This is a genomic window from Acinetobacter sp. TTH0-4, from assembly GCF_015602665.1.
Taxonomy (GTDB): domain Bacteria; phylum Pseudomonadota; class Gammaproteobacteria; order Pseudomonadales; family Moraxellaceae; genus Acinetobacter; species Acinetobacter albensis.
The window spans coordinates 2,535,973-2,593,643 of the sequence record NZ_CP059079.1; the positions used below are offsets into that span (position 1 = coordinate 2,535,973).

49 protein-coding genes and 3 tRNA genes (2 of these 52 only partly in view) are annotated in these 57,671 nt (G+C 39.9%); 26 read left to right on the forward strand and 26 right to left on the reverse strand.

Annotated features, from left to right (window positions below):
• From H0S58_RS11840 to H0S58_RS11860, 5 genes are all read left to right on the forward strand, one after another.
• Positions 1–1,729, forward strand: partial view of an Rne/Rng family ribonuclease gene (locus H0S58_RS11840; protein ID WP_195726613.1) — the 3' portion only. The gene continues 1,700 nt to the left of window position 1, outside the view; the window shows 1,729 of its 3,429 coding nt (coding positions 1,701–3,429); its start codon lies off the left edge, out of view; the stop codon is at positions 1,727–1,729.
• 173 nt (positions 1,730–1,902) lie between these two features.
• Positions 1,903–3,744, forward strand: a complete 1,842-nt coding sequence (locus H0S58_RS11845; RefSeq protein ID WP_195726614.1) for a long-chain-acyl-CoA synthetase — start codon at positions 1,903–1,905, stop codon at positions 3,742–3,744.
• Between the two features lie 189 nt (positions 3,745–3,933).
• Positions 3,934–4,009: transfer RNA gene (locus H0S58_RS11850), tRNA-Lys, on the forward strand.
• A 22-nt stretch (positions 4,010–4,031) separates the two neighbouring features.
• A tRNA-Lys gene (locus H0S58_RS11855) sits at positions 4,032–4,107 on the forward strand.
• 53 nt (positions 4,108–4,160) lie between these two features.
• Positions 4,161–4,236 (forward strand) — tRNA-Lys (locus H0S58_RS11860).
• Between the two features lie 246 nt (positions 4,237–4,482).
• Here H0S58_RS11860 and H0S58_RS11865 read toward each other — a convergent pair.
• Positions 4,483–4,824, reverse strand: coding sequence for a hypothetical protein (locus H0S58_RS11865; RefSeq protein ID WP_195726615.1), 342 nt, complete (start codon positions 4,822–4,824; stop codon positions 4,483–4,485).
• Complete coding sequence (locus H0S58_RS11870; protein WP_195726616.1) at positions 4,775–5,101, reverse strand: hypothetical protein; 327 nt, start codon at positions 5,099–5,101, stop codon at positions 4,775–4,777. Before H0S58_RS11870 ends, H0S58_RS11865 begins: the two co-directional genes overlap by 50 nt.
• A gap of 297 nt (positions 5,102–5,398) precedes the next feature.
• Here H0S58_RS11870 and H0S58_RS11875 point away from each other — a divergent pair, with 297 nt between their 5' ends.
• Positions 5,399–5,650, forward strand: a complete 252-nt coding sequence (locus H0S58_RS11875) for a PspC domain-containing protein (RefSeq protein ID WP_195726617.1) — start codon at positions 5,399–5,401, stop codon at positions 5,648–5,650.
• Between the two features lie 86 nt (positions 5,651–5,736).
• On the opposite strand, the gene H0S58_RS11880 is transcribed toward H0S58_RS11875, so the two are convergent.
• On the reverse strand, positions 5,737–6,846 hold the full coding sequence (locus tag H0S58_RS11880; RefSeq protein WP_195726618.1) for an HPP family protein: 1,110 nt from the start codon (positions 6,844–6,846) through the stop codon (positions 5,737–5,739).
• A 342-nt stretch (positions 6,847–7,188) separates the two neighbouring features.
• On the opposite strand from H0S58_RS11880, the gene glyQ reads away from it, so the two are divergent.
• Together glyQ and glyS are read left to right on the forward strand one after the other, a co-directional pair.
• On the forward strand, positions 7,189–8,172 hold the full coding sequence (gene glyQ / locus H0S58_RS11885) for a glycine--tRNA ligase subunit alpha (protein ID WP_053578874.1): 984 nt from the start codon (positions 7,189–7,191) through the stop codon (positions 8,170–8,172).
• On the forward strand, positions 8,172–10,241 hold the full coding sequence (glyS, locus tag H0S58_RS11890; RefSeq protein ID WP_193893261.1) for a glycine--tRNA ligase subunit beta: 2,070 nt from the start codon (positions 8,172–8,174) through the stop codon (positions 10,239–10,241). Before glyQ ends, glyS begins: the two co-directional genes overlap by 1 nt.
• An 83-nt stretch (positions 10,242–10,324) precedes the next feature.
• Here glyS and H0S58_RS11895 read toward each other — a convergent pair whose 3' ends face one another.
• Positions 10,325–11,047, reverse strand: coding sequence for a hypothetical protein (locus tag H0S58_RS11895; protein ID WP_193893258.1), 723 nt, complete (start codon positions 11,045–11,047; stop codon positions 10,325–10,327).
• A gap of 200 nt (positions 11,048–11,247) precedes the next feature.
• Between H0S58_RS11895 and H0S58_RS11900 the strand changes: the two genes are divergently transcribed.
• From H0S58_RS11900 to H0S58_RS11910, 3 genes are all read left to right on the forward strand, one after another.
• Positions 11,248–11,637, forward strand: a complete 390-nt coding sequence (locus H0S58_RS11900; protein ID WP_053578877.1) for a hypothetical protein — start codon at positions 11,248–11,250, stop codon at positions 11,635–11,637.
• 341 nt (positions 11,638–11,978) lie between these two features.
• Complete coding sequence (locus tag H0S58_RS11905; protein ID WP_195726619.1) at positions 11,979–12,518, forward strand: hypothetical protein; 540 nt, start codon at positions 11,979–11,981, stop codon at positions 12,516–12,518.
• 219 nt (positions 12,519–12,737) lie between these two features.
• A complete protein-coding gene (locus tag H0S58_RS11910) occupies positions 12,738–13,244 on the forward strand; it encodes a hypothetical protein (protein ID WP_193893251.1) in 507 nt (168 codons plus the stop codon).
• Positions 13,245–13,297: 53 nt separating this feature from the next.
• Here the strand turns inward: H0S58_RS11910 and H0S58_RS11915 are convergent, their stop codons facing one another.
• The 3 genes from H0S58_RS11915 to H0S58_RS11925 all read right to left on the reverse strand — a co-directional run bounded on the left by H0S58_RS11915 (position 13,298) and on the right by H0S58_RS11925 (position 15,968).
• Positions 13,298–14,251 (reverse strand): 2-hydroxyacid dehydrogenase, encoded by a 954-nt coding sequence (locus tag H0S58_RS11915; RefSeq protein WP_195726620.1) that lies wholly within the window; start codon positions 14,249–14,251, stop codon positions 13,298–13,300.
• Positions 14,252–14,349: 98 nt separating this feature from the next.
• Positions 14,350–14,547, reverse strand: coding sequence for a hypothetical protein (locus tag H0S58_RS11920; RefSeq protein WP_195726621.1), 198 nt, complete (start codon positions 14,545–14,547; stop codon positions 14,350–14,352).
• A gap of 131 nt (positions 14,548–14,678) precedes the next feature.
• Positions 14,679–15,968, reverse strand: coding sequence for a hypothetical protein (locus H0S58_RS11925; protein WP_195726622.1), 1,290 nt, complete (start codon positions 15,966–15,968; stop codon positions 14,679–14,681).
• Between the two features lie 122 nt (positions 15,969–16,090).
• Here H0S58_RS11925 and H0S58_RS11930 point away from each other — a divergent pair, with 122 nt between their 5' ends.
• Together H0S58_RS11930 and H0S58_RS11935 are read left to right on the forward strand one after the other, a co-directional pair.
• Positions 16,091–16,873 carry a class I SAM-dependent methyltransferase gene (locus H0S58_RS11930; RefSeq protein WP_195726623.1) on the forward strand — a complete coding sequence of 261 codons (783 nt, stop codon included), beginning with the start codon at positions 16,091–16,093 and terminating at the stop codon, positions 16,871–16,873.
• A gap of 10 nt (positions 16,874–16,883) precedes the next feature.
• On the forward strand, positions 16,884–17,468 hold the full coding sequence (locus H0S58_RS11935) for a hypothetical protein (protein ID WP_195726624.1): 585 nt from the start codon (positions 16,884–16,886) through the stop codon (positions 17,466–17,468).
• 44 nt (positions 17,469–17,512) lie between these two features.
• Here the strand turns inward: H0S58_RS11935 and H0S58_RS11940 are convergent, their stop codons facing one another.
• From H0S58_RS11940 to H0S58_RS11950, 3 genes are all read right to left on the reverse strand, one after another.
• On the reverse strand, positions 17,513–17,923 hold the full coding sequence (locus H0S58_RS11940; protein ID WP_195726625.1) for a GFA family protein: 411 nt from the start codon (positions 17,921–17,923) through the stop codon (positions 17,513–17,515).
• Positions 17,924–18,002: 79 nt separating this feature from the next.
• A complete protein-coding gene (locus H0S58_RS11945) occupies positions 18,003–19,220 on the reverse strand; it encodes a TIGR03862 family flavoprotein (RefSeq protein ID WP_195726626.1) in 1,218 nt (405 codons plus the stop codon).
• Positions 19,221–19,227: 7 nt separating this feature from the next.
• On the reverse strand, positions 19,228–19,902 hold the full coding sequence (locus H0S58_RS11950; RefSeq protein WP_195727617.1) for an SAM-dependent methyltransferase: 675 nt from the start codon (positions 19,900–19,902) through the stop codon (positions 19,228–19,230).
• Positions 19,903–19,986: 84 nt separating this feature from the next.
• Here H0S58_RS11950 and H0S58_RS11955 point away from each other — a divergent pair, with 84 nt between their 5' ends.
• Complete coding sequence (locus tag H0S58_RS11955) at positions 19,987–20,172, forward strand: DNA gyrase inhibitor YacG (protein ID WP_092718489.1); 186 nt, start codon at positions 19,987–19,989, stop codon at positions 20,170–20,172.
• A gap of 67 nt (positions 20,173–20,239) precedes the next feature.
• Here H0S58_RS11955 and H0S58_RS11960 read toward each other — a convergent pair whose 3' ends face one another.
• The 5 genes from H0S58_RS11960 to H0S58_RS11980 all read right to left on the reverse strand — a co-directional run bounded on the left by H0S58_RS11960 (position 20,240) and on the right by H0S58_RS11980 (position 24,689).
• Positions 20,240–20,884 carry an MBL fold metallo-hydrolase gene (locus H0S58_RS11960; protein ID WP_053578888.1) on the reverse strand — a complete coding sequence of 215 codons (645 nt, stop codon included), beginning with the start codon at positions 20,882–20,884 and terminating at the stop codon, positions 20,240–20,242.
• A gap of 21 nt (positions 20,885–20,905) precedes the next feature.
• A complete protein-coding gene (gene hemH / locus H0S58_RS11965) occupies positions 20,906–21,919 on the reverse strand; it encodes a ferrochelatase (protein WP_195726627.1) in 1,014 nt (337 codons plus the stop codon).
• Positions 21,920–21,983: 64 nt separating this feature from the next.
• Positions 21,984–23,012, reverse strand: coding sequence for a DUF4062 domain-containing protein (locus tag H0S58_RS11970; protein ID WP_195726628.1), 1,029 nt, complete (start codon positions 23,010–23,012; stop codon positions 21,984–21,986).
• Positions 23,013–23,141: 129 nt separating this feature from the next.
• Positions 23,142–24,014, reverse strand: a complete 873-nt coding sequence (gene murI, locus H0S58_RS11975) for a glutamate racemase (protein WP_195726629.1) — start codon at positions 24,012–24,014, stop codon at positions 23,142–23,144.
• 48 nt (positions 24,015–24,062) lie between these two features.
• On the reverse strand, positions 24,063–24,689 hold the full coding sequence (locus H0S58_RS11980; protein WP_195726630.1) for a DUF1285 domain-containing protein: 627 nt from the start codon (positions 24,687–24,689) through the stop codon (positions 24,063–24,065).
• A gap of 187 nt (positions 24,690–24,876) precedes the next feature.
• On the opposite strand from H0S58_RS11980, the gene H0S58_RS11985 reads away from it, so the two are divergent.
• Complete coding sequence (locus tag H0S58_RS11985; protein WP_195726631.1) at positions 24,877–26,589, forward strand: electron transfer flavoprotein-ubiquinone oxidoreductase; 1,713 nt, start codon at positions 24,877–24,879, stop codon at positions 26,587–26,589.
• A gap of 158 nt (positions 26,590–26,747) precedes the next feature.
• On the opposite strand, the gene tusA is transcribed toward H0S58_RS11985, so the two are convergent.
• Positions 26,748–27,005: a sulfurtransferase TusA gene (gene tusA / locus H0S58_RS11990; RefSeq protein ID WP_193889741.1), complete on the reverse strand. Its 258-nt coding sequence runs from the start codon at positions 27,003–27,005 to the stop codon at positions 26,748–26,750.
• A 198-nt stretch (positions 27,006–27,203) separates the two neighbouring features.
• Here tusA and H0S58_RS11995 point away from each other — a divergent pair, with 198 nt between their 5' ends.
• The gene (locus tag H0S58_RS11995; RefSeq protein ID WP_053578895.1) at positions 27,204–28,043 is read left to right on the forward strand and encodes an HlyC/CorC family transporter; all 840 of its coding nucleotides are present in this window, start codon (positions 27,204–27,206) and stop codon (positions 28,041–28,043) included.
• The gene (lnt, locus tag H0S58_RS12000) at positions 28,040–29,599 is read left to right on the forward strand and encodes an apolipoprotein N-acyltransferase (protein WP_195726632.1); all 1,560 of its coding nucleotides are present in this window, start codon (positions 28,040–28,042) and stop codon (positions 29,597–29,599) included. Before H0S58_RS11995 ends, lnt begins: the two co-directional genes overlap by 4 nt.
• A gap of 89 nt (positions 29,600–29,688) precedes the next feature.
• On the opposite strand, the gene H0S58_RS12005 is transcribed toward lnt, so the two are convergent.
• The 3 genes from H0S58_RS12005 to gspF form a co-directional block, all read right to left on the reverse strand.
• Positions 29,689–30,024: a hypothetical protein gene (locus H0S58_RS12005; RefSeq protein WP_195726633.1), complete on the reverse strand. Its 336-nt coding sequence runs from the start codon at positions 30,022–30,024 to the stop codon at positions 29,689–29,691.
• Between the two features lie 278 nt (positions 30,025–30,302).
• Positions 30,303–30,740: a type II secretion system major pseudopilin GspG gene (gspG, locus tag H0S58_RS12010; protein ID WP_195726634.1), complete on the reverse strand. Its 438-nt coding sequence runs from the start codon at positions 30,738–30,740 to the stop codon at positions 30,303–30,305.
• A gap of 39 nt (positions 30,741–30,779) precedes the next feature.
• Positions 30,780–31,985, reverse strand: a complete 1,206-nt coding sequence (gene gspF / locus H0S58_RS12015) for a type II secretion system inner membrane protein GspF (protein ID WP_195726635.1) — start codon at positions 31,983–31,985, stop codon at positions 30,780–30,782.
• A gap of 151 nt (positions 31,986–32,136) precedes the next feature.
• Here gspF and H0S58_RS12020 point away from each other — a divergent pair, with 151 nt between their 5' ends.
• From H0S58_RS12020 to H0S58_RS12050, 7 genes are all read left to right on the forward strand, one after another.
• Positions 32,137–34,359, forward strand: coding sequence for a primosomal protein N' (locus tag H0S58_RS12020; protein WP_195726636.1), 2,223 nt, complete (start codon positions 32,137–32,139; stop codon positions 34,357–34,359).
• A 59-nt stretch (positions 34,360–34,418) separates the two neighbouring features.
• Positions 34,419–36,257: a monovalent cation:proton antiporter-2 (CPA2) family protein gene (locus H0S58_RS12025; protein ID WP_195726637.1), complete on the forward strand. Its 1,839-nt coding sequence runs from the start codon at positions 34,419–34,421 to the stop codon at positions 36,255–36,257.
• 50 nt (positions 36,258–36,307) lie between these two features.
• Entirely contained in the window at positions 36,308–37,183 is an 876-nt protein-coding gene (locus H0S58_RS12030) for an Hsp33 family molecular chaperone HslO (protein WP_195726638.1), read from the forward strand.
• A gap of 445 nt (positions 37,184–37,628) precedes the next feature.
• Positions 37,629–38,573 carry a sensor domain-containing diguanylate cyclase gene (locus H0S58_RS12035; protein ID WP_092720490.1) on the forward strand — a complete coding sequence of 315 codons (945 nt, stop codon included), beginning with the start codon at positions 37,629–37,631 and terminating at the stop codon, positions 38,571–38,573.
• A 214-nt stretch (positions 38,574–38,787) separates the two neighbouring features.
• Positions 38,788–39,756 (forward strand): DnaJ C-terminal domain-containing protein, encoded by a 969-nt coding sequence (locus tag H0S58_RS12040; RefSeq protein WP_092720492.1) that lies wholly within the window; start codon positions 38,788–38,790, stop codon positions 39,754–39,756.
• A gap of 11 nt (positions 39,757–39,767) precedes the next feature.
• Positions 39,768–40,106, forward strand: coding sequence for a chaperone modulator CbpM (locus tag H0S58_RS12045; protein WP_053578905.1), 339 nt, complete (start codon positions 39,768–39,770; stop codon positions 40,104–40,106).
• Positions 40,107–40,191: 85 nt separating this feature from the next.
• The gene (locus H0S58_RS12050; protein WP_053578906.1) at positions 40,192–40,458 is read left to right on the forward strand and encodes a YdcH family protein; all 267 of its coding nucleotides are present in this window, start codon (positions 40,192–40,194) and stop codon (positions 40,456–40,458) included.
• A gap of 86 nt (positions 40,459–40,544) precedes the next feature.
• Here the strand turns inward: H0S58_RS12050 and H0S58_RS12055 are convergent, their stop codons facing one another.
• The 3 genes from H0S58_RS12055 to rpsO form a co-directional block, all read right to left on the reverse strand.
• Positions 40,545–41,780 carry a magnesium transporter CorA family protein gene (locus tag H0S58_RS12055; protein ID WP_092720494.1) on the reverse strand — a complete coding sequence of 412 codons (1,236 nt, stop codon included), beginning with the start codon at positions 41,778–41,780 and terminating at the stop codon, positions 40,545–40,547.
• 185 nt (positions 41,781–41,965) lie between these two features.
• The gene (gene pnp, locus H0S58_RS12060) at positions 41,966–44,053 is read right to left on the reverse strand and encodes a polyribonucleotide nucleotidyltransferase (RefSeq protein ID WP_195727618.1); all 2,088 of its coding nucleotides are present in this window, start codon (positions 44,051–44,053) and stop codon (positions 41,966–41,968) included.
• Between the two features lie 257 nt (positions 44,054–44,310).
• Entirely contained in the window at positions 44,311–44,580 is a 270-nt protein-coding gene (gene rpsO / locus H0S58_RS12065; RefSeq protein ID WP_053578909.1) for a 30S ribosomal protein S15, read from the reverse strand.
• Between the two features lie 248 nt (positions 44,581–44,828).
• Here rpsO and H0S58_RS12070 point away from each other — a divergent pair, with 248 nt between their 5' ends.
• Positions 44,829–46,127: a serine hydrolase domain-containing protein gene (locus H0S58_RS12070; RefSeq protein ID WP_053580264.1), complete on the forward strand. Its 1,299-nt coding sequence runs from the start codon at positions 44,829–44,831 to the stop codon at positions 46,125–46,127.
• Between the two features lie 687 nt (positions 46,128–46,814).
• Here the strand turns inward: H0S58_RS12070 and recD are convergent.
• From recD to H0S58_RS12085, 3 genes are all read right to left on the reverse strand, one after another.
• Positions 46,815–48,578: an exodeoxyribonuclease V subunit alpha gene (gene recD, locus H0S58_RS12075; RefSeq protein WP_195726639.1), complete on the reverse strand. Its 1,764-nt coding sequence runs from the start codon at positions 48,576–48,578 to the stop codon at positions 46,815–46,817.
• Positions 48,579–48,651: 73 nt separating this feature from the next.
• A complete protein-coding gene (locus H0S58_RS12080; protein ID WP_195726640.1) occupies positions 48,652–52,350 on the reverse strand; it encodes a UvrD-helicase domain-containing protein in 3,699 nt (1,232 codons plus the stop codon).
• Between the two features lie 6 nt (positions 52,351–52,356).
• Positions 52,357–56,049, reverse strand: coding sequence for an exodeoxyribonuclease V subunit gamma (locus H0S58_RS12085; RefSeq protein WP_195726641.1), 3,693 nt, complete (start codon positions 56,047–56,049; stop codon positions 52,357–52,359).
• Positions 56,050–56,231: 182 nt separating this feature from the next.
• On the opposite strand from H0S58_RS12085, the gene H0S58_RS12090 reads away from it, so the two are divergent.
• The gene (locus tag H0S58_RS12090; protein WP_053578913.1) at positions 56,232–56,738 is read left to right on the forward strand and encodes a hypothetical protein; all 507 of its coding nucleotides are present in this window, start codon (positions 56,232–56,234) and stop codon (positions 56,736–56,738) included.
• 143 nt (positions 56,739–56,881) lie between these two features.
• Here H0S58_RS12090 and H0S58_RS12095 read toward each other — a convergent pair whose 3' ends face one another.
• Positions 56,882–57,671: the 3' portion of a phosphate--AMP phosphotransferase gene (locus H0S58_RS12095; RefSeq protein ID WP_195726642.1), read on the reverse strand. The gene runs 629 nt beyond the window's last position; only the last 790 of its 1,419 coding nucleotides appear in the window; the start codon falls outside the window, past its right edge; it ends in the stop codon at positions 56,882–56,884.

Consider the following 57,671-nt stretch of genomic DNA (forward strand, 5'->3'; position numbering starts at 1 on the left):
AAACCTGTTTGTACAAAAACAAGCAGCGACTATAGATCAGTCACGTTCAGCCAATAATGCAGCCGCAGCAATTGAACAAATGGTTAATGGTGGTGCTGTTAGTCGCGGACAATTTGGCCAAGTTGCAGCGTCTGTGCCTGTTGCTCACACCCCTGTTTCAACGGCAAATAACAATGCTTATTTGGCTCCAAGTGCGCCTACTCCTCCGAAACCAGAACAACGTGAAGTGAACGATCGTTATTCTGATAAAGAAGAAAAATCGCAACGCCATAATAAAAAACGCGTAAACAAGCCAAAAGAGCAACGCGAACAAGTTCAACATGACAATCAACATAACCAAGTGCATGAAGAAATTGTTCAAGCTCCTCGTCAAGAGCAACGTCATGAACAGCGCCAAGACCAACGTCATGAACAGCGCCAAGACCAACGCCATGAAGCACGTCAGGACTCACGTGAAAATAAACGTCCAGTTCGACGTCAACAGGTAGAACAGCAAAATTCGGATACTCCAACCGAACAAAATGCAGTTCCGCGCCGTGACCGTAATAACCAGCAACGTCCGAATCGCCCAAATCGTCATCGCGATCAGAGCGTTCTGAATGAGCAAATCGCACCTGAAACTGTGGTAAGCGCATTACCAACAGCAACGGAGCAATCACCTAAAGTTGAAGTGATTGACGCACCTCGTCAGCAGGTTATGCCAACTGCATTGATGGTCAATATTGATGAAGCGAAAAGTGAAATTGTGGCACTTCACTCAGCAAAACCCATTGCTGAAGCACCTGTTGTGCAATCTGCACCAGTTGAATCTAAAGAAGTAGTGACTCAAACCCCAGTTGCAGCAGTAGCGGAAAAAGCAGCAATTGCTCCATCAAAACCAGAGTCAAAACAAGTAGGTTCTGCTGATCAGCGCGCGAGTAATGATCCACGTATGCGTCGTCGCCAGAAACGTGGCGCTCAAGTAAAACAAGCCCAAGCACCAAAACTAAACCCATCTCAAGTTCCAACTTTGGGGCAGTACACTGTGGGTAGTTTAATTCGCCATGTCTATGGTGAAGATTGTTCCGTTTTAATTGAACAATTTGGTTTAATTCCAACGTTCAATCGTGCCTTGGTTAAATTTACTGAGCAATATGCAGCCACTCTTTCGCATCAGGAAACTGAAACGGATGTTGCAGCACAACCCGTGACACGTGATGTTGCTATCACCAAAGCGACACCAGAAGCTGAACCTGCCCCAGTGTTAGATTTAACACCACCAAGCACTGTTTCAGACAACCGTGTTGCCAATGATCCACGTGAGCGTCGTCGTTTGGCAAAATTGGCTGCAGAACAAGCTTTAGAGCAAGCTAAGCAATCGCATAGCGAACCTTCAGCTGGAAAAGCAGTGCCAGATGAAACCCCATCTAGTGAAAGCAAGGTTGAAGTTGAGCAAAAATCAGCAATAGACGAAACACCCGTTGTTGAGGTGACTGAAACACCTGAAACCGTAGCAGAGCCAACGCCTACTGTTCAGCCTGTAAAAGCAGCACCCAATGCAAAAGTAGTCGCTGAAAAACCTATACAAACGGAGTTGGCAGTCGATGCCGCTCAAGATGTACAAGCTTTGGCTGAACCAAAATCGGATGCAGACAAACCCGAAACAGAGGATGAGGCAGACAAACCTGTACGCCCTCGTCGTCCACGCGGCCGTCCACCGAAGAAAGCAACGCCTGCAAGCGAGTCTTAATTCGCTCTAATGCAGTAAAATAAAAAAACCTAGTCATTTCGGTGACTGGGTTTTTTTTGTTATTTTTGTCAAATTAGGTTGATTGCACTACGATTAAACGATTAGAAAGACAGCTGTACCTAGAAACGCAAACAATTAAATATATTGGATTATGACAAATAGATAGGATTCTTATGAACCACAACCCGCAAAGTGATCTAATTAAGCTTACTGATGTTGCCACAAAATTACCTAAACTGATCAATAAAGTTCCTCATTTATTGAGTGGCCTAAAACAAGCTTACTTACGTACACCAACGACAGCGACAGGTCTAGGTATCGCTTTTGAGAAAGCCGTTAAGCACAATCCACATGGAATGGCGTTATTATTTGAAGAACAAAAATTCAGTTATCAAGCACTGAATGAATGGGCCAATCAGATTGGACATTTTTATTTATCAATTGGTGCACGTAAAGGCGACGTGATTGCAGTCATGGTGGAAAACCGTCCTGAGCTTTTGGCTACAGTCATTGCTTTAGCCAAAATTGGGGTGACCACCGCTTTGGTCAATACCTCACAAACAGCTAAGGCATTGACCCACAGTATTAATCTGGTTAAACCTATTGCTGTGATTGCTGGCGAAGAATGCCGTGCTGCAATAGAAGAAGTACGCTCTGATTTAAACGTTGGAACAGACCGTTTTCACTGGTTTGCAGACCAGCCAACTCGTATTGAGCCAGGTACAGCACCTAAAGGCTGGCGTAATTTAGCAGAGAAAATTGATCATTTTCCAAAATTTAATACGCCAACAACGCATACTGTTCAAGGCAAAGATGGTTTATTTTATATTTATACTTCAGGTACGACAGGCTTACCAAAGGCGGTCATTTTTACTCACAGTCGTTGGACTTTGGCCTACGGCACGTATGGTCATGTCTTAAATCTGAATAAAAATGATGTCATGTATGTGACTTTGCCGCTGTATCACGCCACTGGAATTGTGGTCTGTTGGTGTGGCGTGATTGCAGGTCATGCAACATTGGCTCTACGTCGAAAATTCTCGACCTCTTCATTTTGGAAAGATGTCCAAAAATTTGATGCTTCAGCCATCGGTTATGTCGGTGAGTTGTGTCGTTACTTGATGGATGCACCCACTTCTGAAAATGAACAACGACATCGTGTCAAAAAAATGATTGGTAATGGGATGCGTCCGAATATTTGGGATAAATATAAAGCACGCTTTGGAGTGGAAGAAATTCTCGAACTCTATGCCTCAAGTGAAGGCAATGTGGGTTTTAGCAATGTCTTTAATTTTGATAATACCGTCGGTTTCTCCCCGACACCATATGCCATTGTAGAATTTGACAAAGAAAGCAATAGCCCAGTAAAAGATGCTAAAGGCTGGTGTAAAAAAGTTAAAAAAGGTGAAGTCGGCTTATTGATTGGAAAAATCACCCGTCGCTCTCCTTTTGATGGTTATACCGACCCTGAAAAAAACAAATCTGTCATCATGAAGGATGTATTTAAACACGGCGATTCATTTTTCAATACGGGTGATTTAGTACGTGATATTGGTTTCCGTCACGCTCAATTTGTTGATCGCTTAGGTGATACTTTCCGCTGGAAAGGTGAAAATGTTTCCACCACTGAAGTTGAAAATGCAGTCAGTGAATATGAAAAAATTGCTGAAGCAGTCGTATATGGGGTTGAAATTCCGAATACTAATGGTCGCGCCGGAATGGCTGCCATCACTTTGTCTGAAGGTACAACATTAACCGAGCAAGATCTGCAACAGATGGCGACTCAGTTTAAAAAATGCGTACCTGCCTATGCCGTTCCTGTTTTTTTACGTATTCAAAAGCAAGTTGAAACCACGGGAACATTCAAATATCAAAAAAATAAGTTAAAAGAACAATCTTTTGACCCAAATAAAAATGATGAGCGCTTGCTGGTTTTGCTTCCAAATGCCACAGGATATTGTGATCTGACGCCAGAAATATTTAGCAATATTGAAGCTTATCAATACCGCTTTTAATTCAAATATTGGTTTTTTGCAGTCGATTCGGCAAATTTGTTGTATTTATAATCAAACATCAACAAGTTTGCTATTTTTTACTTGCGCTCGATTGATATCTTGCTACAATACGCGACATCAAAACAAAGTGGTGTTGAGAAAATTTAATTTTCTTACACTGTACATTCAAGTACTTCTTGAATGTTGTTAGGGTCGTTAGCTCAGCTGGTAGAGCAGCGGACTTTTAATCCGTTGGTCCCGCGTTCGAATCGCGGACGACCCACCACTTATTTTGATCACCTAGAGATGGGTCGTTAGCTCAGCTGGTAGAGCAGCGGACTTTTAATCCGTTGGTCCCGCGTTCGAATCGCGGACGACCCACCATCTTCTAAAACTTCTGACCTGAAGTTTTCTAGCTTTTAAAGCAATCTTTAAATGGGTCGTTAGCTCAGCTGGTAGAGCAGCGGACTTTTAATCCGTTGGTCCCGCGTTCGAATCGCGGACGACCCACCATTTATCTCAAAGTTTTTCTCAACTCAATTCTCGTTATATCTTCTCTCGTTTGAGATTTTTTTGCGTAAACACTCTATTTCAAATCATGTTTAATTTTTTTGATTCATCCAAGCAAGTGACACTAAAGAATAATGTAACTGTATAAATTCATATTTTATCGACTCAGCGTTGATTGAGTGAAAGTCTATTTTTAATATTTACTCAACTAAAATTGTATTTTATTGATCCACATTTTTTAAATTCCAGTTAATCCTTGAGCAATACATAGGCTTTTAAAGGTTTACGATAACCCTGTTTAAAGTAATATTTATCCCCACCTGAGTTTTCTCGATTAATTTTGTCCAAATTCATAATCAAATGCTGTGGGTCTTGAATATCATAATAGAAATTTACCCCATCCTTGCGATGTACCACCAATTCCGTTTTCTCCAAATTGATAGACCATGTATCACGGCGATAATTTGCATTGCGCGAATCTGTTTGAGTATTCTCAGCAAATACTTTACCAAACTGCACAATACTTCGATGCACCGAACCGTCAGCACTGAGGTTTAAAATATATTCTGCCGTTCCCGCAGCACAAGGCACAAGGCACAAAATTATCATCACATGGAATATGGGCATGATAGCGGCCAATAAAAGGTTTTTCATAAGATTTAATGGGTGATTTCCGCGCATGTGTCATTGCAGGAAGAGTGGCTTGACCCGCAATCTCTATGAGCGTTTTGGCTTGTTCAGCTTCGAGCGACTGGGGAGATTTATTCGGATTTTGAGAAAAACTTTCTACCACTCCGCTAGAATCACAGGCCATCATCCCAACCAAAGCAATAAAGACTAAACCCCAGCGAAAATAGCAGATTGACAAGTACAAATCCTTCTTCCTTAAAGTGAGTTAAATCTTCCCTTAATCCGCTCAGAATATCACTACAGAGCTGATTACATTCGCAGTTTAATAGCTGCTCATACTCTTATAATGTGTAATTTTTTAAAAAAATAAAACCCAATAATGCGTAGGCTGGCAGTTTATGTGCAGCGTGCAGAGAATTCACTATTGGTTACATAACTTAACCATTTTCTCTATTTAATGGCTTTAAAAGGTCATTTAAAGCACCATCTATTTATTATAAAGATATTTTATTCTTCACCTTTTAAGGAGATTTAGATGGCCAATGTTGGTTTATATCGCTCTCACCGACAAAATATGATTGCTGGGGTAATGGGTGGTATTGCTGAACGATTTGGTTGGAATGCAAATTTGTTACGCACTATTTTCGTGATTATTTCAATCATGAGTGCTGCATTTCCTGGCATTTTGGTTTATTTGGTTTTATGGCTAATTATGCCTAAAAAACCTTTTCAAATAGATGCGGCTGAAGGCTATCAAAATCCTATTCGTACTGTAAACCGAGATTGAAAAACTTAACCTTAATTCTTTTAGTCTATTCCTGTTTTATGCTACGACTTTTGCCCCAAATAGTCGTAGCTTTTTTTAGTTTCTATTTATGATTGCTGTTTTACTTGAATGAGTTGTTGATTTAAGACAGCGATCATATCTGCACGGCTAATGATGCCCACCAAATGTTGTTTATCAACGACTGGAATATAATTAAACGAGCGCTCAACAAAGTAAGGCACCAAATCTTGAATAGGCTGTAAAGGCTGCACAGTAACCACTTTCGGGTTCATAATATGGCGCACCCGGTGTTCCCATGTGGCTTTAGGATCTGCTGCCCGTTTGAACCATTCCACTACTTCATACAATGCCAAAGTGCCGACCAAAATTTCTTGTGCATTGACCACGGGTAAACTCATTAAATTTACATTTTTAAATTTATCTAATGCTTCATGAATATCGTCTTCTGCATGCAGCACAATCACATCTTTGGTCATAATATCTTGACAGACATAATGATTAATTGATCGTGAATTGGCAATTTCCTGTGCCTCTAAAATAATTTTTTGCAGGTCATATTCACTAATATCGAGTAACTCGGTTTGATGCTCTAACACATCCTGAATATCTTGCGGTTGAATGGTAACTTTTTGAGTGGGCGTTGGATCCTTTGAACGCTGATTGATTTGCGCAACGTTTGGATACTGTTTACCCAAGAGCCGATTAAATCCAATCGCGATAACCAGTAATAAAAGAGAGTTGAGTAAAACTGGATAAAAAATAAAATGATAACCCAACTGATGTACCACATCGCCGCCCAATACAGCGGTAATAGCGACTGCCCCACTGGGTGGATGCAGCGAATCGGTCGTCATCATTAAAATAATAGACAGACCTACGGCAACACTAAAAGCTTCGGTTAAATTTGGAATATACAGTGCACAGGTCACGCCAATAATACCTGCAATGCTATTTCCGACCACCATATTCCATGGCTGTGCCAAGGGACTAGCAGGCACAGCAAATAACAATACTGAAGAAGCCCCCATGGGTGCGATATACCACGCATTAATATCACCTAGCACCCACCAGCTGATCAAGGATGAAAGTGCAAGTCCGAGCAGAGCACCTATTCCACACAGTAATCGGTCTTTTAAGGGGAGGACTTTAAAATTAGGTTTTAGGGTATTCAGCCAGTCTGCTTTAGAGTGAAACACTGTTTGCCTTAAGGATTGTTTTAACGAATGAAACCATTATAAAGTGATCATCTTATAAGATGTATTTATTTTATATTTTTATATACATCTCGAAGCGCTTAGTCTTGAACCATGTTGGTGAATCCCCACTCGTAATCCATTGTTATTTTTTGATTTAATCATTCTATTATGTTGAGAGAGTCTGATAATTTACTGAGCCGAAAATATCAATCTTTAAAACTTTCTATGATTAAATCTATACACTCAGATGAAAATCGAGCAACTTAATCTATATCCTTTGCCACCCACCATCAAAGCCCTTATAATTGAGCACAATTTTTCTCTAATTTTAAGTGGATGACCATGAGTCGCGCCATATCGCATATTGATACATTTCAAGGCTTAATTCTTGCCTTACAAAACTACTGGGCTGAACAAGGTTGCGTTATTTTACAACCTTACGATATGGAAATGGGCGCAGGAACATTCCACACAGCGACCTTCCTTCGTGCTTTAGGGCCTGAAACCTGGAATGCAGCCTACGTTCAACCGTCACGTCGTCCCAAAGATGGCCGTTATGGCGAAAACCCAAACCGCTTGCAGCACTACTACCAATTCCAAGTGGTGTTGAAGCCAAATCCAGACAACATCCAACAGCTTTATTTAGATTCTTTAAAAGCCATTGGTATTGATCCCCTCGTTCATGACATTCGTTTTGTCGAAGACAATTGGGAATCTCCAACACTCGGTGCTTGGGGCTTAGGTTGGGAAGTTTGGTTAAACGGTATGGAAGTGACTCAGTTCACGTACTTCCAACAAGTCGGCGGTGTGGAGTGCTACCCAGTCACAGGCGAAATCACCTATGGTCTTGAGCGTCTTGCGATGTACTTACAAGGTGTAGACTCTGTTTATGATTTGGTTTGGACTAAAGGTCAGTTTGGTACTGTGACTTATGGCGATGTGTTCCATCAAAACGAAGTAGAACAATCGACTTATAACTTCGAATACGCAAACGTTGAAAAAATGTTTGAATTGTTCGATTTCTACGAAGCGGAAGCAACACGCTTAATTGAAGCAGAACTTCCACTTCCCGCTTATGAACAAGTCATCAAAGCATCGCATAGCTTTAACTTGCTCGATGCACGTGGTGCAATTTCAGTCACTGAGCGTCAACGTTATATCTTACGTGTACGTACTTTGGCGCGTTCAATTGCACAAAGTTATGTGGCTGCTCGTGCGAAACTCGGTTTCCCAATGGCAGAGCCTGAACTTCGTGATGAAGTTTTGGCACAGTTAAAAGCACAAGTTGAAGCAGAAGCGAAAGAAGCAAACAAGGAGAGCAAATAATGTCTAAACATACCGTTTTGTTCGAATTGGGCTGTGAAGAACTTCCACCAAAAAGCTTAAAAAAATTACGTGATGCTTTGCATACTGAAACAGTGAAAGGCTTGAAAGATGCAGGTCTTGCATTTGATTCTATCGAAGCTTATGCAGCACCTCGTCGTTTGGCACTTAAAATTGTAGACGTTGATGGTGCACAAGCAGATACACAAAAACGCTTTGACGGCCCTGCTAAACAAGCCGCTTTTGATGCTGAAGGCAATGCAACCAAGGCGCTTGAAGGCTTTATGCGTGGTCAGGGCATCACTGTAGAGCAAGTCACGACTTTTCAAGCGGGTAAAGTTGAAAAAGTGTGCTACTTAAAAGATGTGAAAGGTCAAAGCCTTGATATTCTTTTACCTCAAATTTTACAAAATGCGCTGGACAATCTTCCAATTGCAAAACGTATGCGTTCTGCGGCTAGCCGTACTGAATTCGTGCGCCCTGTGAAATGGGTCGTATTACTGAAAGACAATGATGTGATTGAAGCAACCATTCAGGATCATAAAGCAGGCAATGTGACTTTTGGTCATCGTTTCCATGCACCTGAAGCCATTACTTTAACGCATGCAGATGAATACCTAGCGAAGTTAAAAGCAGCGTATGTGGTTGCAAACTTTGAAGAACGTCAATCTATTATTGATGATCAAGTAAAAGCACTTGCAGATGAAGTAAATGCGATTGCCATTGTACCAAGCGATCTTCGTGATGAAGTGACGGCATTGGTTGAATGGCCTGTTGCGCTTCGTGCAAGTTTTGAAGAGCGTTTCCTTGCCGTACCGCAAGAAGCTTTGATTACGACGATGCAAGACAACCAAAAGTACTTCTGTTTGGTCAATAGCGATAACAAGCTTCAACCGTATTTCATTACTGTTTCAAACATTGAGTCTAAAGACCCAGCTCAAATCATTGAAGGCAATGAGAAAGTGGTTCGTCCACGTTTGTCTGATGCTGAATTCTTCTTCTTACAAGATCAAAAGCAACCGCTTGCGTCTCGTAAAGAAAAATTAGCCAACATGGTGTTCCAAGCACAATTGGGTACGCTTTGGGATAAATCGACACGTATTGCAAAACTCGCGGTAGCACTTGCACCCATTACAGGTGCAAATGCAACTGATGCTGAAAAAGCAGCTCTGCTTGCAAAATGTGACTTAACCTCTGAGCTTGTGGGTGAGTTCCCAGAGCTTCAAGGCATTGCGGGGACGTATTACGCACGTCTTGAAGGTGAAAATACTGAAGTCAGCGATGCTTTGGGTGAGCAATACTTACCGAAGTTCGCAGGTGATGTTTTACCAAAAACTAAAACAGGCACAACGATTGCCCTTGCCGATCGTTTAGATACATTGACTGGTATTTTTGGGATCGGTCAAGCACCAACAGGTTCGAAAGACCCGTTTGCATTACGCCGTTCTGCGATTGGTATTTTACGTTTAGTGACTGAAAAAGAGCTAGATGTGTCAATTGAAGAACTCATCAAACTTGCGCTGAATGCTTATGGCGATGTTGTTGCAGATCATGCCAAGACTTTGGCGGACGCTGTTGCATTCCTTGAAGGTCGTTACCGTGCCAAATACGAAGACCAAGGTGTGGCGGTTGACGTGATTCAAGCAGTTCAAGCCTTGTCTCCAAAATCTCCACTTGATTTTGACAAGCGTGTAAATGCAGTCAATCACTTCCGTAATTTACCTGAAGCGGCTGCGCTTGCTGCTGCCAACAAACGTGTGGCTAACATTTTGGCAAAAGAAGCTGCGCCTACAGGTAATGTGGTTGAAGCGAACTTGGTAGAAGATGCTGAAAAAGCATTGTTTGCCGTACTTGCTAAAATCACACCTGAAGTTGAGCCGCTATTTGCTTCCAAAGAATATACAGAAGCATTGTCTAAGCTTGCTGCTTTACGTGCGCCTGTTGATGCATTCTTTGACAGCGTTATGGTGATGGCTGATGATGCAGAATTGAAAGCTAACCGTTTACGTCTGCTTGTACAGCTCCGTGATTTATTTACGAAAGTGGCGGATATTTCGGTATTGCAGCACTAAGCTTGAATTCTTGAAGTTTAAACAAAACCCCGCTATAAGTTAGTGGGGTTTTTATTTTGACTCACACTGAATCCAAAGAAAAATTAAGCCTTATTATGACCATGTAAATAATTAATTATTTTATCATGATAGGCTCTCAAATCCTCTGAATGTAAAGCAGTTGTATAAATATAATGTTCAAATTCTTCATTACTGGTTTCTAAATAATGAGATTGATATTGATGTAATATGATTTGTCCAAGATCCTTTATTTTATAATTTATCTCCATATAACTTTGTATCATCCCATTTTCGTATTGATATGTTCCTCTAGTTTTATCGTATTGCTTATATTCTTTCTCAAAACTATTTAAAGCCACATCTAGTGTAGATGTAGACATATAAAAACTCTTAATATAGTCATGAAAACTTGCATCAGTTTTCAAAAATAATTGAGGAGTTATGCTCTCAGGGAGCTTGTCACATTCTTTAGGATTAACTTCAGCATTACTGAATAGAGCCAATACGAAGCAATCCAATTGAACCCGACAAAAATTCAGATCATTAAGAGCTGTTTGAATAATTTCATTTTGTATTTTCTTATTGTGCTGCTCCTTCCAAGAAATAAAACCTACAATTGCAACTATAGGTGTCAGCACATAACTAAGAACTGTGAGAAAAGCTAAAATTTTTACTTCACTAAAAGCACAGTCAAATCCATACATATCTGTACATATCAGAAATCTTTGGATACCCCCGTAAATTAAAGTTAAAATCAAATAGATAAGAAGATAAACTATAATATAATTTATAATTTCTTTTTTCATAAAATAGTCTCTTAAATTTCAATATCATACTAGAAATAATTAATAAAGTTTCTCTAAATTATTAAAGCAATAAATAGAAAAAATATTCCTTAAATCAAGTTAAAATTAATCTTCAAAAGCAGACTATTTGATGTTTTCTATTTGAAACCTATATCTAATTCCCTATACTCAACTTACAACACTCAACAAGAAAGAATCTTATGAAACTTAAAATGCTTACTTTGACTGCTCTTGCGGGTATTGCCCTTACAGCGTGTACATCTGCGCCTAAAATTCCACAGCTTGCAACAGGGGTCTTGCAAGAAGTCCAAAATTTGGAAGTCTATCCTGAAACCACCAACAACAAAGCTAAACTCACCAAATTTACAGATAAATGTGTGATCGAATTTACAGGCAATTTGGCAACAGGAAAGTCAGTTGAACAATGGTCATTTAAAGGCTTAACCCTTATTTCGGGTGGTTCTGCAACATTTGCTCAGGATGGTTCAAGTACAGCAGCCAATTTTGACTTACATGCAGCAGAAGTACAAAAAAACTTTTTGATCCTCCGTAATCACTTCCATAAAGATGCTTTAGCACAATGTAACTGATGTATTTACGAATCACTGATTCATTTTTGATTGAGTGATTCAATCTTCCCCTGCCTTAATCTTCAGCTGAATCTGTTTTTATACTCATTAGGATTCTTCTCTAAAATATGAATTGTATATTTTTAAAAATAAGAAATTAATAAAAACCTTAATATTCAATATATTAAATAATTTGAAATGATTAGTTCTCTTCACATTTCTTGCCGAAGTGTTAATGCGCTGTTGCATAAACGTGTGAGTTTAATCTCAGGCTCATGATTTTTTCCTAAAACACATTATGATGATTTCCTCTGATCACTCGGTGCATAGTCGAGCTGAGTTCTATAGGATAAATTCAAAAAATGAAAATGCTTAAAATCACTCTAATTACCACGGCACTTTTAGCCACTAGCCCTCTATTTGCGAACACCTCGGTCAACGCAACAGCAGATATTAAAACTGAGCAACCTAGTATTTTGCATAATGTGACGCAAGGGGTAAAAAATACCGCGCATAAAGCTGGACATGGCATTCAAAATACCGCGCATAAAGCTGGACATGGCATTCAAAATACAGCTGTAAAAGTGGATCACGGTGTAGAAAAAGGGGTGGACAAAACCCGAACTGTCACTAAAAATGCATGGGAAAACACCAAAGACTTTAGTGCTGAAAAGTCTCAAGCAGTCGAAAATAAAGCAAAAAAAGTGAAAGATGCAACCGTGAAGAAAGCAGATCAAACCAAAACATATGCCAGTGAAAAATGGCAAAAAGGTAAAGATGCTGTGAGCTCTCATTCAGGCGATGCGCATGTCAATGGTAAAACCAATGTTGAGTTAAATACGCCAGCAGCAAAAGCCAATGTGGGTATTTCTACAGAAGCTGGGATTGGACACTCTAAATAATTTTTAATTACGATGGGGTATAGGAAAAGTTCATTTTGATGTACTTGTTCTGTACCTCATTTTTTATATTTTTATATTATTTTTGAGTCTTTAAGCCAAACTCATCATGATTTACTGTATTCATCAGCTCAATTGCTGTCAGGCTAAATAGAAATTAAGTCGATATTATTTTAAAGTGATTATTTGAAAAAATCATTGTTTAACGGAAGAATCATCGCCATGAAAATGATAAAAACGCTCATGATAAGCAGCACCATTTTAGCTTCAATGTCCCTCTTGGCTCAAACTCCACTTCATCAAACAGCATCATCTACGCCTGTATCTACACATACAACAGATGTTCCTTATGGCGACAATCCCAATATTTTTAAAGTGTTAGGCCATAAAGCTCAACAAACTGCGCAAAGTACAGCCACAAAAGTTGATCAGGCTGCGCAAAAAGGAATTGAAAAAATAAGACCAAAAGTTGCCAATGTGTGGGAAGAAACCAAAGTATTGGGTACTGAAACAACTGCGGTTGCCAAAGAAAAATCGCAACACGCTGCGGCGACAATTAACCAAAAAGTAAATGATGCCAAAGTAGGAATTATGGGGAGTCCTGATCAGCAGCCTGCGCCAATTGTTTCACATCCTTTGAGCCAGTCTTCGACCGAGGTGACCTTTGCGCCAGAGTCAGCACCTGCGGTACAACTACCTTCTTCGCAAAATCGTAGTATGACCAATTAATTATTCATCTATAAATTGTGGTTTGATTATTCGCTTAAAAGCTCTAAAAGTAGTTAATTGACCTGACGAATCGGTTGTCCTGCTTTAAAGGCAATCACATTTTCAAGCATTTGCTGAACCATACGTTGCCGTGCGTCTACACTACCCCATGCACTATGCGGAGTAATGATCAGGTTAGGAATATCATCGGCCAAGAGTACATTGCCTGTTTTAGGAGGTTCAATCGTCAGCACATCTGTTGCAGCTCCCGCAATTTCACCTTGGCGCAAAGCGTTGGCAAGTGCAGTTTCATTCACAATTCCGCCACGCGCGCAGTTAATTAGAAATGCACTTGGCTTCATAAGATTCAAAGCTGCGGTATTGATTAAATCGCAAGTATGTTCTGTTAAAGGACAATGCAAGGTTAAAAAATCAACTTGGGGCAAAAGCTCCATAAATGGCACACGTTGATCATCAGCAGGACGATTTGGCAGGGAACCTATCAGAATATTCATACCGAATGCTTGTGCTAGCTGAGCCACGGCTTTGCCTAATTCTCCATAGCCAATAATTCCCAGTGTTTTACCGCTGAGTTCAATAATGGGGAAATCCAGTAAACAAAATTGTGAAGCCTGATTCCATTGGCCTTGTTTTACTGCATGATCATATTTTAATACAGAAGTCGCCAAAGCTAACATGAGCATCAACGTATGTTGCGCAACCGCAGATGTTCCATAACCTTGACAGTTACATACCACAACACCCTGTTCTTTGGCTTGGACCAAATCAATATTGTTCGTGCCCGTCGCGCAAATCAAGATCAGTTTTAAATTGTGACATTGCTGAAGAGTTTGAGCATCGACCATGACTTTATTACTGATGATCACATTCGCATCTTGTACACGGTTTAAAACTTCAGATGATTGCGTGCTCGGAAATAAAATAAGTTCAGTAAAAACTGCTTTTAGTGCACTGATATCCAAATCATGTTGATCTAAAGAGTCATAATCTAAAAATACCGCTTTCATTCAGCTTTTCCTGCGCTACCGTTAAAATGAGCGATTCATGATTTTTTATACAAACGAATTTTTTGCTTTGCTCTTTTAAACTTCAATATAAAAACCCACTACTTGGTGGGCTGAGTGATACATAATTGAATAGATTTTCGAACTTCAAAAAAGACATACAGACCAAGTGCCAGAACCACCCCTAATCCGCTTCCCATAATCAAATAAGTCAGATCAGGTTGATAGCGCATCATCGCAAATAATAGGGTTAAGAAACATAATGCTAAACATAAAAACAATACAAAATCACGACTCATCCTTCAGCGCCTTTTTCTTGTTTAATTTATAAGAGCTACACTACTCACCTTATATTTTCTATCTTAGCCCGATTAAAACATAAAGCAAGTGGTTAAAAATTAGACCAAAGTCGAGGTATCTGAAAACTTTTTTAAATATTTAAAGTTGATTGAAGTTGTTCCGATTGAGTCACAAACTGCGTGGTTTCAGGGCTATCTTCAATAAAATCGTGATTGCCATATTCATTGGTGCTCAAGTTTAAATGCTTATAACTGAGCAAATAAAAATCACTGTATTTCTTTATGACAATCGGATGCATGCCCACAGTTAAAGCATCCTGTTCTTTAAATAATTTCATGACTTGACGATCGTTCATCGCGACTACATAGCGCTCATCATTCAAATTAATCTGAACCAAACCACTCCCTTTGGCAAAAATCGGAATGAGAAACTTATGATTTAAAGCGATGGCGCTGGCAGCATAGCTTTCAATTTTTTGGCTAATCACATTAAAAACTAAGCCGTGACCAAAATAATCCAAAAGTTGGCTGCGATTTTCTTGTGGCAAATTGACCTGTATGCCTAACTTTAACAGATCTTGCTGACTGACTTGCTTATTACTCAGTAAGGCTCTGAGTAAATGTTGTTTCAGTTTTGGATCAAAAAATTGATGATCTAACTGTAAATCATTGTTAATTAAAATCGAACCTAAGGCATTTTTATGTCTCGGTAATAAATTTTCGATGACTTTACGATAATAAAACTTACTGTTCTTTTTAACTTGACGGATTTTTTGATAAAAATAAGGCGCATCAAATTCATGTAGCAAGAAATCGTTTAAAAGTTCCGAACTGGCTAAAACAGCAATCGCATCATGCCCAGTAAAGGGTAAATTTAATGTCTGTATCTGCGGCAAAACCTGTTCTAGTTTCAAGTAATGTGCACGATCTTCCTCGCAATACGGATCGTAAACCACAATGTATTCGCACTCAGCAGAAACATCATGCGCTTGAATCTGCATAGTGGCATTTAGTTCAGCATGGAAAAACATGTTATAGCGTAAGTCTTCAACCTGATCTGGATTAATCGAGTACTGGGGGACCAGTGCCACTACCCGATCAAGCTGCAATAAAGCCGAATATTTGATCGCTGCGTACCCACCCATAGAACCGCCATAGCCAATACGGGTTTTAAAGGGTGCAATGAAATCTTCAATGGCTGCAAACATTGCAAGGATTGAACTTTCAGGAAACCAAGATTTCTGCTTAGGCATAATCCCAATGACATTAAACTCATGTTTAGCAAGTGATTTTTCGGCATTGATTGATAACCCTTTAGCACGGGTAATTAAATCGCCAAAAGAAAAAATCAACGCATCAGATGAGCCTTTTAAAAATATGGCACGAATTTGTTCGTCTTCAAAAATAATGTGTTTTTCCATTTCCACACCGAAGCAAATCGGCCCTTGTTTTGTGTATCAATAAAACAAATAGACAGCTTGCCTATTTACGAAAAACGATTATGTTATTTTATAGATGCTCAGCAGATTAAAAAGCGTAAAATATGACACAATCACTCCATCCTACTGCTCAAAAAGGCTTCAGTTCTGCTGCAGAACTTTATCAACAGAGCCGTCCGAGTTATCCACAAGAGCTGGTCGACTGGCTAAAAAATCAGCTTCATCTCAATCCAACATCGCAAGTGATTGATCTTGGTGCGGGTACTGGCAAATTTTTAGCCTATCTCCAACAAGTAACGCCGCATATTACTGCGATTGAGCCTATTGCAGAAATGTTAGCTCAATTAAAAATAAGCTATCCACACATCGAAACGCTACAAGCCTGTAGCAATGCTTTACCCGTAACAGCAAACAGTATCGATGCAGTTGTTTGTGCTCAATCATTTCATTGGTTTGCCAATTTTGAAACATTACAACAAATTCATCAAGTCTTAAAACCTGAGGGACATTTGGCACTGATCTGGAATCAACGCGATATACAGGTCGATTGGGTCAAAGCCCTTGCAGATCTGTTACAGCCTTTGGAGAGTAACACACCACGTTATCATAGTGGTCAATGGCAAGCGGTGTTTGAGCATCAATCGTTATTTGAATGGGTAAATGTGCACACATTTACCCAGCATCATGTCGGTACGGTAGAAAATGTGGTGTCTAAGCGTTTGCTTTCCACCAGTTTTATTGCTGCCATGCCAGAACAACAACAGCAACATTTAAAACAGCAATTTGAACACATTGTTTTGCAGTACACAGGACGGCATCCACAAGATGAAATTATTTTCCCTTATGTGACGTATGCCTATAATTTTAAAAAAATTGACCCGAAATGAAGGATTTATCATGATAAAACAGCAATTGAAATACTTACGTTTGCCATTTTTATTATGTTCAAGCTTACTATTGATTGCCTGCGATAACAGTAAAAATAGCTCAACGGAAAATAGCAGTATTGAAGCTCAGGATAAAGTCATGCAGGAGTTAATTACTGAACCTGTAAAAGCATTTGAAAAGATGCCAGATGACCTGCACGATATTGCCCTTCTGACCGACTTCGATACTCGCTTTACACAAATGAGTGATGATATGGAAGATGAGCTGAGCAAAATGCAAGAGTCTGGCGAATTAACGGATGATTTTGCCCATAATCGTAAACGCGATAATGTTCAATCTGCTTTAACTATGCTGAAAGATTTGGATTTAAAAACTGAACAAGGCCGCTATATCCAAGGATTAATCGCTGAATATTGGCAAACTCAGGCCAAACTATATCATGAGCAGACCACGAGCAAAGCCGATAAAATAAAACTTTCACAAGATCAAGTCAAAGGTCTGGGTGGTTTTTTACATGCACAAGAACAACTTGAATATTGGCAGTCACAATACCCAGCTCCAAGTAAACATGAAACGCTTGATTCTAATTCATAAAAAAGAGGATTTAACTTCTTTCTAGCTTCATCGTTTTATATAGTTTAAGGACGCTCATCATATTGAGGCAAAGCATCACCAATGGTCTCCCATTCAGCTTTGGAAATACAAAAAATATGATGAGTCGGTGTGTGATTAAGCGGTGTATCCAATGTCCCAATTCTCAAACGATACACCTCTGGTGTTTCTGTTTTAATGCTGATAATCGGTGAGCCACAATTAGCACAAAAACAACGTTGCGTGGTTTCTGTCGATTGGAACTTTTTTAATAAATGTTCACCGTCTACAATTTTAAAATCTGCTTTGCGAATCGGTGCATTGGTTGCATACGCAGTACCATTGGCCTTACGACATCGCTGACAGTGGCATTGCACAATTTCGCCAATTTTACCTTGTATTTCATAGCGAATACCGCCACACAAACAGCTTCCTGCATATTGGTTTTGTTTAGACATAACGGCTATCTTTTAATAATAATCAGACGTCCAAACTAGCATAATTTTAAAAGCGCTTCAAAATGTGCTTTTTGACTGATTATATCGGCCGTTCAAAAATTTCATCATTCAAATAAGCATGTACACCTTCGCCGGCAGCTCGTCCAGTCGCGAAACAAGCGGTGAGTAAATAACCACCTGTAGGGGCATCCCAATCCAGCATTTCCCCACAACAGAATACAGTAGGGTTTGATTTAAGTTGTAACTGGGCAGATAAGACTTCTTGTTTAATACCGCCTGCACAGCTAATGGCTTCTTCAATCGGACGAAATCCATCTAAGCAAATCGCTAAATTTTTAATCTGCTTGGCTAAAGCCAAAGGTTCATGCCATAGATTTTTATCCACCAATTCACGCACCAAATGAGCCTTAGCACTATCTAAACCTGCTTTACGCCACACATTACTCAACGATTGTTTTTTACTGGGATTTAATTTTTTGCTTAATTGCTCAATACTTTGATCAGGTAATAAATCTAGATATAACTGCATAGTTTGACCATTTTTAACCAGTCCACGCAGTGCACGACCTTGTTTATAAATCAAACCACTTTCTAAACCATAATGACTAATCACAATATCACCGGTGGTTTTAGCTTGATTATCCACCCACGCATCAACACGCTTTAATGGTTGTCCAAACATAGGCTGCATAAATTCAGACCAAGCTCTTTCTACCCCTGCATTACTGGCTTGAAAAGTTTCAATTTCATTTTGTGCCAACCATTGCTGCCATGCTCCGTCACTGCCCAGTTGTGACCAAGAAATAGCACCGCAGGCCATCACAACGGCATCAAAATATTGCTCAGTCATCTGATGATTGGATAGGTCTTTTACTTGTAATATTGAAGCCTTTAAGCTCAAACACTGATGTCGATAATGAAATTGAATTCCCTGTTCAAGCAATCTTTTCAGCCACGCACGTAATAATGGAGCAGCTTTCATTTCAAGCGGAAAGATTCGACCAGATGAGCCAACATAAGACTCAATCCCTAACCCTTTCATCCAGTGCTGAATCCATTGCGCATCCCAACGTTTGACCCAAGGTTCAAGCCATGCTGCTTGATCATAACGCTCAATAAATTGTTCTATTGGCTCGGCATGTGAAATATTTAGCCCTGTTTTCCCTGCCATTAAGAACTTACGTGCTGCTGACGGTTTTTGCTCATATACATGCACGTCATAATCATATTGACTTAACACTTCCGCGGCCATCAACCCCGCTGGTCCTGCACCAATAATAGCAACACGTTTTTTCATAACAGCCTTATTGACCTCTATTTAAATCAGTTTGTAAGGGTATTGATTCAACTACGACTTGACCTTGTAGCGGCATAAAATCATCAAATCGCGTTGAATAAGCTGTTGGTTTAGTGATGATCAATTGTTGACACAGTTCACCACGTTCTAAATATTTAATTTCAAAATGCGTTCGAGCTGATGTACTGTTGATGACTTCTTTTACAAAAGGCAGTTTCCAAACATTAATTAACTGCTGTTCGGCTTCTGCAATATATTCAGCAATATTACTGGCCAATGTAATCGTGCCACCCACTTGTAAACGTGACAATAAAAACTCAAAAAATGGCATATTTAACCAACGTTGCGCTGAATTATGCGGTTCTGGATTCGGATATAGAATAAAAAACTGTTCAACTTGTGCAGGCATTAATGCATGCACGACCCAAGGCATCGCATCGGCATGAATGGGCTGTAAATTTTTTTGTCCTTCTAAGAAATGCTGTTTTTGCATCGCCAAATATTTTTCGCGTGTACGTTCAATGGCAATTAATTGCTTTTCAGGCTCTTGCATTGAAAACAATAAGGCATGTTTCCCCTTACCGGCCCCAATTTCCACACATACTGGCTCTGGGCGAATCATTTGAAAGTCACGAGGCGCATGCATACGCTGTGCTTGAAATTGACGAATTGGCATAATCAGATCAAACTAACAAAAATCGGCTCAAGTCTAGCAAGCCCCATTGTGTTTGCCTAATCGAATCATCATTTTTATCTGGAGCATAAGATGCCACGTACTTTTCCTTGCCCACGTTGTGGCAAACCTTCGACTTGGCAAGATAACGAATTTCGTCCATTTTGTTCAGAACGCTGCAAAATGATTGATTTAGGCGCTTGGGCAAATGATGAATATACCCTGCCGACCCAAGATGCACCGCAAGCTGATGGTGGCCGTGAAGAAGATCAATTCTAATTCATTGATTTTAAACAGCGATAAAAAAGGTCTGCATGAGCAGACCATTAATTTTTATATTTAAAAATTAGCCCGCTTTTCCAGCCACAAATGGATTATGCTGTTTTTCAAAACCGATGGTACTGATTGGACCATGTCCTGAAATAAATTGCGTTTCATCGGGCAAGCTAAAACATTCACGCTGAATCGAATCTAGCAGCTGTTGATGATTACCACGCGGAAAATCAGTCCGCCCTATAGAACCTTTAAACAATACATCTCCTGTCCAGAGCAGCCCATAGTTCTGATTATAAAACATGACATGACCTGGTGTATGACCAGGCGCAAAACGGACTTCAAACTTTTCTTTGCCTAAGGTTAAAGTTTCTCCACCTTCAAGCCACTGGTTCACTTCAACTTTTTCTGGAATGGGAAAACCATAACGAGCAGACACCTCTTGAATCATGTCTAACCAAAAAGCATCTTCTTTGTGCGGTCCAATCACAGGAATATTCCAGTCTTTACTCAAGCGCCCCACAGCACCAGCATGGTCTAAATGTCCATGCGTTAACCATAAAGCTTTTACCTTTAGTCCTAAAGCCTCGACTTCGGCCTTTAAATTTTCAGCGTCACCTCCCGCATCGATTAAAATTGCTTCTTTCGTCTCTGCATCCCAAACAATTGAACAGTTTTGTTGAAATGCGGTGACAGGGACAATTTTGACTTGCAACATAAAGGCTAAACCTCAATAAAATTAATGGGCAAAAATCTGCGTTAAGGCGTCAAGATTAGCTTGAAGCAGTTGATTGAGCAAGATCAGATGATCTGCACGACTATTGAGTGCAGCAATATACTGATAATCCATTCCACCGGCAGCCTTAAATGTTTCGGCATTTTGAATGGCTAACTCTTCCAAGGTTTCTAGACAATCTGCAGAAAATGCTGGACTCATAATCTGGACCGATTTCACGCCTTGTTGTCCCCATTCTTCAAGGAGAACATCAGTGTAGGGTTTAACCCATTCTTGTTTTCCAAAACGCGATTGGAAACTGATTGCCCAGCGATCCTCACCCAAGCCTAAAGCATCTGCCACCCGTTGTGCTGTAATACGACAACGATCTGCATACGGATCACCCTTATCTGCATAAGGTTGTGGAATCCCATGAAATGACATCAATAACTTTTCAGCTTGTCCATATTGAGCCCAATGATCACGCACACTTTGAGCCAAAGCCTGTATATACAATGGATGCTGATAATAATCACGAATAATGGTCAAGCCGGGTAAATTACGTTGCTTCGGAATCCATTTTGCCAAAGCATCATACAACGGTGCAGTAGAAGTCGCAGAATATTGCGGAAATAAAGGCAGTAAAATAATCTGATCTTGAGTATGAGTACTCAATTCGTCAAGCAAAGCTTGAATACCGGGATGACCATAACTCATCGCAGGCACCACATTTAATTCAAATTGAGGATAGGCGTGAACCAAATGTTCTCGAACTGCTTGAACCTGCGCCAACATAATTTCACGCATCGGTGAATCATCTCGCCATACCATTTGATACGCATGTGCGACACGTTTTGGACGAAAAGGTAAAATAAATAAACGTAAGATCAATTGCCAAATGGGTTTCGGAATCTCAATAACCCGCTGATCAGATAAAAACTGCTTCAAGAAACGACGCACTGCAGCAACCGTAGGTTCGTCTGGCGTTCCTAAATTGGCCAAAATAATCGTGACTTTTGCCTGAGGTGCAGAAAACATCAAAACTTTTCCAACATAAATGAACTGCTTTACTTTAACAGTTTTCTATCGGTGCTCTAAAAAATTAATGCCATGATTTCTGTTCAGACGCTTGAGACTTGTTTAACAAATTGCTCTCAAGTAACTTTTGTCCTTTTGACGTCAATTGCCACAACATCCGTTGGCGATCATCTCGTCCAGATTGAATAATCCAGTCATTTTGACGCATCTGCATTTTAATACTGTGCAAGGCGCGTATATTAATTTGTGACCGTGCAATCGCATGCGCACGTGGCATTTCTAGCCGTGCATCTTCTAGCCCTGTGTCATTTAAATAATCATTTATACACTTCGAAAAATACTCTTCCGGTGTCGGATGAACAAACATGCTGCCTAAAATGCCCAACAATTGTGCCCAAGTTAATTTCTTTTGAATTTTTAATTCTTTAAAATTACCATCTTGGTAAGCATGCATACGATATTCAAAAGCAAAAAACTCATGCATCGAGACTTTGGGTAAAGATAAAAAGGGATCAACTTCTCGTTTACCAACTTCCGTTTCTAATTGCTCAATTTTAGTTTTGAGCTGATCAATTTCATCGTGCAACAACTGAGTATTCTGGGGGCGAACCCAACCTGAAACAGGATAACGCTCTAAAATTTGGGGCATATTTAAACGCACTGCCATTTCTAAATCACGCAGACTGCGATAGGTAAAAACCTGATCTACATCGTGCTGTAATGATTTGCGAAATTCTGAGAATTTTTCACGCAACTCAGGTTTTTGATCATGTAACGAGCTGTCTCTTGCTGCTGGTTCATCATGCATAAAAACGATGATTGGCTTTTGTTTGGTCACTGCGTAAATATATTCTAAATGCATATAACCCACACCCGACACCGACTGCTCACCATATTGGCTACCCAAAAGCATGATCACATAATCGCAATCATCAATTTGACGACGTGCAAGCGCAGTAGAAAGCGGTGTTCGTTGTTCCAATCCCCAAGAAAAAAAACCCATGCCCACTAAGGTCTGAGCCAAAATCATACGTTCTGGCTGCATCTCACGACCAGAAGTCGAAATAAAAATTTGATAACGCTTATCGAGCATTGGTCATCCTCTTCCAATTCCACGCTACAAAATTTGGGTCTTTAATGTTCCCAAAGATTGCAAGGTGATGATCCCAATATAAAAGTAATTTTTTTAGTATCTTTCAAAAGATGAGTTACGTTTTAAGGCTTATTCAACCGTAATGTTATGAATATTCCAGCTTAAATCTGATGGAATCAGGTGTTGCAGCACCACTTTTAGGCCTTCTGCATTATTACCACTGACATAACATTCAATACGAGCGATTTCGTTTTGATCATTTTCAAATAATAACTCATTTTTAATCAAAATTTGTGCTGTTTGTCGCGCAACAGGTACTCCAGAGTCAATTAATGTCAATTTCTGACCAAAAATACTCTCAATTGCAGCTTTTAAAAAAGGATAATGTGTACAACCCAAAACCAAATAATCAGCCCCCTGATCCACCACAGGCTGTAAAATCTCTTTTAATGTGGCTAAACATGCTGCACTCATTTGAGCGCCGCTTTCGACAAAAGGCACCAAATCGAGAGAGGTCACAGCAATCACTTTGACCTGAGCAGGACCTGCAAATCCTTGTATTACCTCTTGAATCAATTTTCCTCGAAACGTGGCAGGCGTTGCCAGTACCGCCACAGTTTTAGACTGGGTATGCAAAACCGCAGGTTTGAGCGCTGGCACCAAACCAATAATGGGAAAATCTGCCCCATAATGCTCGCGCAAATAATCTAAACTAAAAGCAGATGCTGTATTACAAGCCACTACAGCAATTTTACAACCACGTCGATAAAGCCACTCAATCGCTTGAGCAGTCAATTCACGAATATTCTGATCATCTCGTGGTCCATAGGGAACATGCGCGGTATCGGCATAATAAAGAATACGTTCTTTGGGGAGATGTCGTGCAATCTCCTGTGCAACAGACAATCCTCCTATACCAGAATCAAAAATTCCAATCGGTGCATCAGCTTTTGCTTTAGGCATTGGATCGATTAAAGGATGAAGAGGATTAATAGCAGTCATAACTTCACTTTTTAGCAATTCAAAAAGGGAGAAAGCAAAGCTTAAACCTCAGGTGCCTAATTGCAAGTTAAAATCGCCACTTTGTAGACTTAAAATGGTTTCACCCTGAATATTTTCAAGCAATTTTCCCATTTCAATTAAATGAAAAAAAGCAGAACGTTGAATTAATGCATTTATTCCAAAACGAACATGTACATAAGGACGTAATTCATCTTTCCCATCTTGATTAGAATAGTTACGCATAAAGATCGGATGCTCTTGATCGATAATCACAATATCTTGAGTCGTCGTGGTCAGTTGCAGGTAGGTTTTGGCTTCAATTTGGATTTGATCGACCTGATTGACAAATAACGGTTCATCTTCCACCTCAATTTCAATTTGTTCAACCGGCGTTTTTAAATAGAATTTATTTTGTTCTTTCCACAAGACAGTAGAGAATAGATCAATCAGTGCTTGACGTTTGATCAATTGACCTTCGTGCCACCATTCTCCATTGGCTTTTACCTTTAAATCCATTGTGCCACAATGCTTTGGATGCCATTGCTCTAAAGGTGGTATTGACCTTTTGTGACCGCTCTGTCCATCTTTTAAGTATTGTGCAATCGTCATTAAATTTTTATCATCAACCACAGAGACATTTTCCGTCGAATGTGGTGAATTATTTGGATTAACCATAGTTGAAGACCCTACTGACGGGAAAATAATATGATTCAGCCAATTGGCTAGATCAAGGTTTAAAACTATACTAGCCCACAATATAAAAGACACGATAATAAAATTGTGTCTGGGCATTAAGAACACTCATGGCAGCACCGAGTGAAATACTACGGTTGCCACCTTCTAATTATATGAGGAGTCCTACATGGAACACATCGAACGCGAATCCATGGAGTTTGACGTTGTAATCGTAGGTGCTGGCCCTGCGGGTCTATCTGCTGCAATCAAAATCCGTCAGCTTGCCATTGAAAACAACCTTGCAGATTTGTCCGTGTGTGTCGTGGAAAAAGGCTCCGAAGTCGGTGCACACATTTTATCAGGCGCGGTCCTTGAACCACGTGCCATGAATGAGTTGTTCCCCAACTGGAAGGAAGAAGGCGCTCCTCTCAATATACCGGTGACTGAAGATAAAACATTCTTCTTATTGTCTGATCAAAAATCTCAAGAAGCACCGCACTGGATGGTGCCTAAAACCATGCACAATGATGGCAACTATGTCATTTCACTCGGCAATGTGGTGCGTTGGTTAGGCACCAAAGCTGAAGAACTTGAAGTTTCAATTTTCCCCGGCTTTGCAGCCTCTGAAATTTTGTATCATACCGATGGTACGGTCAAAGGCATTCAAACGGGTGATATGGGCATTGGTAAAGATGGTCAACCGACCCATAACTTTACCCCAGGTTATGAATTGCATGCCAAATACACCCTTTTTGCTGAAGGCTGTCGTGGTCATTTAGGCAAGCGTTTAATTTCTCAATTCAATCTTGATCAAGAGGCTGATCCACAGCATTACGGTATTGGGATTAAAGAGTTGTGGGAAATTGACCCAGCGAAACATAAAGCGGGTTTGGTGATGCATGGTGCAGGCTGGCCGTTAAATGAAACTGGGTCTTCTGGCGGTTGGTGGTTATATCACGCAGAAAACAACCAAGTGACCTTGGGCATGATTGTCGATTTATCGTATACCAATCCACATATGTATCCTTTTGCAGAAATGCAGCGTTGGAAAACCCACCCGTTGATTAAACAATATTTGGAAGGCGGTAAGCGTATTTCTTATGGTGCACGTGCCGTCACCAAAGGTGGTTTTAATTCACTACCGAAGTTCACTTTCCCGGGTGGTTCGCTGATTGGAGATGATGCAGGTTTCTTAAACTTCGCCAAAATCAAAGGCTCTCATACTGCCATGAAGTCTGGCATGTTGGCGGGTGAAGCGATATTTGAAGCGATTGCTGCCGGCGTAGAAAAAGGCGGTGACTTGGCGATTGCACGTGTGGTCGAGGGTGAAGATTTCTTTGCTAAAGAACTCACTGCATATACAGACAAGTTTAACAAGAGCTGGTTGAAAGAAGAGCTCTATCAGTCGCGTAACTTTGGTCCTGCCATGCATAAGTTTGGTCAATGGATGGGCGGTGCATTTAATTTCATCGATCAGAATATTTTCAGGGTTCCATTTACCTTGCATGACTTGGTGACTGACTTTGGTGCGTTAAAAAGCGTTGATGCGGTGAATTTCAAGCCGACTTATCCAAAACCAGATAACAAATTGACTTTTGATCGTTTGTCTTCGGTGTTTGTTTCAAATACGGTGCATGAAGAAAATCAGCCTGCGCATTTAAAACTGACCGATGCTTCTATTCCAGTCAACATCAACTTACCGAAATGGGATGAGCCTGCTCAGCGCTATTGCCCGGCGGGGGTGTATGAAATCATGGAAAATGATGATGGTTCAAAGCGTTTTCAAATCAATGCTGCGAACTGTGTGCACTGTAAGACCTGTGACATCAAAGATCCGTCTCAAAACATCACTTGGGTGACCCCTGAAGGTGGTGGTGGTCCGAACTATCCAAATATGTAATATTTGCGACAGCGGAAAACTCTGTTTTTCCTGTCTTATCTTTCGAATGAGGAATATATTCCGCAAGTTCTCATATCCGAAGATGTAATCAATCATAAAAAATCCCCTTAAGAGGGGGTTTTTTTATGGGTATCTCAAAAAGAATGAAATAGTCTAAACTAGCCTTTTTGCACCAAATAATGAAACTCTTTATTACCGGCTTCATCCAGCACTTCTTCTTGTAATAATAATTCATGACCTAAATGCATACAAAATTTTGGAATATCCCATGAAGTTGAATTGTCTGTTGCAAAGACTTCAACCACATCGCCCGATTTTGACTTACGAATCGCTTGATGCAACATCATTACAGGTTCAGGGCAACGCAATCCCCGTGTATTGATTTGTAGTGTAGGTATAACAAGCGGTTCAGACATGTTTAAACTCGGTATTAAAAATCGCGACTATTTTAACATAAACTCATTCAGCATCTTTTACAAAAAAATGACTGTAATATGAAATTAAACCATGACTACGGCATTCATCCGTTTGCATTATTTTATAGATAGACATCTATATTTTCTCGGGTATGATAAAATTTATTTTTTTGCTCTTCAGCCTCTTTAGGAAAAATCATGCACGAGGAATCAGGCCCGTCGTGGGGCATGCGCGGCTTACGTAAATGGTTAAGCACTGCACCCGAAACTCGCGACGAACTGCTAAAATTAGTACAAGATTCACGTCGTTTTTTAGAACCCGATACTGTTGCAATGTTAGAAGGTGTACTTGACCTTCCCGCAACTAAAATTCGTGAGGTCATGACCCCAAGAACGTCCATGATTAGCTTACAAGAAGATGATCAGTTATTGGATATTTTGCATGTATTGGTCGAATCTGCACATTCACGTTTCCCTGTTTTTTCATCTGATCAACCCGATAATGTAGTCGGTATTTTACTGGCGAAAGATTTGCTGCCTTTCTTGACAGAACAAAGTAATAAAGTAGATGTTCGTGCTTTAATGCGACAACCATTATTTGTTCCTGAAAGTGCACGTTCTGACCAAGTGCTGCGTATGCTCAAAAACACTCAAACCCATATTGCGGTGGTGATTGATGAGTATGGCACAACCTCTGGCGTAGTCACTTTAGAAGATATTTTAGAAGAAATTGTCGGTGAAATTGAAGATGAACATGACACTGTGGATGAAGAAGCTCAATTCATTATCCCTGATCATGATCCTGAAACAGCCAATACTTGGCTTGTTCAGGCACTTACACCAATTGAACACTTTAATAATATTTTAGATGCTGAATTTTCTGATGATGAAGTAGAAACTGTTGGCGGCTTATTGCTTCAAGAAATGGGCTTGGTGAGCGATTTACAGGGTCAAATTATTGAACTTGAAAATTGGCAATTTACCATTTTAGAAGCAGATGCACGTACTATTCATCTGATTCGAGCTGTCCGTAAATGAGAACTTACTTTCATAAGCTGTTAAATTCATCTCAAACACAAAAGCAGCTTCCTTTTATTTATCCTTTTTTAATTTCACTATTTTCAGGTGCTATTTTTAGTTTTGCTTTGGCGCCTTATTATTACTGGTGGCTAGCACTACTGTCTCCAGCTCTACTGTATGCCTCATTACGTCAACGTTCTGCACGACAAGCCTTTGGAATAGGCTGGGCCTATGGCTTTGGTTTATGGTTTGTGGGTGCATTTTGGTTATATACCTCTATACACGTCTATGGAGATACCAGTGCATTTTTAAGCGTTCTGATGATTGCATTCATGGCTTTAGTCATGGGTCTGTTCACTGCTTTAAAAACGTGGATATATCGTCGCTTTTTCCCAGAAACACCACTCACTTTTGCACCACTTTGGGTGTTTTTTGAATGGATTAAAACTTGGGTATTTACTGGATTTCCTTGGTTATTTGCAGGTTACGCTTTTACGGAACGCTTCTTAGACAATTACGCCCCGCTATTTGGAATTTTTGGCGTTTCGTTTGCGGTCATTTTGCTGGCCTGCGCATTAGTTGAAATTCTAAATAAACGTCTATTTTGGATTGTGCCTTCAGTCCTTATATTGTTAGGTGCTTGGGGTGCTTCATTTCTTAACTTTGTACAAGAAAAAGATGAAAAGCCACTTTCTGTTTCTCTTATTCAAGGCAATATTCCTCAAGATTTAAAATGGCTAACCGAATACCAAGTTAAAACTTTACTGATTTATGCCAATTTAAGTCGAACAGAATGGGGACGTGACCTCATTGTCTGGCCAGAATCCTCTATTCCAATGTTCCAAACTGATATTCAACCTTTTTTAGATGCCATGAATGTACAGGCCGAAAAATCTGGAACAGCATGGGTTACAGGTATTCCATATTGGGATTTGAAAGAATCAGATATCGAGCAACATCCGATGTACTACAACAGCATCATGGCTTCGGGTGATGAATCGAGTGGTCTGTATAAAAAACAGCGTTTGGTGCCTTTCGGTGAATACATTCCATTATCTGGATGGCTTAGCTGGGTACTTCCTGCACTACAAAATGACCCTTCAATGAGCGGTTTTTCACGGGGTGCAAACCATCAGCCACCCTTAAATGTTAAAAACCATCCTTTGGGTGCGGCCATTTGTTATGAGGTCGCTTATCCAAACCTGACGCGTCGTAACGCCAGCCAAAGCGATTATTTGGTCACAGTATCCAATGATGCATGGTTTACGGGTACAGCAGGTCCTTGGCAGCATTTACAAATGGTACAAATGCGTGCCAAAGAAAATGGACGCTGGTTCATTCGTGCCACAAATACAGGTGTAACTGCTTTTATTGATCATCATGGTCATATTGTGAAACAAGCACCAATCGATCAAGCAACTGTTTTACGTGGTGAACTTCCAGCTATGCAAGGTAAAACCCTGTATATGCGTCTAAGTGATTGGCCAGTTTTGGGGTTTTCTTTGTTATTGTTAATTCTGGGTTGGATCTATCGCCCACGTAAAGTAGATTTATCCTTTAAATCACGACGCTAATTATTGCTTTCAACTGCTTTAAAAGAAATTAAAAAACCGAGATCAATATCTCGGTTTTTTAATTTAATAAACTTGAAACATTTTTATTTTTAAAGCTGAGTGACCAAATAAGATAACATGCTCGCCAAAAAGAGCATTGGAATATAGCCATAGATTTTGACCACAACATGCTCTATCGCTGAAATCTGTGGTTGTTTTAATTTTAAAACTGTTGCTTGCAATGCCGACCAGAAGCATAAAACTGACATCGCACTAAATACACTCAGTGCAAAAAAGCCCACCATAATTTGGCTACTGCCTTCTGTCGCATTCCAGAGGGTTAAAATACCCTGAGCCATCGGCAATAAGCTCAAAATTAAAAGAATAGATTTGAGCATTGCCCAATGAAATTGATTAATTTCATCCGATAATATTAATGCTTTCATTCCATCCTCCAAAGGCTTTTTTTGCCACTAAGAACATTATGCAAGCTTTTTAATAAATAAAAAGTCTATTTATCTTCATAAAGAATCAATATTGTAACTATCAAATATGGGAATAATTCTTATTATAACTCTCAAACCTCTACTATTATATCATTGCTCTAAAATTCATAGACTTAATCCCTATTTTAGAATTAAGATTTATTATCACTTCACTTAGTATTGAGATAAAAAATAAAGTGAAGTGATAAGACTTATTTAAAAGACATGATGATTTTAAATTACGGTTGATAATAAATATCGGCATTATTTCCTTCACCGCCTTCTTGACCATCAGCACCAAAAGAATATAAATCGAATGTACGACCTTCAGCACCCGGAATTACATATTGAACATCATTATCCCAACTGTCTTTTGGATAACCACCTTTTACATATCCACCTGGCAACCAATTTTTTGCAGAAGCAGGCTGATTCACTAAAGCATCTAAACCGCCATCTTGCATCGAAGGATATCGACCATTATCAAGTTTGTATTGATCTAAAGCACCCGCAATTCCTTTTAAAGTAATGGATGAGGTATCAACTTTTGCTTTCTCGCCACGACCCATAACATTTGGCACAATCAGGGCAGCCAGAACACCTAAAATGACAATCACCACCATCACTTCAATGAGGGTAAATCCTGATTGGTTCGCTTGATATTTTTTAGCTTGCATATAACTCTCTCGCAAAAATCTTTATCTTTATAAAATGGATTAAATCATATTATTCATATTCACAATTGGCAGCATGACCGCAATCACAATCACTAAAACAATACTGGCCATCACCACCAACATAATCGGTTCAAGTAAAGCCAATAACGTTGAAATAAGGGTCGTAACTTCTCGATCCTGCATGGTTGAAGCCCGTTCTAGCATACGGTCTAGCTCTCCAGACGTTTCACCACTTTTGATCATTTGTACCATCATCGGTGGGAAATAACCACTGCGCTCCAGTTGCGTCGCCAAATTGCCACCTTCAGTGACTTTTTCTGCGGCTAAATTGACTGAATCACGGATCACCCAATTGTTGCTGACTGCTGCACCAATTTTAAGTGCGTCCACCAAAGGTACGCCAGATTTAGTCAAAATAGACAAGGTACTGGCAAAACGTGCAGCATTTATACCACGTGATAATTTACCAAATAATGGCAGTTTGAGTGTTAAACGATCAAATGCATAATGCCCAGCCGAGGTTCTTAAAAAGCGAAGCAAAACAATAGAACCGACCACACTGACGACCAATAAAAATGGCCATGCCACCCGTATAAAATCACTGGCTTTCATTAAAGCCACGGTAATCCAAGGCAGTGCATCTTTATTTTGATCAAATGTTTTGACAATGTCAGGCACGACATAGGTCATCAGACCCATTACAATCGCAAAGGACATCAGCATCAGAATAATTGGATAAATCATTGCGCCTTGCACTTTTTTTTGCATGGTAAAGCGGTTTTCGGTGTAATCTGCCAATTGGTCTAAAATTAAATCCAGATGTCCCGAACGCTCACCTGCGGCAATGGTCGCAATATACAAATCGGGTAGACGCTCAGATTGCTGCAAGGCATGCGCCAATGAATGCCCTTCCATCACTTTGGAACGAACTGACATCAATAAATTTTGCACATGGGCTTTTTCGTTTTGCTTGCCTACCGCGCGAAGTGCCTCTTCCAATGGAATAGATGCTGCCACCAAAACTGAGAGTTGACGCGTAAATAAGGCCAAATCATAAGCAGTCACTTTCTTTTGAAACCACGCTTGCGATCGGTGTTTATCTTTTTGTTCAACAGGGTCAACCGTGACAGGAATGAGTTCTTTGTCTCTGAGCTGCTGACGGATTTGACGGGCTGAATCGCCTTCTAAAACGCCTTTTTGCTGCTTCCCTGAAGCATCAATGGCAGTAAATTGATATGCAGGCATTGTAATGCTCTAATTTTCCAAAATTTGCTTCAGCGCTGTTGCGTCTGACCACTAAAATCATTCATATTCTGAGATATAAATGATTGCTCACTCTAACATAACTCTCTCGATAGCACGACGGAATTTGATCAGGACCATTTAAGCTTTATCTATGCCAAATTCAACCTCGACTTTATCCAGTATTTATCGCATTCGTGTCGCAGTGCCAGTACCTGTCTATGACTGCTTTGACTACATGCTCAGCGCAGAACAATATCAGCAGGCAGAAGTAGGTGCACGTGTTGCTGTCTCATTTGGACGTCAAAATCTGATCGGTATTATTATTGAAAAATTAAGCAACGACACTCCTATCGACCCACGCTTTAAACTTAAAGCGATTAGCGAATTGCTGGATGAACAGGCTATTTTAGATGCAAAAATTTTAAGTTTATTAACGTGGTCAGCACAATATTATCAATTCCCGATAGGTGAAGTTTTTCAAAGTGCCTTACCTGCTTTTTTACGTCAGGGTAAACCGTATAATTTATTGGCACGCATCTGGAAGGTTTTGGACTTAAATGCTGAAGCCAAAGTAACACGTTCAGAAAAACAACAAAATGCCTATAAAATTCTGAAATTACACCCATCAGGCACCACAGAGAATATTTTAAATTTAGCAGGTATTGAAACTGCCACGCTGAAAGCTTTAGAAAAAAAAGTTATTATTGAATGTGTCTTGGAAAATCAAGATTTTCGGCCCCAGTCCGTGACATTGGCTCAATTGCCATTGACCCCCAATCAAGATCAAAAGAAAGCCATTCAACACATTCTAAAAACACAAAATAAATATCAGGCTTTTTTACTGGATGGCTTAACTGGCAGTGGTAAAACCGAAGTCTATTTACAAGTCATGCAAGAAGTTCTGAAACAAGGCAAACAGGTTTTGGTTTTAGTGCCCGAAATTGGACTGACCCCACAAACCATTAGCCGTTTTCAGTCGCGCTTCCATGGCCATATTGTACTGTTACATTCAGGACTGAATGACTCAAAACGTTTACAAGCTTGGCAGTCAGCACAGACAGGCAAAGCTTCCATTATTTTGGGAACACGTTCAGCTATTTATACCCCATTGCCTAATTTGGGATTAATTATTTTAGATGAAGAGCATGATCTGTCTTTTAAACAACAAGAGGGTTTTCGCTATCATGCGCGCGATGTAGCAATGTATCGTGCACACTTACACAGTTGCCCCATTATTTTAGGTTCAGCCACACCGAGTATTGAAAGTTATGCGCTGGTCAGTTCGGGCAAAATGACCAACTTAGAATTGAATCAGCGCGCAGGTGTTGCGCTCATGCCAAAAATTCATTTAATTGATTTGAAAATTGCGCAAAAACAAAACGGCGTGAGTCAAACCTTAATTGATGAAATTCAAAAACGTTTAGATAAAAAAGAACAAGTCTTGGTGTTTTTAAATCGACGGGGTTATGCACCTGTGTTGATTTGTGAGAGTTGTGCATGGCAAGCCAAATGCCCACATTGCGATGCTAATTTTACGGTACACCGTCAACCTTACCAGTATTTACATTGTCATCATTGTGGCAGTATTCATCGTATGCCAGAGCATTGCCCACAATGTAAGCATACTGAGCTCAAATCAATTGGCATGGGAACAGCCAAGGTTGAAGAACACTTACAACAGTTATTTCCAAAATTTGATGTCATTCGCGTAGATCGTGACTCCACCAGCCGTATTGGAAGTTGGCAAAAAATTTATGACAAAATTCAAAAAAGTGAACCCATTATTTTACTGGGAACTCAAATGCTGGCCAAAGGTCACCATTTTCCATACGTGACTTTGGTGGCGATTCTGGATATTGATTCAGGTTTACTCAGTGTCGATTTTCGTGCCACCGAACGTACAGCACAACTGATTATACAAGTCGCAGGTCGTGCAGGACGTGGGGAACATAAAGGTGAAGTGTATTTACAGACCTTAAGACCAGATCATCCATTACTGAATACTTTAATTCACAAAGATTACCGTCATTTTGCTCACCAAACTTTAAAAGAACGGCAAGCTGCACTTTTACCGCCTTTTCGATATGCGGTCCTCATTCGTTGCGAGTCTAAAAGTCAGGAACAAAATCAAGAATTTTTACAACAACACGCTCAAGTGTTAAAACATGGTTCTGAAAATCTAATTGATATTTGGGGGCCTATTCCAGCCCCGATGGAACGTAAAGCGGGTCGTTATCAGGCGCATATGGTGCTGTTATCCGTAGATCGTGCCCGATTACATTTTTATATTCGGGCTTGGTGGCAAAATATGTTGCATCAAAAGCCATCAACCATGAAACTGACCCTAGATATAGACCCTCAGGAATTGAGTTAAGTTCAACATTTGCTGAGTGAAATATTGTTTAAAATGAAAATAAATTTTAGGAAAGACTAATGTCGCTCTTATTGCAGATTACGCTTTTTCTTGGTGCATCCCTGATTTTGGTTCCTTTAGCCAAACGCTTTGGAATTGCGACGGTACTTGGCTATTTATTTACAGGTATTTTGCTGGGTCCTAGCGTCCTTAACATGGCCAATGACCCTGAAGCAATTCAAGAACTAGCTGAATTTGGCGTCATTTTATTGATGTTCATTATTGGCCTAGAGCTTCGTCCACAACGGTTGTGGGAAATGCGTAAATCCATTTTTTTAATGGGTAGTCTACAAGTGGGTATTACTGGAATAATTTTGGCTGTTGTGGCCTTTTTTGCATTACAACAAAGTCTTGCAGCCAGTTTTATTATTGGGACAGCACTCGCATTATCATCTACTGCATTTGTTTTACAGCTACTGTCAGAAAAACAACAATTGAATACCACCTTTGGACAGCAATCATTTTCTATTTTATTGTTCCAAGATATTGCTGCTATCCCGTTATTGGCCATTATTCCGTTATTGGCAGGCAGTGAATCAACACATCATGGCGTTGCTTATTTCGCAGCAATTATTGCGACCTTTAGTGGATTATTTTTATTTAGCCGTTACATGATGCGTCCCTTTTTCCGCTTCGTCGCCAAAAGTGGTGCACATGAACTCATCACAGCAGTGGGTTTATTTATTGTTTTGGGTGTAGTCGTCCTCATGGATGTGCTGGGAATTAGCACTACACTAGGTGCATTCCTAACAGGAGTATTGCTGGCAGATTCTGAATTTAGGCATGAACTTGAAGCCAGTATTGCACCATTTAAAGGTTTACTGCTGGGTCTATTTTTCATGACCGTAGGAATGACCACCCCATTGTCTTTATTGGTGGAGATGCCTTGGTTCATTTTAGGTGGCGCTGTGCTTTTAATGCTGGTCAAAAGTGCAACTCTGACCGCGGTTGCACGTTATTTAAAATATTCTTGGCGCAATAGTCTGCTGCTTGCGACTTGCTTGGCACAAGGAGGAGAGTTTGCGTTCGTGGTATTTAAAGTCGCCACGAGTGAAAAAGTTCTGAGTCAGGCCATCGTAGAACCTTTAACGCTCATGGTGACCCTTTCCATGGTGCTCACTCCAATGTTGTATTGGCTCATCAATCGATGGGTTATTCCACTGATCGATCAAGAAAAATCACCGATCTATGATGAAATTCCGAATATACATCATGCAATGATTATTGCTGGATTTGGCCGTTTTGGACAAATCATTGCACGTATTGCACATTTGCAACATCAATCCTTTACCGCAATTGACAGTAATCTAGAAAAAGTTGATTTTGTACGAAATTATGGCGGTACTTTATATTATGGTGACGCAACCCAACCCGATATTTTACGCGCTGCCGGTATTGAACACGCCAAAGTATTTGTTTTAGCCATTGATGATATTGAAGACTCCATGAATGTGGCACGACATATTCGTTTAAATTATCCAGATTTAAAAATTTTAGTCCGTGCACGCGATCGTCATCATGTCCACTTACTGCGTGACTTAGGTGTCGAACATATTTGGCGCGAAACATATTTGTCTTCACTGGATATGGCTTATCGTGCTTTGCGTGAATTAGGCGTTAGTGAAGCAGATGCATTTAAAAGTCTGGAGTTATTCCGCGATTACGACGAAAAACTCTTGGCCCAACAGCAACGCGTCTATACAGATGAACAAAAGATGTACGAAACGCACCGAAATGCACTCGCAGAACTTGAGCATTTATTTGAAAGTGATGCTCATATTCGTGAACAAACCAGCAGCGCACATTTACGTCATTCCTTACATCAACGCACCGATGTTTCACCTGATGAAATTAACTAGCTTGTGTTTTATCATATAGGTACCATTAACACGGGCTATTGGAGAAATTTATGTCTGAATTACGTCAACGCTTTTATATTGAAAATTGTCCAGTGCGTGGTGAAGTGGTACATATTGAAAATGTGCTACAAACGATTCTCGCTCAGCGTGACTACCCTCAAGCCATCCAGATTTTATTAGGTGAGATGCTGACTGCAACTGCCTTACTTGCCAGCACACTGAAAATTAAAGGTCGTATTAGCCTACAAATTCAAGCAGCAGGTACATTCAAATGGGCGATGGCAGAATGTAATCATTTAGGTGAATTACGCGCATCGGCAGACTATGAAGAAGATCCTCGTTTTTTTCAGGCTGAAAATAGCAGCACGGTATTAAAATCTTTGGTTAATCCAGTACTCTTTATCAATATCGAACCTGAATTTGGCGAACGTTATCAAGGTATTGTTGCACTTGAGCAAGAATCTTTAGCGGGTTGTCTGATGCAATATTATGATTTATCTGCACAAATTCCGACCAAAATTGTTTTAGCCAGTAGCGCAGAACGTGCAGGTGGTTTACTGATTCAATTATTGCCTCGAAATAGTGAAGAAGAACAGCAACGCGTAGATGAAGATCTTTGGCCACGTTTAACCCTGTTGACAGAAACTTTAAAGCCACAAGAGCTGACTGATCTAACGGCAACCGAAATTCTCTACCGCTTATACAACGAAGAAGATGTACGTTTACCTGAAGTGGAACAATTAAAATTTGGTTGTACCTGCTCTAAAGAACGCTGTGCCACTGCGCTTGAGCAAATTGGCATAGATGCTGTATGTGAAACACTGGAATTTCAAAATCCAATTACGATGGATTGCCAATTCTGTAGTACGCGCTATAGTTTTACTGCTGAAGAAGCTTTAGGTTTATTTGGTAAACACTTAAGTTAGTCCAATCATTCCACTCAAAAAGTGATATTAGCCATCACTTTTTGAGTAAGTTGCTGCAATTAAAATCCATCTTTTAAAAGATCCTCTTGCATCACCCAAGGATTAAAAATATAAGCTCATACCCTGTTATAACTTAAATAATGATCGCTATATAAAACTCATTTCAATTTTGCTTGGTCTATTTTTTATCATGAGTAATGAAATAAATTGAATAATTATTAAACCAAAGTATAGCGCTAAAAATCTAATTTAATGATAAAATTAATGCCTCAAGTATATGTAACGCTATGTATTTTTTTGATTTTATTCGAATGATGTTCTGTGACTAAATTGTTTATTCCCATCGCCTTTCTATATGAAATTGGTTTTAATATTCTCAAACATTTTTTATTTATTTGATCATAAAAATAAAATTTTATAGATCAGCACCAAAGGGCTGGATTGGATGAACAATAGTAATTTTAAAGGGTTTCAAGATGCTGGGGAAGCCATTTTAAAATTCCTCTATCAGCGCTTTGGGTTTAATTTATGGATGATTACGCGCGTAGAAGGTAACGACTGGATTGTATTACAAAGTGAAGATCATGGTTATGATGTAAAGCCAGGACAAGTATTCAGCTGGGCAGATTCCTTTTGTTCACATATGGTCACCGGTAAAGCACCTAAAATAGCCCCGCGTTCAGAAGATATACCCTTATATGCCAGTGCTCCGATTAACCAACAAGTCAGCATTAAATCCTATATTGGGCAGCCTTTAATTAAGGAAGATGGCAGTTTATTTGGAACCTTGTGTGCAATTGACCCTCAACCCAAATCTGAAGAAATTACCCAAGACCTTGAAATGATCGAATTGTTTGGTAATTTACTCAGCCATATTCTTCAAGCTGAATTGCGTGAAAATGAAAAAATACGTCAATGTGAACGCTTAGAAGCTGAGGCTTTAAGTGATGCTTTGACGGGATTGTATAATCGTAGAGCATGGGAAAAACTACTGTATGCCGAAGAAAAGCGCTGTCAACGCTATGGGCATGCTGCCGCAGTTTTCTTTATTGACTTAAATAATCTTAAACAAGTGAATGATCAGCAAGGACATGTTGCAGGAGATGCATTAATTCAACACACGGCCTCTCTACTGCGCCAGACTGCACGTAAAAACGATGTTGTGGCCCGTTTAGGCGGTGATGAATTTGTTATTTTAAGTATTGAAACTGATGAGGTCGGCGCAAAAACACTGTTAAAGCGGGTAATGCATGGATTTGAACAAGCCGATATTAGTGCTGCAATCGGTTTTGCGATGCGTCATCCCAGTCAAGGGCTGACAAATGCCGCTCAAGAAGCCGATAAAAAAATGTTTGAACATAAACGTGCTATGAAAGCTGAATCCTCTTAAATTGAGTAGAGTTAAAATCAGAGATAAAGAGTTGATTCAGACTTATATTAATACTGAGATTTCTCTTTTTATAGATAATTAAAAAATCAGACGATGCCATTTTGAAGTAACACCCTGTTATGATTTGAAACAATAAGGTACAGATCTACACTATTGCATTTTGATGAAAAGCATAATAATCATTAAAATATAATCAATGACGGCTTTTTAATTTATGCCTAAAAATCATTATGAAACCTTAGGTATCCCCCGTGATGCCACGCCTGATCAAATTAAAAAAGCTTATCGTAAATTGGCACGAAAATATCATCCTGATGTCAGTAAAGAAGCCAATGCTGAAGAACAGATGCAAGCCATTAATGTAGCATACGACACTTTAAGTCATGCTGAAAAAAAGAACGAATACGATTTTCAACTTGATCATCCTGAAGCATTTTCGCAAACAGGCGGGTCTAAAAGTGGTGCAGGCAGTTATGATGATGCACAATTTTATCGTCAAGGTGGTCATCAGCAGTCGTCTGACTTTAGTGGTTTTGAGGACTTATTTGGACGCTTTGGTTCAGGCTTTGGAGGAGGAAATTACCAATATCAAAATCAGCAAAGACAACAACAACGCAGTTATGCGGGTGAAGATCAACATGCCAGTATCGAAGTCGATATACAGGTTGCTTATGAAGGTGCTACACAGCAAATTACTTTACAAATTCCATCCTTAAATGCTTATGGCGAACCTGAAGTCCAACGTAAAACTTTACAAGTTAAAATTCCAAAGGGTATGAAAGAAGGTCAGCACATTCGTTTGTCAGGGCAAGGACAATTGGGTGTAAATGGTGGGAAAAATGGTGATCTTTACATTGAAATTCATTATAAAAATACAGAACAGATGCGAGTCGAAGGTGCCGATATTTATGCCACTATCACTGTGACACCTTGGGAAGCAGCACTCGGACAAAGCATTGAAATCCTCACCCCTGCAGGGAAAAAAGTTCAGGTAAATTTACCTAAAAACAGCAAGACTGGCCAACAATTACGATTAAAAGACCAAGGGATACCAAATAAAACATCAGGACACCTCTTCCTTGTGTTAAATATTGTCTATCCAACAGTGCAAAATGAACATGACCAGCAGGCTTACCAAGCTTTCGCAGAAGCTTTTTCAGCATTTAAGCCGCGCAATGCTTAAGGAGAAGAATCATGACCACTATTCGTTATCGTGAAATTATCAGTGATGGATTTAATCATGCCGAAATTGTCGATGAGCATCACATTTTTGACTTAAAGCATTTTGCTGATGCTTGTGGTCAAAGTCCTGAATGGATTTTGCAACTTCTTGAATATGATATTTTAAATACCCGTCCTGAAGAACGGATTCATCAATTTTTTGGTGATGATGTATCACGTGCACGCCGCGCCTATCGTTTACAACGTGACTTCGATGCCAGCTTTTCTGCTGTCGCCATGATGCTTGATTTAATTGATGAAGTTCAACAATTGCGTAAACAAGTCAGACATTCAAATTTTAAAGATGCGTAATGAAGTCGCTTAAACCCACTGTACGGTTTTAAATGAGCCGTACAGGTTATTTTTATTATTCAACCAGTGAGAATAATCTAGGCCTATGAAAACTAAAGAATGTAATAAAAAGATAAAAAAAATGTTTCCTGAGCATCAGGAACTCATACAGAAACTTCGACATGATGATCCACATTTTGCCAAAATCTTTGAACATCATGAAGAGCTTGATAAAGAGATTACCCAGCTTGAGCTGAATCCCGTCAATTTAATTAATGATGACATAGAATTGCTGAAGCGTAAAAAGCTAAAAATGAAAGATGAAATTTATAAAATATTGACACAGACCACTCAGTCGAGTCCTCTTTCTTAAAAGTGACCCTGTTTGAGTCTTAAACTCAAACAGGATGTCTTAAAATATAATCTGTTGAAGGTAACGCTTTCTATCACGGGAAAGCTTTACTTTAATTTGGTGAGTTTCTCAACTTCTTTCATGGTGTCTTTAACCGATTGTTTAATTGGTTCATACTCAAGAAACCAAAGTAAATTGACGTGTTGACCTTTATGCTGCTGTGCCAAAAGATCAATCACGCTTCTTTCACCGCGTCCGACCAAATGTCGGCGATAAAAGTAATACAACAATAAAATCGTGGTGATCAGCATGATCATCAACATGCTCCAAAATCCGATGGGTGATTTTAAACCTGGAATAAATTCAAAGTTCATTCCATAGATACCTGTTAATAGAGTTAAAGGCGCAAAAATCGCGGTAATGATGGCCAGAATTCGCATATTTTCATTGGTCTGATTGGCAATTGCCGAAAAATGTAGATCAATTGCTGCTTGAATAGATGCCCGCAGCCGCATGGTATGCTTTTGAATTCGCTCAATATGGCTCACCAAATCATTCATCCGAACCAACATGATATCTTGTCGTTCTGACTTTTTTTTGCCTTTTAAATGTGGATAATTATCTACAATTTCATCTCGCAGCTCTTGCAAGGCATCCATCTGCTCTTCACAGAGATTTTCGACTTGTTGAAAAGCCATATTTTCTTGTAATAACTGATTCCACTTGGTAAAGCGACGGTGCCCCTGCAACAATTCCTGTTGCCAAAATTCGACTCTGCGGGTCAATGGTACACGCAAATCCAAGTAACCATCCACCATGCTATTGAGTAAACGTAAACATAAATCAAGTGGCGTAGCTGGAAGCTTTCGAGGTTTACTTTGTTCTTGAGCAGAACGACTAAAGTGAATTTCAAGACGGGAAATATAGTTTTCTACTGCTTTATTGCCCTGTTCACGAACAGTAATAAGTACCTGTGAATTAACAATAAAGCTAATCGGTGTTGTTGCTAAACCAAACAATTTTTCGTGCTGTTCAATGGCTTGATCATCCGCTTTGATTTCATCATCTGGAGTAATCAATTTACGAAAAATCAGTAAATCGTAGTCATCCAGACTATCTAATACACACGGATGCTCTAAATTCAAAATATCTTTGACATGAAATTCATTTAAACAAAAATGGCTATGGGGAAAGAGTTCTGTTTGCCACACTTCTGCACGATTGACCACATCTTCTCGGGTACATTCAATCCAAACAAATTCAGGTTCAAGCGCTTCATTTTTTTCTTTTTGCACAAAAACATGATGTTCTGTCGGATGTAAATAGAAGTAATAAACCTGCATTTCAACAATTCTCTCATCATGTTTTTTGTTTATTGGATAGGTTTTCTGCTGTTCAGCTCTATCATATTCAGTTTAAAAGTATGAGCTGAGAGAAAAACTTAAGCAATCCAATCTTTAAGTCTCATTTCAATTTACTTTAAATTAAAAAAACCCGCATTACGCGGGTTTTTTTAAACAAGCAACAATTATACTTGTTCGATATCTTTCATCGTTAACTTGATACGACCACGGTTATCAACATCAGCAACTTGTACTTTAATTTCCTGACCTTCTGTCAATACGTCTGCAACATTGGCAATACGTTCGTTAGAAATTTGAGAAATATGAAGTAAACCGTCAGTACCTGGCATAATGTTTACAAACGCACCGAATTCAACAATACGAATCACTTTGCCCATGTAAATTGTACCTGGTTCGATTTCAGCAGTAAGCGCCTGGATTTTAGCAACCGCAGCAGCTGCAGCCGCTTTAGTTTCACCAAATACGCGAACTGTACCGTTATCTTCGATATCAATCGCTGCTTTAGTTTCTTCAGTGATTGCACGAATAGTCGCGCCGCCTTTACCGATCACATCACGGATTTTATCCGGGTTGATGGTGATCACTTGGAATGTAGGCGCATGCATAGAAATTTCAGGACGAGCGCGTGAAATCACTTGGTTCATGGCGTTCAGGATGTGCATACGACCCGCATAAGCCTGGTTCAATGCAGCTTCCATGATTTCTTCAGTGATACCTTCAATCTTGATATCCATTTGAAGCGCAGTAATACCGTTTGCAGAACCGGCTACTTTAAAGTCCATGTCACCCAAGTGATCTTCATCACCCAAGATGTCAGAAAGAACTGCGAAACGTTCGCCTTCTTTCACTAGACCCATTGCGATACCCGCAACTGGCGCTTTAAGTGGAACACCTGCATCCATAAGTGATAATGAAGCACCACATACAGAAGCCATTGAAGATGAACCGTTCGATTCAGTGATGTCCGATACAATACGGATCACGTACGGGAAGCGGTCAGCTGGTGGCAGCACGGCTTGAACACCACGACGCGCCAAACGGCCATGACCGATTTCACGACGTTTAGGACCAGATTCACGACCTGTTTCACCTACAGAGTATGCAGGGAAGTTGTAATGCAACATGAAGTTGTCAGTTTTAGTCCCTGACAAAGTATCAACCATCAATGCATCACGTGTGTTACCCAAAGTTGTAGTTACCAACGCTTGAGTTTCACCACGTGTGAATAATGCTGAACCGTGTGCACGGTCAAGAACACCAACCTGTACATCTAGACCACGAACAGTTTTCGTGTCACGACCATCAATACGCGGTTTACCAGACAAGATGTTGTCACGAACGGTACGGTATTTAAGGTCTTCGAATAATTCGTTCACTTCGTCAGCAATACCCGTTTCGTCATTTTCTGGAACGAACTGTGCAACTGCTTCAGCATAAAGTGCATCAAGCGCCGCATAACGGTCTTGTTTAACTGCAATTGTGTATGCTTCAGAGATTTTCGCTTCGAATGCTTCTTTAAGTTTGCCAAGAAGTTCTTCGTTCTTGGTTGGAGCAACCCAAGTTGATTCAACCGCGCCAGCAGCAGCTGCAAATTCTTTAATTGCTTGAACAGCAATTTGCATTTCATCATGACCAAAAAGTACAGCACCTAACATTTGGTCTTCTGAAAGTTCTTTCGCTTCAGATTCAACCATTAGTACCGCAGATTCAGTACCTGCAACCACAAGATCAAGATCACTCTCTTTCAGTTGTTCGTGGTTTGGATTTAAAATATATTCGCCGTTGATTAAACCAACGCGAGCACCTGCGATAGGGCCACGGAAAGGAACACCCGCAATTGACATTGCAGCTGAAGCACCGATCATTGCAGCAATGTCAGCATCCATAGTCTTATCAGAAGAAACAACAGTCGCTGTTACTTGGATTTCGTTATAGAAACCTTCTGGGAACAATGGACGAATTGGACGGTCAATAAGACGTGAAATTAAAGTTTCAGCTTCAGACTGACGACCTTCACGTTTACCATAACCACCTGGAATACGGCCAGCAGCATATTGTTTTTCTTGATAGTTCACAGTCAGTGGGAAGAAGTCTTGACCCGCTTTTGCTTTTGGTTGAGCAACAATTGCTACAAGAACGGTTACACCGCCCATTGTAATCACAACGGTGTTTGCTTGACGCGCGACACGACCTGTTTCAAGTACAACTGTATGTTGACCGTACTGGAATTCTTTACGAATAATATTAAACATCGACATGTATTTTTGTTTCCCGATTTTATTCTAGTGGAGACCCCTAAGGTTTGACATTCACATTACTCAAATGTAAGCATAAATGACAAAGCTTAGAAGCCGACTTCACCAGATTTTTTAAAAACACTAATTAAAGACACAAAGAAGGAGCGAAACATTCGCCCCTTCCCTTTTACCTAGCCGAAGCGAGGCAGACTTTGTTTTTCAGTCTGAAAGCATTCAAAAATGCAATCGTCCGAAAAATAAGTTTAATCGAATTAACGACGTAAACCTAAAGCAGCAATCACGTCAGTGTAACGAGTAGCATCTTTACCTTTAAGGTAATCAAGAAGCTTACGACGTTGGTTAACCATACGGATAAGACCGCGACGGCTATGGTGATCGTGTTTGTGTGCTTTAAAGTGACCTTGCAAATCATTGATTTGAGCAGTCAATAAAGCCACTTGTACTTCAGGTGAACCAGTGTCGTTTTCAGCACGAGCAAATTTAGCAACGATTTCTGCGCGATCTGTATTTGTTAAAGCCATTCGATTTCTCCGAGATGCTTATTTATATTGATAAAAATCAAAGTAATGAGAATTCAAAACTCTGACTGCCGTGCATCACTACAGCAAGTCGCCTATTTTAAGTGATCTATCGCTATATTGCAAAAATGTTTTATGTTCGCGGGCAATTCGGCAGCTGACAATCTGTAATAAAATTGGCAAAATTATATTCATCTATGTTCAATCATTGATCACAGAAACAAAAAAAAATGAAAAAATTGCGAGGGAATGTGAAAATTTTATCAACCAATACCTGTTATGTACCGAATGACCTCAATCAAGTGATTCGTACTAAAAACGAAGTCGCAGCTGACTTGGGGGGTATGACCGAAAGACAAATTCAAAATATTTGGAATAGTGTCGAAAATCTATATAAAACAGGAAATTACCCTTTAGTCACCTTATGTTTACGTCGTAAGGGGCAGATTCTTTTAAATCGTAGCATCGGTTATGCACAAGGAAATTCACCCAATGGCCTCGCACCCGATGCCAAAATCGGAACGCCAGACACGCCTGTGTGTTTATTTTCCGCCTCGAAAATGATTACCGCCATGTTGATCCATATGCTTGATGAGCGCGGTGATCTAAATCTACTCGATCCGATTAGCTATTATATTCCTGAATATGGAGTAAATGGTAAACGTCGTGCCACCATTTTCCATTTACTCTCTCATCGTGGTGGTATTCCGCGTATCGAAAGTGAAGTTACGCCAGAGCTGCTGTTTGACCAAGAAAAAATTTTAAAACTTCTGTATGCAGCTAAACCTGTTTCACCCTCAGGTAATCATCTGGCTTACCATGCAGTCACTGCAGGCTATATTTTAGGTGAAATTGTTCAGCGCGTCACAGGACAAAGTGTTCAAGCCTTTTTACATGAACAGATTGAAAAACCGATGGGTCTAGATTATTTCAACTATGGTTTAAAACCTGAATATCGTGCAGATGTGGCTTTAAATTATGCAACTGGTTTACACCCACGTTTAGGCACAGACCATTATTTGAATCATGTGTTGGGAGGTGGTTTACAACTTGCAGTCGATGTGACCAATGACAGCCGATTTATGGATTCCATTTGTCCCGCAGGCAATATTTATACCAGCGCGGAACAAGCAGGTCGTTTTTTTGAAATGCTGTTAAGTGGAGGGGAATATCAAGGCAAACAAATCATGAGTGCTCAAACTGTGTTCCGTTCTACTCTACCGACTTCTGGCATTAGCCTTGATCGTACCTTGTTAGCACCTATGCGCTATGCTTTAGGACCCATGCTTGGCAGTAATCCAGTCGGTTTATTTGGACCAATGACAGGGCAAGCGTTTGGACATATTGGTTTTTCAAATATTTTATGTTGGGCTGATCCTGAGCGTGATATTAGTGTTTCCCTATTAAACACAGGGAAATCAGTGGTGGGTACACATTTACCCGCATTGGCAAAAACGCTTTATCAAATTTCAACCAACTGTCCAAAAATTCCTAAAAATCAACGTCGTTCGCTTTTTGCAACCGATCGTACAGAAACAGATTTAGTCTAAGTCTTTAATGTGCTTCTATTTTAAATAAAAAAAAAGCCCAAGCAAGCTTGGGCTTTTGTGCGCTGTAGTTTTCTTATATTTTAATTGTTATTATTTTATTTATAGTCATGATATGACGCGTTCTCGCGATTCTTGTTTTAAACCATCCATGTTTAAACATATCCTTCCCTCTGTGATACATTTTGCCATAAAGGATTATGTAGAAAAGACGACTTTTACATATCTTTGTGTAAGCTTTTGCGTACGTTTTTTAATTTTTTGTTTCAAATGCCAATATGTATTTGAAAAATATTATTAGGATACAAAGACTAAATAAAAAATAAACCATGCTTTTTTTTCAGCACTCTGATTCAACTAAAAAATAGAAAGTCGCATCTGATTTTTATTTTAAGGTATAAGGTTTTGCAAATCATTTTATAAAATAAGGCTATTTTTAGATATAAAAAAGCCCTGTAGTCTCTCCCAAAACTACAAGGCTTAGCGGCTGTAAGTTTCCTCTTTTCCTTACTTCACTGTAAGTTCGCTGTCTCTCGACCTTTTTATTCTGTTATGGCGATTATGCTCAACATTCCGTGTTGAGTTTTTATGTGAGGCCATCATCTCAAAAACATAGCTAAAGCTCTATGCGCTAATTTCTCGAATTGGTGTAAGCTTTTTCGTACAAAAGCCCATATTTATTAATTAATCTTAATAATTAATAATTCTGTTAATTTTATCTAATAAACCACTGGTTCTCGAACTCCCATGAGTCAACGATTGTATAAAAGCATCTTGATCCACCAGCAAAGTGAGTCCCCTCTTGGCACGAGTAATCGCGGTATACAACAACTCCTTACTCAGCAAATTCTTGGCAGAGCGGTCAAGCACCACTGCGGTATGGGTAAATTCTGAGCCTTGTGATTTATGAATAGTCATCACAAAAGCAGTTTCAATACTTTTAGGCAAGCGTGTCGCAAGAACCCATTTGTCTAAACTAGGAAAATATACCTCAAACTGGCTTTGGCCTTCTCGATTGCGTTTAAAACAAATACCAATATCACCATTCGATAGCCCAAGCTGATAATCGTTATAGGTCATCATGACGGGACGTCCAACATACCAATCTCCCTGCTTTAGCATGAATAGAGATAAACTGGCCAGCAGACGTTGCTCAATCTGTTGATTTAGCTGCCTTAAACCTAAATTTCCATGACGAATAGCAGTTAAAATACGGTAATCATCGAAACATTTCAGAACCTTACTCATCCATAACTCAGGTTCATCTGCAGTTAAATAATTTTTTAATATTTCAATATAGTCTTGATAACCGAACATAAGCTTGTCGTAATAAGGCGTCCAATCCACTGGTTTAGACGTATCTTCTGTTAGATATTCCCATTGAATGTGGTCTTCCATTTCAGGGGTTAAACTCATGGTTTCAATTTGGGTTGGGCCAACCACTTGAGTAGAGAATTTTTCTAATAATGCTACATGGTTTTGAGTAAATTCTTGCAGCTGTATGAATTGTGCCATTTGCCCAATTAAAGCGCCTTCTTTAAAACGGCGACTGGTCAGTAAATTGACACGATTGTCTGCTAAAGCAGCGACCTGTTGTAAGTCCGCCAATACAGAACCCACATCTACTGCAGCCAATTGATCGGCATCCCCCAATAAAATTAAACGAGCATGCTCAGGCACAGCCGCAAACAACATTTGCGCTAAACCCAAATCTAGCATTGAGGCTTCATCTACGACTATTACATCATACGGCAAAGGTTGTTTAGCATGAAACCGTGGCTGATTATTGCTGTTCAAACCCAATAAACGATGCAAGGTCACAGGATTGAGTTGTTTTAGATCATTGGTGACCCAGTTTTGCAATTTTTCATCATTAAAAGAATGCTGTAGTGCTTCTTTCATCCGCTGTGCCGCTTTACCTGTCGGTGCAGCCATCGCAATTCGAATATTCGGTATGGCTTGATTCAGTACCGCAATTATGCGAGCCAAAGTATAGGTTTTTCCTGTACCTGGCCCGCCTGTAATGATATTTAAGCCCTGTCTGGCGACCATGTGTAAAGCTCGAATTTGATGTTCATCGCTCAAGAGATTGGAATAATCGCCGATATCAATTGGGTCAATCGTTTGCTGTTTTAAACGGACCACTTGCTCAGCCAAAGCATGTTCCAATATCCAATAACGATACAAGTACAAATGCTGCTGATCAAATACAAAAGGAGCAATCTCTTGGGAAGCATCAGCAGCACAAATCACTAAATTTTGCAGTGTATCGACTTGTGCTTGCGTTGCGGGAATACAGCTGTTGCCATTTTGAATGGCTTCGAGTACTTGTTCAATGATGTCACTGTATATTTCGCTCTGTGTACCTTGAGTAAAAGGTTTTTGGCGAATAAACCGACTCCAAGTGCCAATCCATTCAGCGCTTTGGTGCTCTTTATCCTGTTTATTTTCCACACAGTTATCCTCAAAGTTATCCACAACTCAATCTATTGTTTAAAATCGCTTAATCATGTTGAGTTGATTATTTTCAGGTTTTTTCTTCAATAAAACTGCCCAACAAAGCATCAAGTCGTAAGATGAACTCCACCTCAGGTTTCCAATGATAAAAACCATCTGAACTTTGCCCATTCATACCGCGCAAATACAAGTAACTTGCGCCACCTAAATGCTGTTCAATATCATAACTCTGCATTTTCACGCTTAAATAACGATGTAGAGCCACCAAATATAAACCTGCCTGTAACCAATAACTGGCTAGTGCCATGCTTTGTCTAATTTCAGGCGCTGTATAATGCGATTGATCTGTGCCTAAAAAATTACTTTTATAATCGGCAATGTGATATCGCTGACCATCAAAATAAACCAAGTCAATTGAACCTGTTAGGTAACGAGCAGAATTGGCTGGATTAAAATCCAGCATTTCAATGCCATATTCTGCATATAGCTGATGAATCCTGTGAATTGCTAACACATGATCGGATAAAGACAAATAAAATGGAAATTCAGCCAAATATTCATGTGCATCCAGTTGGTTCAACTTAAAATTTTCATGTAAAACCGTCGTTAATACCTGCTCCAACCATTCGCTGATCCAAAGAATCAGCTGCTCTTCATCTTGCTGCGGAAAATCCTGTTCATATTTATTGAATAATTCGAGCCATAAGACAGGATAATCATTTTTAAAACGGCGACGAATTTCTAAAGGCCAATCTTTTGAGTCTTGAAAATCAATATGTTCAAAAATTTCATGTAAAAAAGTCCCTGCTACGGTTCCCATTGGAAAGTTTCGTTTAATCCATGACAGCGGTTGGATCGGAATACTTTGAATAAATGCTGTGCGATGCATTTCATCCGCTGCACGCATTGTTTTTTCAGCGTCTACCGCCAAAGCATCTATGACCTGTTTACGGCTTAAATGCTGGGCCAAGGCACTAAAACTGGTTTTTGATCGTGGATAAAAACGCTGTGCTGGAAATGCCAAAGCATAGAGTGGCAAGAGTTCTTGAATTTTTTTCGCCACTAACTTCACAGGTTTTTCGCTTAATACTGCTTCATCACTACTGGCAGGATGAGCAAAAGATTGGTCCGCTTGTCCACGCCAAAATGCCAGTCCATGTGTCGATTTCCCTTGTTGGTCATGTAGCACAGCGTAGACGCGATGGCTGGCTCGCGTTAACGCCACATACCATAAACGATGTTGCTCAGCTTCCACCCGGGCATTGTGCTGCTCAATAGCATGGTCTGGGAGTAAATTTTTATCATTAATCGCAACTACACGTTGCAGTTCGACTTTTCCTGTTAGGGGATGAACATGCTCAATCGTGGAAAAATTCAACGTTTTGTTTATTTCTCTAGGCGGTTTATCCGCACCCAGCAAAAATACAATTTTAAATTCTAAACCTTTAGACTGATGAATGGTCATCAGTTGTACGCCTGCCTCATTTGAAAGTTTACGCTCAAGCTCCCACTCTCGTTCCGCAGGTGATTGCAGTTGTTTTAAATACCAATAATATAGCTTTTGTGCACCCTGATAATGTTCACTGTGCTGACTCAGCAATTCAGTCAAATGACGTAAATTCACCACAGTTCGCTCATTGTCTCGGCTTTGAGTAGCGACCAGATTTTTCCAAATTTTGAATAAATTTAAACAGTATTGCCAAGCGGTGAGAAAGCCTCTTTCGACCCACATTTCACGAATACAGTCAAAATCATAAATAAATTGACTCAGTCCATCGGCTTGAGTTTCCAACTGAATGAGTTGTTGTAAATTAAAACCCAACAAGCGACTGAGTAAAGCACGTTTCACTTTTGCTTCATCATAAGGATGCATGATTGCAGTCAATACCGCCCCTACATCTTTGGCCACTTGATGATCGAAAACACTACGCTTGGAAGGGCGATTGACCCGAATGCCCAGACGCTCCAATTCGTATTGAACTTTATCTAAACCCGTATGGTTTTTTGATAAAATCGCAATATCATTTTCAACGAGCGCGCGAGCTTCTATTGCTTCTGCCAAATAAAGTTGTGCTTGAATCCCTTGATTTAACAGTTCACGGATTTTCCATGCCACTTGAATGGGTTCTTCATTTTTATCATTTAACAATAACCAGCGTAAGGGTTGGTGGTTTTCACCCTGTGCATCCATCAGCGGTGGATGGCTGCGTTTCCCTGCCTCAACAGGACTATAACGAACCTCCTCACCAAAATCCATTTGCCGTTGGAATAAAGCATCGACCACATCAACCAAGGCTTGGACTGAACGATGATTATGGCGCAGGCTATATTGCAAACCTTGTTTAGCCAAAACGTCAGCACGGGCTTGGTTATACGTCAGCATATCACCACCGCGAAACCCATAAATGGCCTGTTTGGGATCGCCCACCATAATCATACAGCCTTGGGTATAGCGTTTGGCATCACGCCAAATTCTGGCGAGCATGTTATCTTGATCTTGGTTGGTATCCTGAAATTCATCGACCAAAATCAGTGGATAACGTGCCTGTACGTACTGCGCAAAACGCTGTCCTTGTTGCCCTTGCAAAGCTTCTGACAAAGTACGAATTTGTTGGGCAAAAGTAGTTTCATTTTTTTGTTGCAGCATTTGCGGTAAACGTTTTTTGACTTCACGACTTAAATAAAACTTTAAATAGGCATCCAGTACATCGAGATCCATATTCAGTTTAGATAATGCTTCACAAAATACTCGCAAACTTTGAATAACAGCATGCTGTTCAAACTGATGTAACACATCTTCGGCGCATTTATTCAGCACTTTTTTAGTGGCCAGCTCATTCAAATGCTTTAATGTCTTTTCAAAATGGGGTGCAAATAAAGCATAGCAACCTTGTTGTGCCAAAGCCTGAAGAAAGATAGGTAAATCATCACACAAAGTGCGTTGCATTAAAGCATCGGTACGCCATTTTTTCGCCACTACGGCATGATATTGTCCTTCAGGTAAATAATATTCACTTAAAGTTTCGATTAACTTAAGATCTAACTGAATAAAATGATCAATCACCTGTTCAAACTGACTTAGGTCTAGCACTGGCGGGCTCACTTCCTGAAATTGAGCCGATGCGAAATTCAGGCTATTTTCAACCACTGGAATATAAGCTTCTTGCGATTTGAGTTTCTGATTCAGCAGTAAATAATTCACCACCTCTTGAGGTTGTGATTGGATCCATTCACGTAATACATCATGAATCAATTGATGGGTATAGCGCTTCGCATCATCGGTGATATCCGCACGTTCAATTTTGCCACTTTCAAAAGAGAATTCACGTAATAACTTTTGACTAAAACTGTCCAATGTTCCGACAAAAAGCTCATCTAACTGATCAATCACCAATTTGAGACGTTGTTGAGCAAAATCAATCCGAGTCGCATAATCGTGTAACACTTTTTGCAATAAAGGGTCTGTTTCAGTAGTCATTTTGACTTGAATTTCTGCCTCTGTCAGGGTTTGACAGGTTTCAATATAACGTAAGGTTTGTACCAGTCGAACCCGAATCCGATTTTTAAGCTCTGCGGATGCCGCACGGGTAAAAGTGGTGGCAATCACTTGATTCGGCAAATAAGATTCTAAAAAAATTCGAACCATTAAACTTGATAAAGTAAACGTTTTCCCCGTTCCTGCCGAAGCTTCAATCCAATGTAAACCCTTAAATTGCATGTCTGCAATGGGGTCAAACGAGACCTTATTTAATACTTGAGGATGATTCATTTTATTTTATTCCTCAATCACGTGTTGATGCCAAAAAATGGGCTGATAAAGATGATAAGAAAATTGCACACATGCCTCTTCAAGTAATGCTGTCGCATCTTGTTCTTGCAAAATAAACTGCCAGTCACGGTGCATCTTATTGGCTTCATTATCCACCACAGAAAAGCCGCTAAATTTTCCATCGTCATGCCAATCTTTATAAATGATTTGCATATCATCAATACACATCTGATTCTGCTCATTGGCTTGCCAGTAATGTGCTTTATCTTTTTCTGCCACTTTTAACAACAATGCTGCAGGTAAAACCAAAGGTTGAGTTTGACCGTACCTCCAGGCTGCCAACCAGTGATCAATCCATTCACGCGCTTTATTTGAACTGACTCCCTCACAAATAATGCTCTGGTCACTAAAAACCACGATTCGCGATAATTTTTCTCCACCCTCACCCATATTTAAATAGGCCACCCAAAGCAGATATTCTAGCCAGACCTGAGCACGTCGCTTAGCCCGCGCACTTGATGCTTCTAGACTGACCCATTTTTCTGTATGACGTTTGGGTAAAGTGATATTGATATAAAGCTGATCAGTGACTTTCCAAATCTGTTGCGTGGTCGGGGTGACTTCAGTGGCATGTTGATATAAGCGATCTTTTAACCGTTGTTGTTCGATCAAACTCATCTGCCAACTGCTGTGTTGCAGTTTACCTATCGGTAGTTGATGCATCAGTAGGTCAGGGTTAGGCGTTTGTTGCTGTTTTTGCAAAAAATTTCGCACAGCATAACGTCCTAAACCATCAAGCAATAAAGGTTCTTCTAGCGCAGGTAACTCTTCAGGAGTCAAATTTTCAACGCCTAAACTTTTCAAATATAAACGTGCAGGAAAAGTCACATCTCTAATCCACTGATGACTGTCTAAAACCTGAACATCATCTACCACACTTTGGTAAGGCGTATTGATCCATGGCAAACGTTGCCCTGTTGCATGGCGAATTTGCCCTGCCACAGCAAACCACTGATCCTGGTAACGCACGGGTTTATTTGACTCAAAGCCAACAGGATCAAAAGGCAATAACGGATGAACAAAATAGAGTGACTGTAACTGTTCAGGCACCTCTACGCCGTGAATGTTGACCGTTTCATTGGTGCCACTTTGGGGTTGTTTTGACTGTACAATAAAAGCGAGATGCTGAATCAACTCTTGCAATACAGTGGAGGGATCTCGCACTTCACCATCATTAATGTCAAATCCATTATAAAACAACCACAAATTATCTTGTGCCAATAACATATGATCTAGAAATGCACCTTGATCATCCTCCAAACGTGAACGATCCCCTAACTGTGGTTTTAATAAATCCATTAAATCAAAAGGTAAATGCTGGGTTCGATTGGGAAATTTGCCACTATCCAATCCAAGCATCACCATCAATTTATAAGGTACGGGACGTATTTGACCCAGTTGGCTAAAGGTAATTTGTCCTGTCGGTTCGGCATGTTCTAGCTGAGTTTCTAAAATGGTATTAATTTCGGCCAGTATATAAGGCAAAGGTAACCTTAAACCTTGCAAGGCATGCTGATCATGATCATCATAGAAGTTGGCCAAAGTCAGCATTCGCTGTTGTTTTTTAACAATTTTATAGACTGGTGCTAAAGCATCGACACCGGCTTGTTCAAATGTAGCAATCTCTTGCATCAAGCGATTTAACCAGTGCTCTACAGGCTGGGTTTGACCTTGTTCATGCTGGATAATCCAATCACGACGTACATCAAAATCTTGGTAAATTTGAATCAATTTGGCAATCAATTCAAAATCACTACTCAATACTTCAGCAAAACTGAGTGTATTCTGAAATACAGTATGTTTAGGAATTGCAATACCTAAAGCCAAACGATCTAAAGCAAATTTAAAACTAAAGCGATAGTCTTCATCACCCGCAGCCAGACTTTGGCGCAAATGCTGAGCATCAAATCCACGTTTAAAGCCTGCATCAATCAGCAATTTTGTTATTCGCTGAATCGAACCTATTTCAAGGTCATATACCTGTTGCGTCGCATTTAAACTTAACCAATCCGCAAAATCTTCAATGGTAAAGCGCCCCTGAATCAGTTCAATTCGACCCAGCAGTGCTCGCCATGCATTTAAAACATCTATTTGAGTGACACCCGCAATCTTAATGGGCAAATAGATACTGTCTTTAGACAACTGATGAGGACTATCACCTTTTTGCTGGATTAAATCACGCTCACTGGGTGGCGGCGCAAATACACTGCGAATCAGCGGTTCAAGCTCAGTTAAACTGGGAGTTAATACCAAAATATCACTGGGTTTACGCGGATTTTCTGGCGTCCCTTGAGCAAGCCAATAAATCAGTTGTTCTTTTAAAACCTCAAGCTGGCGCAAACTGGAATGGCATACATGAATTTGAATAGAATCATCTTCAGCTTCCAAAGGATATTGATGCTGCTCAGGTTCAACCAAATATAAGATATCAGACTGAATTTTACCCAATAAATTATTACGATAAGCATCGATAAAAGCATCTGCCCAAACCCCTTCTTCTCCTGAGGATAAACTGGACAATAAAGAAAAGTGATCACGTGCTTGCTTACCAAAACGGGTCAGCAGCGGATGCCTAGACTCACGTTGTTCCGCATTAAAGTTCAGGGTAAATTCCTGAAAAAATTGCTCAATATCGGCATCTTTCGCCTGTGGATTTTTTTCAATAAAACGTTCTTTAACCCGCACGTCATAACGTGCTTTCCAATGCGGATCGACGCTGTCTGCCCAATATTCTTGCGAAGGGTTATAATGCAAAATATAAATATCGAGGTACTGCCCCAAGCGTCGCAGAAAGGCCAACTGCATGGGCGGTAAATCTAATACAGTAAAAATCACCAATTGAGGTGGTAATTTTTTTAAAGCTGCTGAACGTGTTTCAGGATTGTCCAAAATCTGCCAAAACATCGCATCAATACTTTGCATTTGTTCAAAGTCTTGGTGAAAAACGTCTTGCCATAACCAGCGTTGCCATGCTTCCAGTTCTTGCGCTTGAGTTAAAGTAAATTCAGAAATATCGGTATTGGTTTTAAAAAACATGCCTTCCAGTGCGAGGGCTTGGTTTTTACCCCAAGCCTGTAACCAGTTGCTTTGGCAATTACACAAATTGGGTGGGCAATTTTTCGAGCAATAGCCACGATATTCCATGTAATGACTAAATAAACGTGAAACTTGCTCAGCAACCCAATACAACATACCTTGTTTTTTAAGTTGCTTTTCTGTGCCTTGTTCTAAACGGTCGGCACTGTCATAAATACATTGCACAATTGAAAATAAAGGATGCTGACTGTCCAAAGCATTGTGTTCTGGCTGAATAAATTCTTTTAATGCCTGAAACACCCGCCATTTAATAATAATTCGTGGAATATTGGCTTTACGGACCTGTTCTTTTTGTTCGACCAAAACCCATTGATAGGCTGACCATTGAAAACCCCGAATACGATGATGAAACTGGGTATTGGCACTTATTCCTTTTTTCTCTGCCAATTTTTGAGTTAACCATGCCTCAACCGCGTGTGAAGGCACAATATAATGCTGAGTTTGCAGCACATGAAAAGGCGTTTGTGTTGGCTGATTCACCGTAGTGAGCATCGCTTCTACAAGCACCTCAATACGTTGACTTTGAATTACATGAATGGCCATGATTTGCCTTTTCCCTTTATTTGCAAAATGAAACACCTACAAAAGCATAAAAATTAATTACTATACATTCCGATTAATCTATGTCACTTTTAAAAAACGGTACGATTCAAAAATGCTTTGAAATTCGAACGTTAACAATGATTAAATAAGAAAACCTACATCAAGTTTAAGGTATTGCCATTATGAAAATAGATAAAATTCCGGACGCTATAGATCCCACATTAAATTTAGAAATCATTCTTGCAGAATGCTTGGAACTGGTCAAAAAACGTGCTTACTTTTCTGCAGGTGCTGCAGTGGTTCCCGTGCCATTTCTTGATGTTGTCATCGATGTCGGAATTTTGTCACAACTCATTCCAGAAGTGAATGCACGTTTTGGATTAGCGCCAGAACAAATTAGTGTCTTCGACCCTAAAACCAAACAAGTGCATTGGACTGAATTACGCAAACGTGGCGTCGAATTTTCAGGTTTGGTGGTGGCACGCACAGCAGTGAAAAAATCTTTGAATAATGTAGCAGCTAAAGTGATTACTAAACAAATCACCAAATTTATCCCATTAGGTGGACAAATTATTGCAGCAAGTTTAGGTTATGTGGTCATGAAAAAAGTGGCTGAAGCGCATGTGAGAGAATGCTATAAAATTGCCAAAGGGATTCAGCAAAAACAGCAAGCTCAGTTGGTCAGTTAATTTTTCAATGGTCTGACACCAAACTTGCTGCACCCCATGCTTTTCTTAGGTCTATCATCATTTTATGATCGACTCAATGCTAGCTTAAAACCAAACCAGCCTCTCACCAGTATAGATAAAAGACCCAACTCACAGCTAAATGCTTAATCTGCATTTAGCTGTTTTAAAATGGCACGTAATATTTCTAAGCGTGCCGTATATTTATTATTTGTCGCAACAATATGCCACGGCGCATCTGAAGTATTGGTTCGCTCAAACATGTCTGCTGCGGCCTGCAAATAGCCATCCCACTTCTCGCGATTACGCCAGTCATCTGGCGTTATTTTAAAGCGTTTATGCGGTGTTTCTTCTCGCGCTTTAAAACGTGCGGCTTGTTCATCCTGACTAATCGCTAACCAAAACTTGATCACTAACGTTTGATTTTGTACCAAGTCTCTTTCAAATCGGTTAATTTCATCATAAGCACGTTGCCATTCAGGCGGACTGGCAAAACCTTCTAAACGTTCAACCAAGACCCGTCCATACCATGAACGATCAAAAATCGTAATATCTTCGTCAGTTTGTAATTTGTTCCAAAAACGCCACAAATAAGGCCGACGTAATTCATACTTTTCAGGTGCAGCAATGGTATGAATATCATACTCACGCGGATCCAGATTTTTAACAATCCGCTTAATTGCACCGCCCTTGCCTGCTGCATCCATGCCTTCGAACACAATAATCGTTCTGCGTTCATCACAACGCAAGGCTTTCGCAACTTTACGCGATAGTTTTTTCAGTTCTTTTTTATAGTCTTCATGGGTGAGTGGCGTCTGTTCAGGCTGCAATAAACTTTCGGGAATGGCCGCCTGTTTCCACTTGGTTCTGGTTTTACTTAAATGTTCTGGGCAATCTTTTAAGGCAGTTAAAATCAGTTGTGCAAATTGTTGATCA

Excerpts from the sequence above, each read along its gene's own strand:
- H0S58_RS11845 (WP_195726614.1), top strand. The coding sequence starts at position 1,903 with ATGAACCACAACCCGCAAAGTGATCTAATTAAGCTTACTGATGTTGCC.
- H0S58_RS11875 (WP_195726617.1), top strand. The coding sequence starts at position 5,399 with ATGGCCAATGTTGGTTTATATCGCTCTCACCGACAAAATATGATTGCT.
- glyQ (WP_053578874.1), top strand. The coding sequence starts at position 7,189 with ATGAGTCGCGCCATATCGCATATTGATACATTTCAAGGCTTAATTCTT.
- glyS (WP_193893261.1), top strand. The coding sequence starts at position 8,172 with ATGTCTAAACATACCGTTTTGTTCGAATTGGGCTGTGAAGAACTTCCA.
- H0S58_RS11895 (WP_193893258.1), bottom strand. The coding sequence starts at position 11,047 with ATGAAAAAAGAAATTATAAATTATATTATAGTTTATCTTCTTATCTAT.
- H0S58_RS11900 (WP_053578877.1), top strand. The coding sequence starts at position 11,248 with ATGAAACTTAAAATGCTTACTTTGACTGCTCTTGCGGGTATTGCCCTT.
- H0S58_RS11905 (WP_195726619.1), top strand. The coding sequence starts at position 11,979 with ATGAAAATGCTTAAAATCACTCTAATTACCACGGCACTTTTAGCCACT.
- H0S58_RS11910 (WP_193893251.1), top strand. The coding sequence starts at position 12,738 with ATGAAAATGATAAAAACGCTCATGATAAGCAGCACCATTTTAGCTTCA.
- H0S58_RS11915 (WP_195726620.1), bottom strand. The coding sequence starts at position 14,251 with ATGAAAGCGGTATTTTTAGATTATGACTCTTTAGATCAACATGATTTG.
- H0S58_RS11920 (WP_195726621.1), bottom strand. The coding sequence starts at position 14,547 with ATGAGTCGTGATTTTGTATTGTTTTTATGTTTAGCATTATGTTTCTTA.
- H0S58_RS11925 (WP_195726622.1), bottom strand. The coding sequence starts at position 15,968 with ATGGAAAAACACATTATTTTTGAAGACGAACAAATTCGTGCCATATTT.
- H0S58_RS11930 (WP_195726623.1), top strand. The coding sequence starts at position 16,091 with ATGACACAATCACTCCATCCTACTGCTCAAAAAGGCTTCAGTTCTGCT.
- H0S58_RS11935 (WP_195726624.1), top strand. The coding sequence starts at position 16,884 with ATGATAAAACAGCAATTGAAATACTTACGTTTGCCATTTTTATTATGT.
- H0S58_RS11940 (WP_195726625.1), bottom strand. The coding sequence starts at position 17,923 with ATGTCTAAACAAAACCAATATGCAGGAAGCTGTTTGTGTGGCGGTATT.
- H0S58_RS11945 (WP_195726626.1), bottom strand. The coding sequence starts at position 19,220 with ATGAAAAAACGTGTTGCTATTATTGGTGCAGGACCAGCGGGGTTGATG.
- H0S58_RS11955 (WP_092718489.1), top strand. The coding sequence starts at position 19,987 with ATGCCACGTACTTTTCCTTGCCCACGTTGTGGCAAACCTTCGACTTGG.
- H0S58_RS11960 (WP_053578888.1), bottom strand. The coding sequence starts at position 20,884 with ATGTTGCAAGTCAAAATTGTCCCTGTCACCGCATTTCAACAAAACTGT.
- hemH (WP_195726627.1), bottom strand. The coding sequence starts at position 21,919 with ATGTTTTCTGCACCTCAGGCAAAAGTCACGATTATTTTGGCCAATTTA.
- H0S58_RS11970 (WP_195726628.1), bottom strand. The coding sequence starts at position 23,012 with ATGCTCGATAAGCGTTATCAAATTTTTATTTCGACTTCTGGTCGTGAG.
- murI (WP_195726629.1), bottom strand. The coding sequence starts at position 24,014 with ATGACTGCTATTAATCCTCTTCATCCTTTAATCGATCCAATGCCTAAA.
- H0S58_RS11980 (WP_195726630.1), bottom strand. The coding sequence starts at position 24,689 with ATGGTTAATCCAAATAATTCACCACATTCGACGGAAAATGTCTCTGTG.
- H0S58_RS11985 (WP_195726631.1), top strand. The coding sequence starts at position 24,877 with ATGGAACACATCGAACGCGAATCCATGGAGTTTGACGTTGTAATCGTA.
- tusA (WP_193889741.1), bottom strand. The coding sequence starts at position 27,005 with ATGTCTGAACCGCTTGTTATACCTACACTACAAATCAATACACGGGGA.
- H0S58_RS11995 (WP_053578895.1), top strand. The coding sequence starts at position 27,204 with ATGCACGAGGAATCAGGCCCGTCGTGGGGCATGCGCGGCTTACGTAAA.
- lnt (WP_195726632.1), top strand. The coding sequence starts at position 28,040 with ATGAGAACTTACTTTCATAAGCTGTTAAATTCATCTCAAACACAAAAG.
- H0S58_RS12005 (WP_195726633.1), bottom strand. The coding sequence starts at position 30,024 with ATGAAAGCATTAATATTATCGGATGAAATTAATCAATTTCATTGGGCA.
- gspG (WP_195726634.1), bottom strand. The coding sequence starts at position 30,740 with ATGCAAGCTAAAAAATATCAAGCGAACCAATCAGGATTTACCCTCATT.
- gspF (WP_195726635.1), bottom strand. The coding sequence starts at position 31,985 with ATGCCTGCATATCAATTTACTGCCATTGATGCTTCAGGGAAGCAGCAA.
- H0S58_RS12020 (WP_195726636.1), top strand. The coding sequence starts at position 32,137 with ATGCCAAATTCAACCTCGACTTTATCCAGTATTTATCGCATTCGTGTC.
- H0S58_RS12025 (WP_195726637.1), top strand. The coding sequence starts at position 34,419 with ATGTCGCTCTTATTGCAGATTACGCTTTTTCTTGGTGCATCCCTGATT.
- H0S58_RS12030 (WP_195726638.1), top strand. The coding sequence starts at position 36,308 with ATGTCTGAATTACGTCAACGCTTTTATATTGAAAATTGTCCAGTGCGT.
- H0S58_RS12035 (WP_092720490.1), top strand. The coding sequence starts at position 37,629 with ATGAACAATAGTAATTTTAAAGGGTTTCAAGATGCTGGGGAAGCCATT.
- H0S58_RS12040 (WP_092720492.1), top strand. The coding sequence starts at position 38,788 with ATGCCTAAAAATCATTATGAAACCTTAGGTATCCCCCGTGATGCCACG.
- H0S58_RS12045 (WP_053578905.1), top strand. The coding sequence starts at position 39,768 with ATGACCACTATTCGTTATCGTGAAATTATCAGTGATGGATTTAATCAT.
- H0S58_RS12050 (WP_053578906.1), top strand. The coding sequence starts at position 40,192 with ATGAAAACTAAAGAATGTAATAAAAAGATAAAAAAAATGTTTCCTGAG.
- H0S58_RS12055 (WP_092720494.1), bottom strand. The coding sequence starts at position 41,780 with ATGCAGGTTTATTACTTCTATTTACATCCGACAGAACATCATGTTTTT.
- pnp (WP_195727618.1), bottom strand. The coding sequence starts at position 44,053 with ATGTTTAATATTATTCGTAAAGAATTCCAGTACGGTCAACATACAGTT.
- rpsO (WP_053578909.1), bottom strand. The coding sequence starts at position 44,580 with ATGGCTTTAACAAATACAGATCGCGCAGAAATCGTTGCTAAATTTGCT.
- H0S58_RS12080 (WP_195726640.1), bottom strand. The coding sequence starts at position 52,350 with ATGAATCATCCTCAAGTATTAAATAAGGTCTCGTTTGACCCCATTGCA.
- H0S58_RS12085 (WP_195726641.1), bottom strand. The coding sequence starts at position 56,049 with ATGGCCATTCATGTAATTCAAAGTCAACGTATTGAGGTGCTTGTAGAA.
- H0S58_RS12090 (WP_053578913.1), top strand. The coding sequence starts at position 56,232 with ATGAAAATAGATAAAATTCCGGACGCTATAGATCCCACATTAAATTTA.